At 52.1% G+C, this 57,671-nt stretch carries 54 protein-coding genes (1 of these 54 cut by a window edge); 11 read left to right on the top strand and 43 right to left on the bottom strand.

What is annotated here, in order from left to right; all coding sequences use genetic code 11:
* From rnc to RAC89_RS22880, 10 genes are all read right to left on the bottom strand, one after another.
* Positions 1–243 carry the 5' portion of a ribonuclease III gene (gene rnc / locus RAC89_RS22925; RefSeq protein ID WP_306615923.1) on the bottom strand. Its footprint begins 465 nt before the window's first position, so 243 of the gene's 708 nt are visible here — the first part of the coding sequence; its start codon is at positions 241–243; its stop codon lies beyond the left edge, outside the window.
* A 142-nt stretch (positions 244–385) separates the two neighbouring features.
* Positions 386–1,624 carry a beta-ketoacyl-ACP synthase II gene (gene fabF, locus RAC89_RS22920; protein WP_306615922.1) on the bottom strand — a complete coding sequence of 413 codons (1,239 nt, stop codon included), beginning with the start codon at positions 1,622–1,624 and terminating at the stop codon, positions 386–388.
* Positions 1,625–1,744: 120 nt separating this feature from the next.
* The gene (gene acpP / locus RAC89_RS22915) at positions 1,745–1,978 is read right to left on the bottom strand and encodes an acyl carrier protein (RefSeq protein WP_284638987.1); all 234 of its coding nucleotides are present in this window, start codon (positions 1,976–1,978) and stop codon (positions 1,745–1,747) included.
* Between the two features lie 107 nt (positions 1,979–2,085).
* Positions 2,086–2,826, bottom strand: a complete 741-nt coding sequence (fabG, locus tag RAC89_RS22910; RefSeq protein ID WP_306615921.1) for a 3-oxoacyl-[acyl-carrier-protein] reductase — start codon at positions 2,824–2,826, stop codon at positions 2,086–2,088.
* A 25-nt stretch (positions 2,827–2,851) separates the two neighbouring features.
* Entirely contained in the window at positions 2,852–3,790 is a 939-nt protein-coding gene (gene fabD / locus RAC89_RS22905; RefSeq protein ID WP_306615920.1) for an ACP S-malonyltransferase, read from the bottom strand.
* Between the two features lie 21 nt (positions 3,791–3,811).
* The gene (locus RAC89_RS22900; protein WP_306615919.1) at positions 3,812–4,798 is read right to left on the bottom strand and encodes a beta-ketoacyl-ACP synthase III; all 987 of its coding nucleotides are present in this window, start codon (positions 4,796–4,798) and stop codon (positions 3,812–3,814) included.
* A gap of 20 nt (positions 4,799–4,818) precedes the next feature.
* Complete coding sequence (gene plsX / locus RAC89_RS22895; RefSeq protein ID WP_306615918.1) at positions 4,819–5,805, bottom strand: phosphate acyltransferase PlsX; 987 nt, start codon at positions 5,803–5,805, stop codon at positions 4,819–4,821.
* The gene (fapR, locus tag RAC89_RS22890) at positions 5,789–6,385 is read right to left on the bottom strand and encodes a transcription factor FapR (RefSeq protein ID WP_284644864.1); all 597 of its coding nucleotides are present in this window, start codon (positions 6,383–6,385) and stop codon (positions 5,789–5,791) included. The genes plsX and fapR overlap by 17 nt, the downstream gene beginning before the upstream one ends.
* 212 nt (positions 6,386–6,597) lie before the next feature.
* The gene (gene rpmF / locus RAC89_RS22885; RefSeq protein ID WP_284638983.1) at positions 6,598–6,771 is read right to left on the bottom strand and encodes a 50S ribosomal protein L32; all 174 of its coding nucleotides are present in this window, start codon (positions 6,769–6,771) and stop codon (positions 6,598–6,600) included.
* A gap of 36 nt (positions 6,772–6,807) precedes the next feature.
* Positions 6,808–7,332 (bottom strand): YceD family protein, encoded by a 525-nt coding sequence (locus RAC89_RS22880; RefSeq protein ID WP_306615917.1) that lies wholly within the window; start codon positions 7,330–7,332, stop codon positions 6,808–6,810.
* A 119-nt stretch (positions 7,333–7,451) separates the two neighbouring features.
* Between RAC89_RS22880 and RAC89_RS22875 the strand changes: the two genes are divergently transcribed.
* A complete protein-coding gene (locus RAC89_RS22875) occupies positions 7,452–8,723 on the top strand; it encodes a nucleotidyltransferase (protein ID WP_306615916.1) in 1,272 nt (423 codons plus the stop codon).
* On the opposite strand, the gene RAC89_RS22870 is transcribed toward RAC89_RS22875, so the two are convergent.
* Positions 8,672–9,787: a SepM family pheromone-processing serine protease gene (locus RAC89_RS22870; RefSeq protein ID WP_306615915.1), complete on the bottom strand. Its 1,116-nt coding sequence runs from the start codon at positions 9,785–9,787 to the stop codon at positions 8,672–8,674. The genes RAC89_RS22875 and RAC89_RS22870 overlap by 52 nt on opposite strands.
* Positions 9,788–9,935: 148 nt before the next feature.
* Between RAC89_RS22870 and RAC89_RS22865 the strand changes: the two genes are divergently transcribed.
* Positions 9,936–11,150 carry a nucleoside recognition domain-containing protein gene (locus RAC89_RS22865; protein WP_306615914.1) on the top strand — a complete coding sequence of 405 codons (1,215 nt, stop codon included), beginning with the start codon at positions 9,936–9,938 and terminating at the stop codon, positions 11,148–11,150.
* Here the strand turns inward: RAC89_RS22865 and coaD are convergent.
* Together coaD and rsmD are read right to left on the bottom strand one after the other, a co-directional pair.
* Positions 11,147–11,644, bottom strand: coding sequence for a pantetheine-phosphate adenylyltransferase (coaD, locus tag RAC89_RS22860; protein WP_284638978.1), 498 nt, complete (start codon positions 11,642–11,644; stop codon positions 11,147–11,149). The two genes, RAC89_RS22865 and coaD, sit on opposite strands and share 4 nt — an antisense overlap.
* Positions 11,644–12,249: a 16S rRNA (guanine(966)-N(2))-methyltransferase RsmD gene (rsmD, locus tag RAC89_RS22855; RefSeq protein WP_306615913.1), complete on the bottom strand. Its 606-nt coding sequence runs from the start codon at positions 12,247–12,249 to the stop codon at positions 11,644–11,646. Before rsmD ends, coaD begins: the two co-directional genes overlap by 1 nt.
* 721 nt (positions 12,250–12,970) lie before the next feature.
* Between rsmD and RAC89_RS22850 the strand changes: the two genes are divergently transcribed.
* A complete protein-coding gene (locus tag RAC89_RS22850) occupies positions 12,971–13,225 on the top strand; it encodes a hypothetical protein (protein ID WP_306615912.1) in 255 nt (84 codons plus the stop codon).
* Positions 13,226–13,236: 11 nt separating this feature from the next.
* On the opposite strand, the gene RAC89_RS22845 is transcribed toward RAC89_RS22850, so the two are convergent.
* Positions 13,237–14,094, bottom strand: coding sequence for an ATP-dependent DNA ligase (locus tag RAC89_RS22845; protein WP_306615911.1), 858 nt, complete (start codon positions 14,092–14,094; stop codon positions 13,237–13,239).
* 112 nt (positions 14,095–14,206) lie between these two features.
* Here RAC89_RS22845 and RAC89_RS22840 point away from each other — a divergent pair, with 112 nt between their 5' ends.
* Positions 14,207–14,431: an alpha/beta-type small acid-soluble spore protein gene (locus RAC89_RS22840; protein ID WP_306615910.1), complete on the top strand. Its 225-nt coding sequence runs from the start codon at positions 14,207–14,209 to the stop codon at positions 14,429–14,431.
* Between the two features lie 315 nt (positions 14,432–14,746).
* Here RAC89_RS22840 and RAC89_RS22835 read toward each other — a convergent pair whose 3' ends face one another.
* The 4 genes from RAC89_RS22835 to RAC89_RS22820 all read right to left on the bottom strand — a co-directional run bounded on the left by RAC89_RS22835 (position 14,747) and on the right by RAC89_RS22820 (position 18,198).
* The gene (locus RAC89_RS22835; protein WP_306615909.1) at positions 14,747–15,406 is read right to left on the bottom strand and encodes a hypothetical protein; all 660 of its coding nucleotides are present in this window, start codon (positions 15,404–15,406) and stop codon (positions 14,747–14,749) included.
* A 71-nt stretch (positions 15,407–15,477) separates the two neighbouring features.
* Positions 15,478–15,672: a hypothetical protein gene (locus RAC89_RS22830; RefSeq protein WP_306615908.1), complete on the bottom strand. Its 195-nt coding sequence runs from the start codon at positions 15,670–15,672 to the stop codon at positions 15,478–15,480.
* Between the two features lie 443 nt (positions 15,673–16,115).
* Positions 16,116–17,219: a WYL domain-containing protein gene (locus RAC89_RS22825; RefSeq protein ID WP_306615907.1), complete on the bottom strand. Its 1,104-nt coding sequence runs from the start codon at positions 17,217–17,219 to the stop codon at positions 16,116–16,118.
* Positions 17,220–17,625: 406 nt separating this feature from the next.
* Positions 17,626–18,198 (bottom strand): ATP-dependent DNA ligase, encoded by a 573-nt coding sequence (locus tag RAC89_RS22820; RefSeq protein WP_306615906.1) that lies wholly within the window; start codon positions 18,196–18,198, stop codon positions 17,626–17,628.
* Between the two features lie 126 nt (positions 18,199–18,324).
* Between RAC89_RS22820 and RAC89_RS22815 the strand changes: the two genes are divergently transcribed.
* A complete protein-coding gene (locus RAC89_RS22815; protein ID WP_284638974.1) occupies positions 18,325–18,549 on the top strand; it encodes an alpha/beta-type small acid-soluble spore protein in 225 nt (74 codons plus the stop codon).
* A 165-nt stretch (positions 18,550–18,714) separates the two neighbouring features.
* Here RAC89_RS22815 and RAC89_RS22810 read toward each other — a convergent pair whose 3' ends face one another.
* Both RAC89_RS22810 and RAC89_RS22805 read right to left on the bottom strand, forming a co-directional pair.
* On the bottom strand, positions 18,715–20,928 hold the full coding sequence (locus RAC89_RS22810) for a glycoside hydrolase family 88/105 protein (RefSeq protein WP_306615905.1): 2,214 nt from the start codon (positions 20,926–20,928) through the stop codon (positions 18,715–18,717).
* 14 nt (positions 20,929–20,942) lie between these two features.
* The gene (locus RAC89_RS22805) at positions 20,943–22,226 is read right to left on the bottom strand and encodes an FG-GAP-like repeat-containing protein (protein WP_306615904.1); all 1,284 of its coding nucleotides are present in this window, start codon (positions 22,224–22,226) and stop codon (positions 20,943–20,945) included.
* Between the two features lie 351 nt (positions 22,227–22,577).
* Here RAC89_RS22805 and RAC89_RS22800 point away from each other — a divergent pair, with 351 nt between their 5' ends.
* The gene (locus tag RAC89_RS22800) at positions 22,578–24,740 is read left to right on the top strand and encodes a rhamnogalacturonan lyase (RefSeq protein ID WP_483874686.1); all 2,163 of its coding nucleotides are present in this window, start codon (positions 22,578–22,580) and stop codon (positions 24,738–24,740) included.
* A gap of 80 nt (positions 24,741–24,820) precedes the next feature.
* Here RAC89_RS22800 and RAC89_RS22795 read toward each other — a convergent pair whose 3' ends face one another.
* From RAC89_RS22795 to RAC89_RS22785, 3 genes are read right to left on the bottom strand one after another with little or no spacing between them, the layout of a single operon-like run.
* On the bottom strand, positions 24,821–26,425 hold the full coding sequence (locus tag RAC89_RS22795) for a hypothetical protein (protein WP_306615903.1): 1,605 nt from the start codon (positions 26,423–26,425) through the stop codon (positions 24,821–24,823).
* Between the two features lie 25 nt (positions 26,426–26,450).
* Positions 26,451–28,004 carry a glycoside hydrolase family 43 protein gene (locus RAC89_RS22790; protein WP_306615902.1) on the bottom strand — a complete coding sequence of 518 codons (1,554 nt, stop codon included), beginning with the start codon at positions 28,002–28,004 and terminating at the stop codon, positions 26,451–26,453.
* 4 nt (positions 28,005–28,008) lie between these two features.
* Entirely contained in the window at positions 28,009–29,148 is a 1,140-nt protein-coding gene (locus RAC89_RS22785; protein WP_306615901.1) for a prenyltransferase/squalene oxidase repeat-containing protein, read from the bottom strand.
* A gap of 182 nt (positions 29,149–29,330) precedes the next feature.
* On the opposite strand from RAC89_RS22785, the gene RAC89_RS22780 reads away from it, so the two are divergent.
* Positions 29,331–30,170, top strand: a complete 840-nt coding sequence (locus RAC89_RS22780) for a helix-turn-helix transcriptional regulator (protein WP_306615900.1) — start codon at positions 29,331–29,333, stop codon at positions 30,168–30,170.
* Positions 30,171–30,245: 75 nt separating this feature from the next.
* Here RAC89_RS22780 and RAC89_RS22775 read toward each other — a convergent pair whose 3' ends face one another.
* The 8 genes from RAC89_RS22775 to RAC89_RS22740 all read right to left on the bottom strand — a co-directional run bounded on the left by RAC89_RS22775 (position 30,246) and on the right by RAC89_RS22740 (position 41,350).
* Positions 30,246–31,049 (bottom strand): polysaccharide deacetylase family protein, encoded by an 804-nt coding sequence (locus RAC89_RS22775; RefSeq protein WP_306615899.1) that lies wholly within the window; start codon positions 31,047–31,049, stop codon positions 30,246–30,248.
* Between the two features lie 28 nt (positions 31,050–31,077).
* The gene (locus RAC89_RS22770; protein ID WP_306615898.1) at positions 31,078–31,935 is read right to left on the bottom strand and encodes a glycoside hydrolase family 43 protein; all 858 of its coding nucleotides are present in this window, start codon (positions 31,933–31,935) and stop codon (positions 31,078–31,080) included.
* A gap of 18 nt (positions 31,936–31,953) precedes the next feature.
* A complete protein-coding gene (locus tag RAC89_RS22765) occupies positions 31,954–32,652 on the bottom strand; it encodes a DUF1961 family protein (RefSeq protein WP_306615897.1) in 699 nt (232 codons plus the stop codon).
* Complete coding sequence (locus RAC89_RS22760; RefSeq protein WP_306615896.1) at positions 32,642–35,230, bottom strand: exo-rhamnogalacturonan lyase family protein; 2,589 nt, start codon at positions 35,228–35,230, stop codon at positions 32,642–32,644. Before RAC89_RS22760 ends, RAC89_RS22765 begins: the two co-directional genes overlap by 11 nt.
* 129 nt (positions 35,231–35,359) lie before the next feature.
* Positions 35,360–37,639, bottom strand: coding sequence for a helix-turn-helix domain-containing protein (locus tag RAC89_RS22755; protein WP_306615895.1), 2,280 nt, complete (start codon positions 37,637–37,639; stop codon positions 35,360–35,362).
* Positions 37,640–37,855: 216 nt separating this feature from the next.
* Positions 37,856–39,427, bottom strand: coding sequence for an extracellular solute-binding protein (locus RAC89_RS22750; RefSeq protein WP_306615894.1), 1,572 nt, complete (start codon positions 39,425–39,427; stop codon positions 37,856–37,858).
* A 45-nt stretch (positions 39,428–39,472) separates the two neighbouring features.
* Positions 39,473–40,357: a carbohydrate ABC transporter permease gene (locus tag RAC89_RS22745; protein WP_306615893.1), complete on the bottom strand. Its 885-nt coding sequence runs from the start codon at positions 40,355–40,357 to the stop codon at positions 39,473–39,475.
* A gap of 21 nt (positions 40,358–40,378) precedes the next feature.
* Positions 40,379–41,350, bottom strand: coding sequence for an ABC transporter permease (locus RAC89_RS22740; protein WP_306615892.1), 972 nt, complete (start codon positions 41,348–41,350; stop codon positions 40,379–40,381).
* A gap of 249 nt (positions 41,351–41,599) precedes the next feature.
* Here RAC89_RS22740 and RAC89_RS22735 point away from each other — a divergent pair, with 249 nt between their 5' ends.
* Entirely contained in the window at positions 41,600–43,642 is a 2,043-nt protein-coding gene (locus RAC89_RS22735; protein ID WP_306615891.1) for a beta-galactosidase, read from the top strand.
* A 274-nt stretch (positions 43,643–43,916) separates the two neighbouring features.
* On the opposite strand, the gene RAC89_RS22730 is transcribed toward RAC89_RS22735, so the two are convergent.
* The 8 genes from RAC89_RS22730 to RAC89_RS22695 all read right to left on the bottom strand — a co-directional run bounded on the left by RAC89_RS22730 (position 43,917) and on the right by RAC89_RS22695 (position 53,810).
* Positions 43,917–44,960 (bottom strand): glycoside hydrolase family 88/105 protein, encoded by a 1,044-nt coding sequence (locus tag RAC89_RS22730; RefSeq protein ID WP_306615890.1) that lies wholly within the window; start codon positions 44,958–44,960, stop codon positions 43,917–43,919.
* 26 nt (positions 44,961–44,986) lie between these two features.
* Positions 44,987–45,763 (bottom strand): carbohydrate ABC transporter permease, encoded by a 777-nt coding sequence (locus RAC89_RS22725; protein ID WP_306616169.1) that lies wholly within the window; start codon positions 45,761–45,763, stop codon positions 44,987–44,989.
* A 124-nt stretch (positions 45,764–45,887) separates the two neighbouring features.
* Positions 45,888–46,790 carry a carbohydrate ABC transporter permease gene (locus RAC89_RS22720; protein ID WP_284638957.1) on the bottom strand — a complete coding sequence of 301 codons (903 nt, stop codon included), beginning with the start codon at positions 46,788–46,790 and terminating at the stop codon, positions 45,888–45,890.
* A 190-nt stretch (positions 46,791–46,980) separates the two neighbouring features.
* Positions 46,981–48,300 carry an ABC transporter substrate-binding protein gene (locus tag RAC89_RS22715; RefSeq protein WP_306615889.1) on the bottom strand — a complete coding sequence of 440 codons (1,320 nt, stop codon included), beginning with the start codon at positions 48,298–48,300 and terminating at the stop codon, positions 46,981–46,983.
* A gap of 99 nt (positions 48,301–48,399) precedes the next feature.
* Positions 48,400–49,962: a response regulator transcription factor gene (locus tag RAC89_RS22710; protein ID WP_306615888.1), complete on the bottom strand. Its 1,563-nt coding sequence runs from the start codon at positions 49,960–49,962 to the stop codon at positions 48,400–48,402.
* Entirely contained in the window at positions 49,955–51,715 is a 1,761-nt protein-coding gene (locus RAC89_RS22705) for a cache domain-containing sensor histidine kinase (protein WP_306615887.1), read from the bottom strand. Before RAC89_RS22705 ends, RAC89_RS22710 begins: the two co-directional genes overlap by 8 nt.
* Before the next feature lie 80 nt (positions 51,716–51,795).
* A complete protein-coding gene (locus RAC89_RS22700; RefSeq protein WP_306615886.1) occupies positions 51,796–52,644 on the bottom strand; it encodes an alpha/beta hydrolase in 849 nt (282 codons plus the stop codon).
* Positions 52,641–53,810, bottom strand: a complete 1,170-nt coding sequence (locus tag RAC89_RS22695) for an MFS transporter (protein ID WP_306615885.1) — start codon at positions 53,808–53,810, stop codon at positions 52,641–52,643. The genes RAC89_RS22700 and RAC89_RS22695 overlap by 4 nt, the downstream gene beginning before the upstream one ends.
* A 366-nt stretch (positions 53,811–54,176) precedes the next feature.
* On the opposite strand from RAC89_RS22695, the gene RAC89_RS22690 reads away from it, so the two are divergent.
* The 3 genes from RAC89_RS22690 to RAC89_RS22685 all read left to right on the top strand — a co-directional run bounded on the left by RAC89_RS22690 (position 54,177) and on the right by RAC89_RS22685 (position 55,078).
* Positions 54,177–54,302, top strand: coding sequence for a hypothetical protein (locus RAC89_RS22690; RefSeq protein ID WP_284638951.1), 126 nt, complete (start codon positions 54,177–54,179; stop codon positions 54,300–54,302).
* 50 nt (positions 54,303–54,352) lie between these two features.
* Positions 54,353–54,571 carry a putative holin-like toxin gene (locus tag RAC89_RS31745; protein WP_373429987.1) on the top strand — a complete coding sequence of 73 codons (219 nt, stop codon included), beginning with the start codon at positions 54,353–54,355 and terminating at the stop codon, positions 54,569–54,571.
* 282 nt (positions 54,572–54,853) lie between these two features.
* The gene (locus RAC89_RS22685; protein WP_284638950.1) at positions 54,854–55,078 is read left to right on the top strand and encodes an alpha/beta-type small acid-soluble spore protein; all 225 of its coding nucleotides are present in this window, start codon (positions 54,854–54,856) and stop codon (positions 55,076–55,078) included.
* Between the two features lie 66 nt (positions 55,079–55,144).
* Here the strand turns inward: RAC89_RS22685 and RAC89_RS22680 are convergent, their stop codons facing one another.
* From RAC89_RS22680 to RAC89_RS22665, 4 genes are read right to left on the bottom strand one after another with little or no spacing between them, the layout of a single operon-like run.
* Complete coding sequence (locus RAC89_RS22680; RefSeq protein WP_306615884.1) at positions 55,145–55,579, bottom strand: DUF350 domain-containing protein; 435 nt, start codon at positions 55,577–55,579, stop codon at positions 55,145–55,147.
* An 11-nt stretch (positions 55,580–55,590) separates the two neighbouring features.
* Positions 55,591–56,877, bottom strand: coding sequence for a glutathionylspermidine synthase family protein (locus RAC89_RS22675; RefSeq protein WP_306616168.1), 1,287 nt, complete (start codon positions 56,875–56,877; stop codon positions 55,591–55,593).
* Between the two features lie 44 nt (positions 56,878–56,921).
* Complete coding sequence (locus RAC89_RS22670) at positions 56,922–57,185, bottom strand: hypothetical protein (protein ID WP_373429986.1); 264 nt, start codon at positions 57,183–57,185, stop codon at positions 56,922–56,924.
* Between the two features lie 32 nt (positions 57,186–57,217).
* Complete coding sequence (locus RAC89_RS22665; RefSeq protein WP_306615883.1) at positions 57,218–57,664, bottom strand: hypothetical protein; 447 nt, start codon at positions 57,662–57,664, stop codon at positions 57,218–57,220.
* Positions 57,665–57,671: the final 7 nt, after the last annotated feature.

The raw sequence follows: 57,671 nt of genomic DNA, 5'->3' as shown, positions 1-57,671 counted from the left end.
GATGGAGGCACGCAGCTTGGTCAGCTCGCCCTCCGAGCGTTCCGGATGCTGCTCAAATAAATATTCGGATACCGTTAATTCCAAGACGGCATCGCCAAGAAATTCGAGTCGTTCGTTATCCTTGTGGTTTCCGATGCGATGCTCGTTTACATAGGAGGAGTGGGTAAACGCTTGCCGGAGCAATTCGGGATGCCGAAACGGTAGCTGCAACGCCTCTTGCAGCTGTTTAAGGTTACGATGCATGTTTTCACCGCCTATCGATGTGTTCACCTAGGAAGTCTTTGAAACCACATAACGAACAAAAGTTGATAAAGTCCGGCTTAGAGGCCGGCTTTATCAACCGCAGAACAAAGCGCACGTTATAGTATGGGCCGGTTGGCGGCGATTATGCTTCGAATTTCTTCAGCACCACCGTAGCGTTATGTCCTCCGAAGCCGAAGGAGTTGGACATTACGATATTCAGGTCCGCCTGACGTGGAACATTCGGCACATAATCCAAATCACATTCCGGATCCTGATTCTCCAGATTGATCGTCGGAGGAATGATGCCGTGCTTCAGCGCCAGCGCACAGATCAACGCCTCTACGCCCCCGGCCGCACCGAGCAAATGTCCTGTCATGGACTTCGTGGAGCTGACGGCCAGCTTATACGCATGGTCGCCAAACGCCTTCTTGATAGCAGTCGTTTCCGAGCGGTCTCCCACTGGAGTCGAAGTGCCGTGCGCATTAATGTAGTCGACCTGCTCCGGAGCAATTCCCGCATCCTTAACAGCCTTGACCATACAGCGTGCCGCGCCGTCCGGATCCGGATCGGTCATGTGGTAAGCGTCACCGCTCATGCCGTACCCGATCACTTCGCCGTAAATTTTCGCGCCGCGCTTCTGAGCGTGCTCCAGCGATTCGAGAATGAGAATGCCTGCTCCCTCGCCCATCACGAACCCGTCGCGGCCCGTATCGAAAGGACGGCTTGCCTTCTCCGGCTCTTCATTGCGAGTGGACATGGCACGGAGTGCACAGAACCCTGCCACGCCGGTCGGGCTGATCGTCGCTTCGGCGCCGCCGCAGATCATCACGTCCGCGTCGCCATGGGCGATCGTCTTAAAAGCGTCGCCGATCGAATGCGTCCCTGTAGCGCAAGCGGTAACCGCTGTGCTGTTCGGGCCCTTCGCCCCGGTAATCATAGAAATTTGGCCGGAGGCCATGTTCGCGATCATCATCGGAATGAAGAATGGGCTGACGCGCTTCGGACCCTTCTCCAGGAGAATCTTATGCTGCTCTTCCCATGTGGACAAGCCGCCGATTCCAGAGCCGACATACACGCCCACTCGCTCGGGATCGGTGTCCTCCTGAATGTTGAGGCCGGCATCCTTCACAGCCGACAATGTCGCGGCTACAGCGAACTGGACGAATCGGTCCATGCGGCGAGCTTCTTTTTTATCCATGTAATCTTCCGGGTTGAAATCCTTAATCTCTGCCGCGATCCGTGTAGGATATTCGCTCACATCGAACGATTCGATCATACCGACGCCAGACTTGCCCTCCATCAGGCTTCCCCAGAATGTTTCGAGGTCCTTACCGAGCGACGTCATGACGCCAAGTCCTGTAATCACTACTCTTTGCTTCACCTGAAACCCACCTCTATTGTCAAATAACTGATGTCGTTATGAATGATCATTAAAGTAAAACCTAAATCGGAGGAAATGGACATAAGTCCCGCTTAAGTGGTTTAAACGGGACTTATGGTGTTACGTATGAGATTTTATGTACTCAACTACTTGTCCTACTGTAGTTATTTTCTCTGCATCTTCATCAGAGATTTCCATATCAAACTCATCTTCCAGCTCCATAACCAACTCTACTACATCGAGAGAATCGGCTCCAAGGTCATCCTTGAAAGATGCTTCGAGGGTTACCTCGTTCTCGTCGACACCAAGTCGATCGACGACGATGCGTTTTACGCGATCCAAAACGTCAGACATCCGGTTCACCTCCTCTACGGTATTATACTTAACTTATGGACAAATTGCCATAGTCAGCAAGAGATACGCAGAAAAAAACAATTTTCGTTGTTTTCTTGCTGCAAGTCCTACATGTACATGCCACCGTCGACATGAATCGTCTGTCCGGTCATGTAGGAGGCATCGTCTGAAGCAAGGAAGCGTACCGCCTTGGCGATATCCTCCGGCTGTCCCAGACGGGCGAGCGGAATTTGCGCGAGCAAGCCCGTGCGCATTTCCTCATTCAGCTTATCCGTCATATCGGTCTCAATGAAGCCTGGAGCTACGCAATTAACGGTAATTCCGCGGGAGGCCAGCTCCTTCGCTGCCGCCTTAGTCATTCCGATGACACCGGCTTTAGCCGCCACGTAATTCGTCTGTCCTGCATTGCCCAAAGCTCCAACGACGGAGGAGATGTTGATGATCCGGCCGGAGCGCTGCTTCATCATCGGACGGGTTGCTGCCTTCATACAGTTGAACACGCCCTTCAGATTCGTTTCGATCACTTGATCGAACTCCTCTTCTTTCATCCGCATGATCAGGTTGTCGCGGGTAATCCCGGCGTTGTTCACCACAATATCGATGCGGCCGAACGCCTCCAGCACCTGCTTGAACAGGTCCTCTACCTCTTGTGTCGAGCCTACATTGGCTTTCACCTTGAACGACTTGCGGCCCAGCGCTTCAATCTGCTGCACCACCTCCGCCGCAGCCCCTTCGCTGCCTGCGTAGTTTACAACGACATCGGCGCCGGCCTCCGCCAGCGTCAGAGCGATCGCTCTGCCGATACCGCGCGAAGCGCCTGTTACAAGCGCCACTTTCCCCGTAAGCATGGCTTTAAGCCTCCTATGTATGATTTTACACCGTAGCTTCCAGCTGGAACTGCTCTACCGCCTCTTTGCTGTTGATCGAATACACCTTGACGCTGCGGTCGATCTTTTTGATCAAGCCTGCAAGCACAGAGCCGGAACCAATCTCGATGAAGGTATCGACCCCCTGTGAAATGAGCCATGCAACGCTATCCTCCCATAATACGGAGGAGTGTACTTGGTCAATCAACAGCTGCTTAACGGCTGAGGGAGCTTCCACCGGAGCGGCTGTCACGTTCGCTACTACGGGTACCTGTGCAGGCTGCATCGACAAACCTGCCAGCACCTCAGCCAGCTTCTCGGAGGCCGGCTTCATAAGCGAGGAATGGAAAGGTCCGCTGACCTCAAGCGGAATGGCCCGCTTGGCGCCTGCTTCCTTGCCGCGCTCTACGAGCGCCTGCACTCCTTCTTTGCTGCCGGAAACGACGATTTGTCCCGGGCAGTTCAGGTTCGCCAGCTCGACCACGCCGACTTCCTTGGTGATCGCTTCACAAAGCTGCTGCAGCGCCTCGCGCTCCGCACCGAGTACTGCGGCCATGGCGCCCTGTCCTCCCGGAACAGCCTGCTCCATGAATTGTCCGCGGGCACGAACCGTGCGAACCGCCTCCTCGAAGCTTAGTACTCCGGCAGCAACCAGAGCGCTGTACTCGCCCAAGCTGTGACCGGCTACATAATCCGGCTGAATCCCGTTTCGTTTGAAGAGCTCCAGGTAGGCGATGCTTGTAGTCAGCAGCGCGGGCTGCGTATGGTACGTTTGCTTCAGCTCCTCCTCCGGTCCTTCAAAGATAATCCGGCTGAGCTCGAAGCCAAGCGCTACGTCCGCCGCATCAAAGATGCGCTTAGCGGCCGCATCGGATGTATAAATGTCCTTGCCCATGCCGACTGACTGGGCTCCTTGACCCGGAAACACAAAAGCGATTTTCCCCATCGTAACATTAGTCCCCTTCCTCTACCAAACTAAAACGGATGCGCCCCAGGTCAGCCCGCCGCCGAAGCCTACGAGGACCAGCTTGTCGCCTTCCTTCACGCGCCCCTGCTCTACCGCCTCGGCTAGCGCCAATGGGATCGAAGCTGCGGATACGTTGCCGTATTTATCAAGATTGATCATGCATTTCTCTTCACTGAGATTCAGCCTTTGCAGAGCGGATTGAATAATGCGGATGTTCGCCTGATGCGGCACGAGCAAATCCACCTCGGATTTGTCAAAACCAGCCTTGCGCAACGCTTCTTCGGCCGATCCGCCCATGATTCGGACGGCGAACTTAAATACTTCCGAGCCTGCCATATGGATAAAATGCTGCTTCGCCTCCAGGCTTTGCGGAGTCGCCGGGCAACGCGAGCCGCCGCCCGCCACCTTCAACAGCTCTCCGCCGGAGCCGTCGGCTCCCAGCTCGAACGATTTGAAGCCGCGTCCTTCCGGCACCTGTCCGATCACCACTGCACCGGAGCCGTCCCCGAACAAAATGCAGGTGTTGCGGTCGGTATAATCCGTAATGCGCGATAAGCATTCGGTTCCCACCACTAAAGCGTATTTATAAGTGCCTGTAGCGATAAAATTCACTGCATTGGCCAATCCGTAAATAAAGCCTGAGCATGCCGCGGACAAATCAAAAGCAGCCGCCTTCTTCGCACCCAGCTTATCTTGCAGGATGCATGCCGTCGACGGGAACGCCATATCCGGCGTAATCGTCGCCACTACGATGAGATCGATATCCTCCGGGGCAACGCCTGCATTTTTAAGAGCTTTAAGAGACGCTTCGTATGCCAAATCGGATGCCGCCTGCTCGGGGCTTGCGATCCGGCGCTCCCGAATGCCTGTCCGGGTGACGATCCACTCGTCGTTCGTCTCCACCATCTGCTCAAGCTCCTGATTTGTAAGCACCCGCTCAGGAACGTATTTGCCCGTACCCAGAACACCAACAGGGATTAAGTTCATTAGACTACATCTCGCTTCCGTTACTGATTTCCGATTTCCGATGAGATGCTTCGCACAAGGTCGTTCTGTACGGCCGTCCGTGCTTGTCTCACAGCATTTTTAAACGCCGTCGCGCTCGATGATCCGTGGCTTTTCAATACAAGCCCGTCCACGCCGAGGAGCGGAGCGGCTCCGACTTCGTTATAATCCATTTTACGCCGGAATTGGGAGAGCCCCTTCTTTACGGCAAGTGCCGCCAGCTTGGTCACCCAGGTACGGGTAAATTCCTCTTTTAACGCCGAGAAAATGGTCCCCGCCGCGCCCTCAATGGACTTCAGCATAATGTTACCCGCAAATCCGTCGCACACGAGCACATCGCAAGGAGCCCGCAGCACATCCCTTGATTCCACATTCCCTACAAAATGAATCGGGGCCTGCTCCAGCAGCGGGTAAGCCGCCTTCGTCAGCTCATTGCCCTTCATCGCCTCGGTCCCTACGTTGAGCAGTCCGATGCGGGGCTTAGCAACGCCGTGGACCTTACTGCGGTAGATGCTGCCCATGATCGCATACTGTACCAGCTGCTCTGCGGTTGCATCCATGTTGGCCCCGAGATCCAAGGCCAGGACACCGTTCCCGTCCATCGTAGGAATCATCGGCGCGAGCGCCGGACGCTCGATGCCTTGAATGCGGCCTACGATGAGCAAACCGGTCGTCATCAGGGCGCCGGTATTGCCTGCAGAAATGAAAGCATCCGCTTCCTTCTCCTTCACCATACGTCCGGCCACGACCATGGAAGAATCCTTCTTCCGCCTTACCGCCTTCACCGGCTCGTCATCCGCTTCGATGACCTCCGATGTATGGCGTATTTCAAGATTCGCCGGCTTCCGCGTCAGATGAGGCTCAATTTGGGCCTTGTCACCGACCAGAATGACCGTCGTATCGTTCCACGATTCGGCGGCTTGAATCGCACCCTCTACCGTGGCGCCCGGCGCGTGGTCTCCGCCCATGGCGTCAATCGCTATCCGCATGAAGTTCGCCTCCTTCGAAGCGGTCTTTGGTGGAATGATAAATAATAAAATTGCCTTGGAACACTATTTCATCGCCGACATAGGTGAACACTTCCACCTTAGCCTTGCCCTTGGAGATCGAACGCACATAGGCTTTGGCGATACATTTTTCACCGAGTCTCACCGATCTCACGAACCGGATGTCCGCAGCGGCCGTCAGGGCGATCTCGTCGTTAATCAAAGCAACGGCCAGAGAATTCGCCTGGGAGAAAACATGATGTCCCCGCGCGATCTTCGTCCGGGAAAACACGTGCTCATCCCGAATCTCGAACATCGAAATCCCGCTCTTGTCGAGCTGCAGGTCGATCACATCCCCAATCACCTCATGCAGAGGAAGAGAGCGCACCTGATCATAGGACTGCTCCGCCATCAGCTTCATCCGCTCGCGCAGCTCGGGGATCCCAAGCTCCAATCGGTCGAGTCGGATCGTTTGTATACTGACCTGAAACAGCCTGGTTAATTCTTCATCCGTAATAAAAGGGTTTTCTTCAATCGCTTTGGCCAGCTGCTGCTGACGCTGTCTCTTCGGAAGGCGTTCGATAGCCGAGCACCACCTTGCAGTGTGATAGATATGTCGTTACTGCATGTCTATGACATGACACTACATCTTATGACCAAGTAATAAATGATAGTATAATGGATTTCATTTGAAAAGAAAAGAATAACTTCGTATTCCCCCAAGATCCGCCTCGAAACGCAAAAAAAATAGCACCTCATAAAATGAAGTACTATCTCTTTGCATTCAGGCAGAGATTATTGGTTGATAATCTCTCTCTTCTTATAATGACCGCACACCTTGCATACACGGTGACCCAGCTTGAATTCACCACAATTATCGCATTTTACCATTCCTGGTACTTCTAATTTAAAGTGAGTCCGACGCATGTCACGGCGTGTTTTCGATGTTCTCCTTTGAGGTACTGCCATTTCTTCCCACCTCCTTCAACGAGTTCACAAGTCTGTTTACTTGTCTTTAAAGAAATCCGCCAGTCCGGCCAATCGCGGGTCCACCTTGTCCTGTTTGCAGCCGCAGGCTTGCTCGTTCCGGTTGCCTCCGCATACGGGGCAAAGACCTTGACAAGCTTCGCTGCAAAGCGGCACAAACGGCAGATGCAGCATTACGCTTTCTACCAAATAGGGCTTGAGCTCGATGCGGTCGTCCTGAACGTAAACCGGATCATTCTCCGATTCCTCGTCCTCTTCGAACGCTTCCTCATCGGGCTCTTCCCCCTTCACGAAAGTCTCATGATACGGAATTGTCAGGCTTTGGTGCACCGGGTTCAAGCATCGCGAGCATGACTGCTCCACCTCGATGGAAAGTTCGCCGGATACATCCGCAGCACCGCTAACGTCGTGAGCTTCAAGCTCGACCTTCAGCGGCCCGAAGTCCTGCAAGCTGCCGGATACCGGCAAGGCACCGTGCAGATCCAGTGTTCCGTGAATACGAACGGTTCCTTTTGCAGCTAAATCCTTTAAATGAATGAACACGAGTATCACCCCAAACAAACAAAGATTATTATAGCGATATCCGTTACTTTTTGTCAACATTTTCAGTTCATGCTATAGTGGATAAATATGCGAGATTGGTAAAAAAGTGAGGTTACGCCATGCGTACTGTGGGTTTAATCGTTGAATACAATCCCCTGCATCATGGTCATTGTTATCATTTCCAACAATCCAAAAGCCAAACCCAAGCCGATGCCGCCGTTTGCATCATGAGCGGACATTTTCTCCAACGCGGCGAACCGGCCTTGGCGAACAAATGGGCTCGAGCCGAGATGGCTCTTCGGATGGGCGCCGATCTTGTCCTGGAGCTCCCTGTCGCCTACTCCTGCCAGCCCGCCGAATGGTTCGCCTACGGCGCGGTTTCGGCCCTGGATGCTACTGGCGTCGTGGACAGCCTTTGCTTCGGCAGCGAGAGCGGCGACATCGGCTTCCTGAAGCGCGCTGCGGAAGCGGTCTCTGATGAGCCTGCCGCCTTCCGGGAACGCCTTCAGGAGACGCTTCAGCGCGGATTGGCTTACCCGGCTGCCTACAGCGAGGCGCTGGCCTCTTACGTACCCGAGCTCGATCCTGCCGAGCTTGCCAAGCCGAATAATACGCTGGGATTGCACTATCTGATTGCATTACGGCGATTGAAGAGCTCGATCCAAGCCGCCACGATAACCCGAACGAAAGCCGAGTATAACCAAACCGATATCACTGATAATCAAATTGCAAGCGCCACCGCCATCCGCAAGCTGCTCTTCGAGGATCGTGCCTTGGAGGGCATTGCCCCCTATGTACCGGAGAGCACCCTTGACGTATTACGCGCTGAATGGCAGGCAGGACGGGCTCCCGTCGGCTGGGAATCGTTTGCGCGGCCGCTATTGCTGCAATTGCTGCATCATAGTCCGGCACAGCTGGCTTCATTCTACGAAGTGAACGAAGGTCTTGAGCATCGGCTCAAGCAGGCGGTGACGAAGCTGACCCTACCGGACGCCCGGATCGTTGACGAACTGCTGTCCGAGCTCAAAACGAAGCGTTATACACGAACGAAGCTGCAGCGCACCTTGCTCCGCATACTTTTAAACCATTCGAAGCAGGAGCTGTGCACGGACGTGCTGCGCCGCGGCGTTCCTTACCTGCGGGTATTAGGCTTTAGCCCGAAGGGGCAGCTGCTGCTCAAGCGAATGAAAAAAACGGCGAAGGTTCCCGTCATCACCAAGGTGACGACCGAAGCCTCGCCGCTTCTGCAGCTGGATGTGCGGGCAACCTCCGTTTACGCTTTGGCCTATGAGCAGCCGACCGCTCGTGACCTGCACCGCGATTATTATCAACCCCCGCTTCAACGCACGGCGGAGGCCGAGGCTGATTTCGGCGGCAGCGACGCCAAATAATTCATCGCTTCCTCCATTGTCCCTACGGGGACAATTTTCATTTTCGTACCGATTTCCTTGGCCCTCTGTACCGCATCAGTATAATTGGGGACTACCTGACCGTCCGGTGATGTGTAGTCCTTTGGAGCAAAGAAAATTTCCGCTCCTGCTTTATCTGCGGCTATGACCTTATGCTTGATGCCCCCAATGACTCCGACCGCACCTGACTTATCGATCGTCCCCGTCCCCGCAATGCGGTATCCTTTTGTAATATCCTCCGGCAGGAGGCGATTGGCAATTTCAAGGGAGAACATAAGACCTGCCGACGGTCCCCCTATCTCTCCGGCTCGAATAGTCACCTGCTTGTCTTCCGACTCGGCCTTCACGCTCAGTACGTCGGCCGGTACGATGCCAAGTCCGGCGCGCTGCTCCTCCGGCTTTGTCGGGGTTGTGCCGTCCGCATTCGGGAGAATTCCCAGCTGTACGTCTTTCGTTCGCGTAATGTTTTTCCGTTTATAGCTGATAGATACGGTGTCGCCAATCGCTTTGCCTTTCAGCGCAGCAAACAGATCCTCCCGTGATGTGATCGGCGAATCTCCTACCTTCACGATATAGTCCCCTGCTTGCAGCGTCTCGGCAGCGGGCATGTCCGGATACACCTGCATGATGACGACACCGTCGTTGCTGATCCGGTATGGAATTTTCAGCCTTTCGTAGGCAGCCGTCATCGCATCCGCTTGAGACGTTTGCATGACTACTTCCTGACGGTGGTAATAGTCCTGTTCGGATTCGCCCGGCTTGAGCAGCTCGCTCTTGAGACGAAGCTCATCATACGGATCAAACAAGGAAGCTACATATCCGAACAAGGTGGCGTCGCGAACACTGACCGTCGTCAGCATGAATTGTCCCTGATCCTCAGTGCCGCCTTCCTTGACCTGAACCATAGGACGAATCACTTCGACAATGCCCGGTTTAAAGATATAAAGCGGTAACGGCAAAAAATAGACCAAATAGAGCATGGAGATCGCAATGAAGACAGAAAATACGATTCGCGATGCCTTCTTCATATGGCTGGCCTCTCCCATGGATTCCATCCCCTTTGCTGAAGCTTGATTGTATAGGTAGGGTATGCCTGCTTGGTCTAAACGATGCGGACAAAGCGTAAACATGTACCATCTTGCTTACGCTGGAGTGATATGAATGCAACCCCTGCGAGTGTTGTCTTCGCCGCGCATGTCTACCCTGATGCTCGGCATTTGCGCGCTTCTGTTAATTATTAGTATGATCCTGTTTCCCGATCAGGCCTTCAAAGCCTCCCTCCAGGGCATTCAGCTCTGGTGGAAGCTTGTATTCCCTGCTCTGCTGCCCTTCCTGATCATCACGGAGATCATGCGGGGGATCGGCGCCTTGCATGGGATCGGGGCGCTGCTTGAGCCGCTGCTGCGCATTCTGTTCCGGCTGCCCGGTATCAGCGGCTGGCTTATCGCACTTGGCTTTACGGCGGGTATGCCTGTCGGAGCAGCCGCCATTAGCACGCTCCGGTGTGAGGGCCAGCTCACTCGCGATGAAGCCGAGCGGCTTCTCGGAGCGACCCATGTGCTTAGCCCTGTGTTCCTTATTACCATTGTCGGTGTAGGTTTTCTTCACAGTGCGACAATCGGGCTTGCATTGGCTGTAATTCATTACGGTTCTATGCTTCTGGTGCTGCTGGCCCAGCGAATGAGCTCTACTGAGGAACCGCTGCCCTTGACCGGCTTCCGACGCAAAGGCGTTTTCGCTCATGCGCTTGAAGCCTTCCGTGCGGCGGGAGCCCGAGATGGACGCACCTTCGGCAAGCTGCTGGGCGATGCCGTGTCGGTGAGTGTTCAGCAATCCTTCATTATCGGAGGCTACATCATGATGTTCTCCGTGCTGCTGAAGGTCATCGATTTATCCGGCTTGCTTACCGTGTTGTCCTCCCCCATCGCCTTGCTCGGAGTTTGGAGCTCGGACGAGCTAAACCAAATGATGGCAGCCTTGCTGCCCGGCATGTTCGAAGCGCATTTAGGCGCCTTCGCTTTTACGCAAGCAGAAGCCGTCACCTCGGTCTGGCAGTATGCCCTGCTTAGTTTAGTCCTAGCCTGGGGCGGCTTATCGGCCATCACACAGGTTCGCAGCCTTACCGTGGCGACAGACCTGCGCTTTAAGCGGTTCCTGAAGTTCCGCTTGTGGCATGCGGGCATTGCTTTCATCCTTACACCGCTTGTATGGGAGCCTTTAAACAGCTGGCTTACGAGACAAAAAGAGCCGTTATCCGCGTTCAACGGAGGGCAAAGTGCATGGGCGCTCGATCAAGGCACGCTCTGGCCGTTTGTCAGCCCGATGATGCTGCAGTTCGGCACCATTTTGCTGCTGCTGGTAGTGGTCTCCATATTTACGGCCTTTCTATTCCGTCGCGGAGAGCGCTAACCGCGTTTGTCCGCATACTTGTCCATCAGCGCCTTCTCGACTTCAGCCGGCACCAGATCCGTTACCGGGCCGTGGAAGCGGGCGATTTCTTTCACAATACTGGAACTCAAATACGAATACTTCGGCGTAGACGTCATAAACAACGTCTCGATATCCTCGCAAAGCTTACGATTCGTCGACGCCATCTGAAGTTCATATTCAAAATCAGAAACGGCGCGCAAGCCTCTTACAATGAGATGCGCGTCTTTTTGCTTCATATAATTGATGAGCAGATCGCGGAAGCTGTCGATCTCCACGTTAGGCAAATCGGCCGTTACCTGGCGCAGCAGCTCCACACGCTCATCTACCGTGAACAAGGGATTCTTGCTTGTGTTGTTAAGCACCGCCACGACCAGCTTATCGAACACCTTCGCCGCCCGGTGAATGATGTCCAGATGCCCGTTCGTTACCGGATCGAAGCTTCCCGGATACACTGCAACCTTTTGATTCTCCATTACCTCTCGTCAGCTCCCTCGTCCAATTCCGTCTCCGATTTGTCTTCTTCCTCCGCAGAATAACGGAGTATCGTGACCGCTGTTTCCCCGTATTCCGCTCTTCTGATGTGCTCCAAGCCATATAGGGGTTCTTCGTAGCGATCCTCCGCATCATGCTCGATAACAATTCTCGCGCCGTCCTGCAGCAGCTTCTCCATTGTGAGCTGCTCCAGCAAATCGTGGATTACCTTCAGGCGATAAGGAGGATCCAAAAACACCAGCTCAAACCGCAGGTCGCGCTTGGACAGTGCCTTCAACGCTCTCAGCGCGTCATTGCGGTACACCTCCGCCTGCTCGGTAAACCCGGTCGCTTGCAAATTATGGCGAACCGTATCGATCGCCTTCTTATCCATGTCGATTAGCACCGCCCGGTCCATCCCCCGGCTCATGGCTTCGATGCTGAGACCACCTGTCCCCGCAAACAAATCAAGCGCCATGCCGCCGTCGAAATACGGGCCGATCATGCTAAATATCGCTTCCTTCACCTTATCCGTGGTCGGTCTCGTTCCCATCCCGGGTACCGCCTTCAGCGGCCTGCCCTTCGCCCGACCCGATATGACCCTCATCCTAGCACCTTCTTCCAGCAATCGTATTGATATCGTACCACAAACACGAAGATTTTCACAAAAAACCGAAAAAAATTTTGCCGATTCATGTATATATTTCTTGCCCGGGGTGCATCCTTATATCATCGACATCCGAAAATGTCGTAGACAACCGCGGAGAAGACTTACGTTCCCCATAAGCTCTTCGTCCGGTTTCTCCTCTCCCATGAAGGGCCTCGTCGTGAGACGGGGCCCGAATTTTTTATGTACATACGCTAAAAGCCTTGATATTACTGGGTTTTTATTTCTCCCCATTTAATGGTTCAATACGAACGAAATCGAGCTGGTTACCGATTGGTTACCAAATTCGTTTTACTATCTCGCTCTTGATTAAAAAATGTTCGACTGCTCCAAAATTATTATTGAATGTAGGTGATGTTGTCGATATCTGTATTATTCCAAATAATACTGTTTTGCATCGCGAGAGATTCTAAAGCATCCATCTATATCTACCTGACTACGCCCTGTTTTTATCATTAATTCATGTATTGTCGGCTTTCTGTTACGACCGTTTGAGTAATTAGCAGTTATCTGCAATAACTTTCTTTCACAATCGTTTTCATAGATATACCTCTAAAAGTTTTATTCATTTTACAATATAGGAACATTTGTGCTTTTCGGTAAGGATAAAAAAACTCGGTGGGCTTAGCACCGAGTAACTTCGAGTAAAGGAGAGTTGACCTTGGATAATGATGGATTAGAAAACTACGACTTAAATTACACAGATAATAATGGAAACAAAGTGGCATCTTTCCTTAAAATATTGTCTTGGATAATTGTTATTATCGGGTTTATCATTCCGTTTATACCGAGACTAAACGAGACTCGTCCTCAATTTATTCCAACAGTTAGTTATTACATTTTACTTGCAGCTATCCTACGTGGTATGGCAGAAATAGTACAGCTACTACACAGTATTAACAGTAAGATTAAGTAATTTAGCCCTGCCTAGATAATGAATTCTACAAATGATGGTGATCTAAGCATTCCATGCCTGGTCCAATTCCTGTACTTCACCTTTGCCTTAAGCCGCGGCTCAAGATAAACAAATTTTTTATCTTCTTCTATCTCTAACTGTTTAGAAACCTCAATGAATGCTTTTTTGTACTTCGGGCCTACACCTAGCTCAATAATTCCAGCAAGTCGTTTTTTGCCCTCTTCCTCAACATAAGCAAGCCAACCGAACTCGTCTTTTCGATACCCACCAATATACACATCGGCATATTGGTAATTCACTAGCTTCAGCCAATCAGATGAACGCCGAGAAACATATAATGAATCCTTCCTCTTTGCAACAATGCCTTCCATGGACCGCTCAACAATTGAATGATAAAGTGCAACCCCATTGCCCTCAATCTGAGGTACTAGGGAAAATCTCTCGTTTTGATCAAGCACTATTTCTAATATTGATCTTCGTTTCATTAAAGGAAGCGATCGCAAATCACGCCCATTGTGAAACAGTATATCCCAAATCAAATAATGAACAGGATTCTGTAATGAATGGGAAGCGATCTTATCTTTCTTTTTAAGCTGGAACCGCTCCATCACAAGTTCAAAATCGATTTGCCCTGTCTCTGGGTTTATACTACAAACCTCGCCATCAAGAACAACGTCTCCGTCTATCGGAATTTGATGTAGCTCAGGATATTGTCTTGTGCATTCATTTTGGTTTCGGGTCCACATTCGAGTTTCATTATTTTTATGGGAGAGAATTAGGCGGTGTCCATCTATTTTAGGCTCGAAGATAAAAGCGGGGTCATTGAAGGGTCTATCAGTGGATTGCAGTAACATCGGAGAAATGTACATTGTCATCACCCATGTAAATTGTAACACGAGCAAGAAGGATGAATAATCAGGGAATTAGTGGGGAGTATAACTCTACGCAAGAAAATAAACCGCATGTGGAGGTATGATCATCATGGCTCAAGGACAAAGCGGAAACAACAATGTATTGGTAGTTCCTCAAGCTAGACAAGCACTGGAGCAATTAAAATATGAGGTAGCTCAGGAGCTGGGCATTCAAATTCCTCAAGATGGTTACTATGGTTATATGGCAACTCGTGATACAGGTGCAATCGGTGGTCACATTACACGCCGATTAGTTCAAATCGCTGAGCAACAATTGGCTGGAAACCGTTTCTAAGAAAGTACATTTAGAAATCCCCAAAAGATAATCCCCACTAGCTTCTTGGCTGGTGGGGATATTTATTTTGGGTCCAGGATACAATCGAAGCAATGGTCTTGCCGGACCGGACCGAGCCTTTGTTACAAATGACGTCCAGCTGCTTTCGGCTAAATGGTTTGAAATCGAACATTACGGACCACTTGGCAAGGATCACCACGACATGTCTTGGCGCCGTAAATTTGCCAGTTCGTATGGGGTTTGTTTTGCTCAGGCACTACATTCACTTTACCTCCGAATTTGAAATGGAAATAAAAAAAAGCACTCCGAGGTGCTTCATTTTTTGTAGTAACAACCATTCTCTTTCCTTAGAACCCCAATAGTTGAATGTCTATGCATAACTTGTTCCACTAACTCTAAAGCATGGTACATGCCTGTTAAGTTTCTTATAGCTTTTTGTACGTCAACCGCTGTTATTGGTTTATCTTTTTCCAAAGAATCGTAGGCAATATAAAACAAAGTATCGAATCCTGTGTTTCTTATTACCTTAGCCGTGACACTTTCGCCTGTACCAACAAGCAATGTTGATTTTATATCGTTCGCTATATTTTGAATAGTCTCATTTACTTTCTCAACAGGTACTGTTTCCGAATCTGTTTTATCATCTCCAACATTATCTTTTGACTGCTCAAGTTGATATTTTGAGGCGATACTATCCACTACAGCCGCGAGATCTAGACTACTTACTTTCGTATCAACCTGCCCCAGTTTCTCCTTAAATTCGCCTAAAATCGTATTAAGATCTTTTTTAAGGTTATCTGCTTTTGTTGCTTCCCGAATCGAAATGTAGATAGCAACACAAGCTAAAGCAATTGAAATAAAAGTTGAAACATATGAAATCGCGCTCATTACCTCGCTTTTCCAAATGTAAGCAAAACCACATGCATAAACTATTCCCGCAGTGAACCAAAGCCAGTCTCTATGACGCCATTCCATAATCTCTCACTCTCCCAAATGATATTTTAGACTGATTTGGTGAGAATATACAAGAATGCATTTTTAAAATATCATTCTTTCTGCAGCTCAATATCAATCTCAATAAGCTTCTTCAAATCCTCAACCGTTTTAATTTCAATCCGACCATCCTGAAAGTCCTTAACCCACCTAGCAATACCGGCTTGAATGATTTTCCGATATTTTGACTTCGACTCCAGGATACCCTCCATGATTTCAATCTCACGGTCGATAACAACTCCTTCCATAATTTGCTTTTCAATGGTAAGGCTGACCACGACGTGTCTCGGCGCCGCAAATTTACCAGTTCGTATGGGGTTTGTTATTCTCTGACACTACATTCACCCCACTCCGAAGTGCTCAGCGTTGCAAAACAAAAAGCGCAATTTAGCAAGTAACTAAAATGCGCTTAATTCAAAACTATTTATAAGAATAACGGTGGTTAACTTTGGGACGTTTATCTAGGGAATCAATAATCGATTGTATATCCAAGTAGTTTTGTTGTTATTTTTTTCATTGTACCATTGTTTTGATGTAATTCACTTCTTGATCCGAACTTGCTTGTAATTTATTTTTGGAGTCTTAGCTTTCTCATCATTAGGTATTACATTGAGTGCTTTCGAAAATTTTTGACATTAGTTTCAAATAAAAAACGCTTACCCAATTGGGTTAGACGAAATATTAATAAACTTTAAATCATTGATTTCTTTCGATTATTAATACGCATTACCTTACTCCGCCAATGCCGAGCCCTTTTCTTCAAACGCTTTATTTTATATGCCAGCTTCCAGTATCTTGCTACTTTTCTAGGTACCTTATTAATTTCTTTTGGCTCTTCGACTTGAATTACTATAGGGTAATCCGTGTGGCTTGGCTTTCTCTTTTTCTTTGTGGATACGTATGTATAGTCATGAGGACTAAAGTGAGATATATCTGTTGAATCATAAACTTCAATTTCAATAGATTTCATATCAGACCAATCCGAACGGTCTGTATGTGGCCGTGAATTTCCAAGTGTACCAATAATAAAAAATCTCATGCCTCTCTCTTCTGCAAATTTCACTGCTGCATCAAATTTAGCCTGGTTTTTAGGTTGCCCGATGTCCCCAGAGAGTTTTACTTCGACCAAATCTTTCTTACCATTTGTATAATGAACAATAAGATCGGGGGTATATAGATGACTAACTCTTTTATAAAAGTATTGAACTTTTATGGGTTCAACTTGAATTAATCGAACCCTTTTGTCATTTTCGAGTTCAAGTAAAACTTTGTGTTCTAACGGACTTCGACACTTCGCTGGAATGTCCATTTTACTAAGATGTATCGTTTGGGGATATCCATTGTGAGTCTTTTTAATCGGTAAATTGTTATTTGTTATTTTAAAGGTATTATCATCAATGAGTTCATTGACAAGCTTAACTCCTAGTTTTTTTAAATTTTCTTCATATTTCTCAGGATAACCGTAAGCAGTAAATTTCTCTGTATTAGCAAAAAAATCGGAAAAATCCTGTTTTCTTTTAAATTCAATTATTTTTGATAAAGAGATTGGTTTCTCTACGATGGGTTTGTCTAAGATCGAAAATCTTTCTATTCTTCTTAGATGAAAGGTCCTTACTTCTTTACGGTAATGACAATAACCAATCAAGTAGTAGTGTTTATCGAACCTTTTCAACAAGTACCACGGATCAACTTTACGATGCGTTCCGCCTTCTTCACTTAAGTACCAAATTTGTAATTGAGCTTCATCCTTTATTGCTTTAATAAACTTATGCTTGTTTTCCCGAATATTAACCATTACTGAGCGCCTTCTCTCGATGTATGTTCATAGTTAGTATTTCGGAACAACTAGGACAAATGATTAGACTCAATCTTTCAGGTTTGATTCAATACCCGTTACCTCATAAATTTCTTTGTCCTAAGCGTCGAGCCACTACCGCTAAACAAATCAACTAAAGTTGTTACTGAAGTGACCCGCTTGCCTATTTGGATGAGCTGATTTCCGGTTGGTTCATTGGTGCGATTCTGGGAGTAATGTTGATGTTCTTTCGCATAACGACACGATCCTCGAACAATGACATTTTATTGGGAATTATTTTCCTTTGATTAATGGAGCTAAAAATCAATGATGTTAATGACGGCAAACACAAAGGAGCTGGACTTCTCCATGAAGTCTAGCTCCCTTTTTACATAAGTATCCGCACTTATGAACCTCGTGCACAAATTTTTAACCAATCCGAAGAACGCCGGGAAACATACAAGGAATCCTTCCTCTTCGCCACGATACCTTCCATGGACTGCTCCGCAACAGACCGATAAAGCTCCTCGCCGTTTCCTTCCACTTGTGTAACTAGAGCAAATCTATCGTTTTCGGCAAGCACCTTTTCCAAGATAGAACGACGTTTCACCAATGGAAGCGTACGCAAATCTCTTCCGTTCAAATAAAGTATATCCCAGATCACATAATGAACGGGGTTATGAAACGAATGAGCTGCAATCTTCTCCCTCTTCTTCAGCTGTAACCGTTCCTTCACCAAATGGGTACAAGTGCGGCTGTTCTCCGGGACATGACAGGCCACCTGTCCGTCGAGAACAACGTCGCCATCGATAGGCACCGGATATAGCTCCGGATATTGTCTTGTGCATTCTGTCCGGTCTGCAGTCCACATTCGCGTTTCCCTTTGGGAGCGGGAGAGAATGAGGCGGTGTCCGTCAATTTTGGGCTCGAAGAGAAATGCGGGGTCATTGAAGGGTTGGTCAGCGGTTTGAAGTAACATAGGAGAAATGTACATGGTCATCACCCATCCCAATTGTAACATGAAAGATTGGATGAATAAGTAGGGAAATTGTGGACATCATAACGTTACGCAAGACAATAAACCGCATGTGGAGGTATGAAAATCATGGCTCAAGGACAAAGCGGAAATAACAATGTATTGGTAGTTCCTCAAGCAAGACAAGCATTGGAGCAATTGAAATACGAAGTAGCTCAAGAACTGGGCATCCAAATTCCTCAAGATGGTTACTATGGCTTTATGGCAACTCGCGATACGGGTGCTATCGGTGGTCACATCACCCGCCGCCTGGTACAAATCGCTGAACAGCAGCTGGCTGGAACACGCTTCTAATGCAAGCTCAATAGAGTTCGAATGTAGAAAAAGCCCTCCATAGGGCTTTTTCTTGTTTCGTATTCCGTATTTCCCGGGCAAGCGCAGCATACGACGAAACCTTACGAGATCAGACACAAAAGAACAGGGCTTGAGGGTTGATCGCTCGGATACCTGTAACGTAAATCATGAAACAGTGACCTCACGGGCTGCCTTGGAATCGTTCGTACATAAATGCTTCTCCAGCTTAATCGTTTCAATACCTGCCAGCAGTACGATCCCAATGCCATGAGTGTCATTCAGCTGCCAGGTCAGCTGGTCCTTATAATAGTATTTATTGAAGGAGTAACCCGAGCCTCGACAAACACCATATACATTCCCGTGCTTATCAATACAGTGACGAACCAAGCCTTCCCAGCCTCGGAGGACTGACTCGATATAGCCGTCAGACTCCCGCAGCCAGCCGAAGCGAACCCCACGCGCGAACGCATAAATAAACATGGAGGTGCAGGAAGCTTCCTCATAGGACTCCGGATCCGTCAGCACTTGGTGCCACAGCCCGCGCGTCCCTTGCAGCTTCTTGTAGCCTTGGCACAGCTCCCGGAAAAATGCGAGAACGTCCGGCCGCAGCTCATGATTCTCCGGGAGGACGGCAAGAAGCTCCGTCAGCGAGAACAGCACCCACCCGTTGCCCCTGCCCCAAGGCACCCCGTTTCCTTTGCCGAATTTCACATCATAAACGTGGTGCATGATTTGAAGCTCGGGAATGTACATGAGTTCCTTGTAATGCAAAAACTGTTTCACTGCATCGTCCACATACTTACGAATACCCGTCAGCTCATAATACTTGCTGAGAAACGGCGTACTCATATACAAATCGTCGCACCACACAGTATCCTTCATAAAATCGGTCGTTCCTCTTACCCGGTACAAGGTACCGTTCGGAAGCCGATCCTGGATTTCCGTAATATACCGGGCGATTCGATCAGCTGCCGCTTCTGCTCCCGCAAGCGGCCTTATTTTGTGGGCTTCCAGCATAGCGGCGCCGAAGGAACCGCAATCATCCAGACTGTCGATCAGCGTCAGCTGGTGATTGATGCCGGGAGAGCCATATTGCTGCTGATCCCACAAACTATATTCATGCAGCGAGGTACACTGCTCGATATGGTCTGCTGCATATTGGAAGTAATGAGATGTTTCAAGCTCCAGTCCGGTCTTCATAATGCCGTATAATGTTACGCCCAGTGGGTAGTTCCATTTGCCGTACATGCCGGTTTCCAGATAAGGACGAATACGCGCATCCGGCAGATCCGCTCGCCAATAAGTGGTCTCTCCTCCTGTTCCAAAGGTTGAATTCATCTGAGTGATGTCCCCCGCCTCCGGTGAACTCCCTTCGGAAAACGGACCAAGATACAGCCAGACATCCGTTAAGCCCTCCACAAGACATGGTGCAGCAAGCTTCAGCCGGGTATTGGTTGCGACGCTTGGACCTTCCAGTTGAAAGCCCCACTGCTTCCCTCCACAGCAAACCGAGCGGGCCACAAGGTCGTGCTGACCAAAGCCCAGGTCTACGGAGACGGATACCTGACCGGATGCAGCAGTTGATTCATAGACCGCGCTGCCGTTGATGTATATCGTCAACGGACCATGATGCTCACCTTGCAGCCGGAACGTTTGGGGAGCGGCGGTTCTGACTTCCAGCTTCGTCCAAGCAAACGCAGATTGCCCTTTCTGTAAACCGTAGATTCGGCCGAAGCAGCCCGCCTGCAGCTCCTCATCAGACCAAGTCGTTTGAGGATACCAGTCACCCGCGGCAACCTCCTCGGCTCCTTCCCCAGGCAGCACTTCCCAAGGAGCCGCTTGAGGACGGCTGTACACCCAGCCTTCTTCTCCGTTTCTCTCCGGCGTCGGTGCCAGGATGTGCATGGGAAAGCCCTTGATGCTGCCGGTACCGAACACCCCTCCGCAACCGGTTCCGGTTTTTACAAATTCCAGTACAATGTGATTCCAGCCTCGATTCAGCTTCGTGCGGAAAACATTTTTGCGCTCCGGAAACACATCGTCGTTGAGATTGGAGGCAAACGCCAGCCCTTGGTTGATAAACACCCTCACCGGACTATAACAGCTGACGCTGAACGGGACATCGACCTGCGTCTCGCTCCACACTTTGCCCCAAACATAGATGTATTGTCCGTCCTTAAGCTCCGGCCATCTGTTCTGCAGGTCCATGTCATACCGGTAATCCTCACCGCGGAGGAAGCCGTCCGCACGATAAATCCGAAAGACCGGGGGCAGCTTCGGATGAGAACCGATAAAACGGCCGGCAACGGCGGCAAGAATGTCTTGACTGCAACGGGCTTTACCCGCGATGGAATCATTTTCGTGGAAATAAGGCTGCATGTTCATCCTCCGATTCAGAACGGAATTTCTCCGCCGGGATATAAGGTCGAGTGAGACAACCGCTTCGGCTGAGCTAATGGGGTGCCGGACGGATTCGCCGTCAAATCCTTAGGCCCGCTGGAATATATGCTCGCTGTCTCATCGCCGTAGATGATGACCTGTTCATTCCCTTCGCCGAACAAGTCAGCATGCACGACATACCCTTCCGACGGAAAGGAAACGACCACGTTCATATTCCCGTCGTAGAGGGAAGGAAATACCCCGCCACCGCGGCGGAATGCCAATATATAATCCGGGGAGCCTTCTTGCCAATTCCGTAACGTCTCGATGATCGTCAGCCAGCCGTCCGTTTGCCGGTCCTCTTTCCAAAGCTCCTGCCCGCTGCTGTCCAGAAGGAACAATGCGTCCTTCCCTTTCACGCCTTTCCCGTCGTCCTCCCGAACGAGCCGGTCCAGGCCGGCCACTTGAAGACCGGGCAAATCGCTGCGGAAGCGGCCCAATGCGATATGCTGAGATTCGACGGAGCCTTCATGTCTCCACAACTCTTGGCCGAACCGGTCGTACATCACGGTAACGCTGCCGCCGATGACCAGCTCTGGCTGTCCGTCCCCATTTACATCGCCGACCCAAACGCAATCCGCGTGATCCTCAAGATCGTGACAGCTCCAAAGGAGACGGCCATCGTGATCCAACAGATCGTAGCCGGCCATCACCTCATCCAGCCCGTCCCCATCCAGATCATACACCCATGGGTAATGGCCGGGATTTCCTTCGTGCGTCCACAACAGCTCGAAGTTACGGTTCATCGCCCACATCCGGTGGTATCGGTCCTTCAGGATGATATCGCCCGCCGTATGCCCTCCCGTTAAATTGGCTACGATGATGCAGTCATGCGCTTGCGGATCGGGTAAGGCATGAGAAGCCTTCAGCTGACCGGTTTGTCCGTTCAGGATGTTAAACCGGCCGTCCATAATGCACAGTACCTCCAAATGTCCGTCCCCGTCGATATCGGCGATTTGCGCAGGGTAATCGGAGCCTTGCCCGCCTGCCCCTGGATCAGGCTTGCCCACCTGCCATAAGAGCTCGCCCGTAAGATCGAACACCGTGATACACTGCACCTGATGAGGAATATATCTTACATCCTGCCGATTGTCGGCTTGCACCAGGATCATTTCCATGCGTCCGTCGCCGTTGACATCGCCAAGCAGCATTTTGCAGCGGGGACCCGCCGCTCGAATATTTATTCTTCCAAGAAAACAGGGCTGTTGCACCACAGGCTTTCCGTCGCTTCGGTTCATTTTCGTATTCCCTCCATGATTGGTTGCAATCTGATATAACGTCAGCGTAAATGAGGTAACCTTTGTTTACAATCGGACATTTTTGACTGCTTTGGCCGGGGACTTGCATTTTCTTGCCGGACTTTCACTTTCTTGATAAGTACCGTTTTAGCCGCTTGCGAATTTTTCCTATTTACGGAAAAGATGGTGACATTTACGTTTATGTAAGTCACCCCAGTGACCATGAAATCCATCCAATTCCGAGGAGGAGTATTGATGAAAAAGAAGCGACAGCACTCATGGAAACGACGCGCCGGAATGACAGGGCTCAGCATGCTGGCGGCCCTGCAAATCGTATCGGTTTGTCAACCGATGCAAGCGGTTGCAGCAGCAGTCCCTATCGCTCCCGCAGACGGCAAGCGGCAAATGGAATACCTTGATCGCGGTATCATAGCAGTGCCTACGCAGGGAGGGACTTTCATAAGCTGGAGGCTGCTCGGAACCGATCCTGCGGACGTTGCCTTTCATTTATACCGCGACGGCAAAAGGATCACTGAAGCCCCGCTACGCTCTTCCACCAATTTCGTGGATACGGCCGGAACGGCCCAATCGAAGTATTCCGTTCGTGCGGTAGCAGGAGGCAAGGAGCAGCAAGCCTCAGAGGCAGCTACTGTATGGGGCGCTACTTATCTCGATGTTCCTCTGCATAAGCCGGCTGACGGAAGGAACCCCGACGGCTCCGTCTTTACCTACAACGCGAATGATGCGAGTCTGGGCGATGTAGACGGAGACGGCAAGCTTGAGTTGATCCTGAAATGGGATCCTTCCAACTCGAAGGATAACTCCCAGAACGGTGTTACCGGTACGGTCTATATTGATGCCTACAAGCTGGACGGCACACTTCTGTGGAGAATTGATCTCGGCAGGAACATTCGCGCCGGGGCGCATTACACCCAGCTGATGGTTTACGACCTGGATGGGGACGGCAAAGCCGAGGTAGCAGCGAAGACGGCCGACGGCACCGTGGATGGTACGGGCCGAGTGATCGGCGATCCGAACGCTGACTATCGCAATGCCGAAGGACGCATCCTGGCCGGACCGGAGTTCCTGACGATCTTTGATGGCGCTACAGGCAAGGAGCTGACGACCGTATCCTACGATCCGCCTCGCGGCAACGTGAGCGACTGGGGTGACGGCTATGGCAACCGGGTGGACCGATTCCTTGCCGGCATCGCTTACTTGGATGGACAGCGTCCAAGCCTTGTCATGGCCAGAGGCTATTACACCCGCGCAGTGCTGGTAGCGTATAACTGGCGCGATGGCAAGCTGGAGAAGGTTTGGACCTTTGATTCCAATACGCCCGGAAATGAAGGGTATGCCGGACAAGGCAACCATAACTTGAGCGTAGCCGATGTCGACGGTGACGGTAAGGATGAAATCATTTACGGTGCGGCTGCGATTGATCATGACGGCCAAGGTCTGTACACAACCGGATACGGACACGGCGACGCTATGCACCTAGGTGATCTCGATCCGACACGACCGGGGATGGAGGTATTCCAGGTCCATGAAAATCGCAGCTCCCCTTACGGACTGGAGTACCGCGATGCGGACACCGGAGAAACGATCTGGGGCTTATATACCGGCAAGGATACGGGCCGCGGGATGTCCGCGGACATCCATCCGGAATATCCCGGCGAAGAGGTTTGGTCCTCCGGAGGGTATGGCTTATTCAGCGCCTCAGGGCAAAAAATAAGCGATAAGGCCCCATCTTCCATCAACTTCGGCATTTGGTGGGACGGAGACCTCCAGCGGGAGCTGCTTGACCACACGTGGAACGGAACGTCGCAAACCGGCGTTGGGAAAATTGAAAAATGGGATTACATCAACCATCAGCCGATCACTCTTCTAACGGCGGAAGGCACGCTTTCCAATAACCACACGAAAGGCAATCCCGTACTTCAAGCGGATTTGTTCGGCGACTGGCGCGAGGAAGTCATCTGGCGCACCGAAGACAATTCGGCGCTGCGAATCTACACCACCACCGATGTAACGGAGCACCGTTTGCCTACTCTGCTTCACGATCCGGTATACCGTTTAGGCATTGCATGGCAGAATGTAGCTTATAATCAGCCTCCACATCCAAGCTATTATTTAGGTGCGGGAATGAGCCAGCCACCTGCTCCGAGCATGTATGTGACGATGCCTTCCAAGGCGGAACTGCAGCCTCGCGTATTGAATGTGAAGAGCTCGGGCGGGGAGTCATCCGTTACCGTTCACATTTCACTTCCGAATGTGTCGAGCCTTGCAGGCGCCGGACCGGACGCAGCCCATGTTTCTCTCACCGTGAACGGCACGACGCTTGACGCAAGCTCCGTAATGCAGCAGAACGATACAGGACTGCTCGCAAAGTTCGACCGCAAAGCGCTCATCCAAGCGTTAGGTGAACAGCGCGGTGAGGTTCAAACAGAAGTAAACGGTATACTCGGGAACGGCAATCGTTTCAACGGAACCGCCGTCATCGAAGTGCGCTAGTACGTAAATAACCTCCGTTACAGGATCCTTGCGACCCTTGTAACGGAGGTTATTTCGTCACGCAGAATATTGCTCTATTGTTAGCCTTCCGTTCTCAAGTAAAACAGCCGCTGATCCTCAATATGCCCAAGCCCGTCATAAGCGGAACCGAAGAACGCACTTCCTCCGCAAAAGGCCGGCAGCTCATGACGCGTCCCTATGCATTCGGCGGCAAGATGGAGAAGCGCCAAGGGAGCTATGCTGTCAAGCTTGGCGTACGGATGGCGTTCGCTTGGTACGAAAAAGCCGTGGCGGTACCCCTGCCGAATAATATTTTCTCCCACGATACAAGCAAGCTCCAAATAGTCCGTTTGACCGGCAACCCGGTACAGCTCCAGCAATGCAAATACAGTATACGGATTCGGGTTGTCCGTGGCGTAATCTAGGCTGCGTCCCTCACCGGTCCTATCCAGGCCAGGATCGCCGAGGCCATTGCCCTTCGCCATGCCTCGAACACATTCCCACAGGAGCGGCTCTCCGGACAAGCGATATCCCATGGCATAGGACCACAATAGCAGCGGATCGGCTGACATAGCCTGCAAAGCTTCCCCCTGTTTGCCGTAATACCCGCTCCTTTCCATCACGAGACCGGTTAAGCGCGTACCGTTCGTCAGCATCGGATGCATGAGATTCGTCTCGCTTTCGTAGGCATACCTGCCGTAGGCAAGCAGATCGTCCACGGCCGATTCGGCAAACGGCTTCCCCGCTTCCCCTAAGCTTTCGGCTAGCACCATTCGGCTTATGCCGGCCTTACCGACAATCGTATGAATCTGCCTTGCCACCGATAATGTCCCTTCTACAGGCTGATGCGCACGTAATTGCTCTCCGAATTGCTCGACCGCGCGGTCCCCGCGTACTCCCGGCAGCACGGAAATGCTGAACTGATAACCACTCATTCCCGTTACAGGATTACGTGTATCCCCATACCGTCCATTTAACCGTTTGGCCCAAGCCAATGCCTTCTCGTCACCGGTAAACCGATAAAGCTGTCCTGCCGCATAATAAAGATCGCTGCCGCAGTTGATGAAGGTCAAGCCGGTACCTGTGAAGAAAGGGTCTCCCGGAGCATAGTCCCGATCCCAGACGGTACCTTCACTCGGTTCGGCTGCCGGCTTGCCGTGACGGCTGAACTCAAGGCTGCTCCAATCCAGCACATGGCTGTCCCAGAATGCTTCGATATAGGCTCTCGTCTCCTCCGGGCTCACCTCGTACATCAGTTCATAGAACGGGTAATGACATTTCAGCTCATGCTGTGGGCCCTTATCCGGCGCGTAGACGGTCCGTTTCCCGGCAAGATCGTAGGCCAGATGACCGCCCCAATGGAGCAGACTCCCGTATCTCAAATGCTTGAAGGCATAATCGACCGTGTCCTTTGCCGCGCTGCGATATTTCTCTTCGCCTGTAATATGGCTTAAGGAATACAGCGTACGAAGCCAATTTTGCTGGCTGGCCAAATTGGACAACGTCCAGGTCTCGCCTTCGGACAGCCATTGCACCGGTTCCTTCGTCTCCGCATGGAAGCCGTCGGCAAAAAGTGGAAGACCGTCCTTCTCCCTGCGTCTCTCATGAAGCTGCAGTACGTGATCCGCATATTGCTTGACGATGTGGATAAAGCGGTCAGCTTGCGTAGTTCTGGATGTTTGCACGGAATTCGCCTTCCTTCTGCAGTAGTTAACCTCTTGAAACGTTTCGGCCTTCATAATGAAACCAGTCAAAGTCAGCGGCAATTCGGCGGCCTGAGCCTCCACTGTTCGCGAAGAAGCCGACCATCGTCCCTGTGAACGCCTTTTTCTCCTGAGTCCCTTCGTCGCTCAAGAACAACGCATCCGGTACCACCCCGGCAAGACTCCAGTCTTCCCCATTGCGGCTGTAATAGAAAGCTCTGCGTTCCTTGTCAACCTCCACCTTCAAATAGATTACGCCTGCCGACTCCAGCGGGATATCGCTGAGACAAGACAGCGTTCTTGCCCTGTTCTCCGTCAGTTGCAGCCGGATCCCATCCGCATAGGTCAGAGCAAGCTGCAGGAAGCAGCGGGAATCGTAATAACAGGTCAAGCCCGCTTGTTCCCCGCCTCTTTCCGGGGTAAAATCCAGCTTCAACGCGGCAGTATAATGATGATGCCTTTCTCTGCGGACCAGCACGTTACGCGCGTCGATGGACTCGAGAGGTTCGTCGCCTGTCCAAATCCTAACATGCCCCGGCCGTTCGGTAAGCGACCAATGCTCCGAATCGGGATTGCGGACGAACTGCCATTGCACTGACAGCCGCTCCGCGTCGAAATCATCCGTCGCCGGCTCCTTATAAACAACTTGCATCAGAGCTGGCACGGCTTGTACATCGCTCGGACCTCGCCCCTCGTTAACAGAAATCCAGCCGTCTTCCGTCCAATTCACCGGATCGAGACACGTTTCTCTTCCGAGCACACAATAGCCGCCGCCGAGAGGCCTTCCCGCGAGGTAGACCATCCACCAGTCCCCGTTCTGCGTTTGTACGAGCTTGCCATGGCCTGCTCTTTGAATAGCGGCGCTCCGGTCGGATTGGGTATGTACAGGATTATGCGGACATTCCTCATACGGTCCGAATAAGTCTTTAGACCTTGCCATCGTGACACAATGACCGTATTCGGTGCCCCCTTCAGCTTGGAGAATATAGTAATATCCGTCCTTTTTCAGAACATGCGGCCCCTCCGGTGACACGCGTCCCGTTCCCTTCCAGACCGTAACCGGTTCCCCAAGGGCTTCGGTGCATTCGTCATTCAATCGAAGAAGCGTAGCTCCGCTGCTGCCGTACACCATATAGTGGGTACCGTCATCATCCACAAAATGGGACGGGTCCAGTCCCTTATCGTTAATCACGACCGGCTTGGAATACGGTCCCTCCGGGCGTGAGGATTTCATCATGATGTTCACTCGGCCGCTCTCCGTGGTGTTTCGCAAGGTTGCGAATATATAGAACGTTCCGTTGTAGTAAGAGATATCCGGGGCCCAAATGCCGAAGGAGTCAGGCAGGCCTGTTAACGGGATATCCTCGCTGTTCGTGATGCCATGACCGATATATTCCCAGTGAACCAAATCCTTGGAGTGTGAAATGAGGATTGCGGGAAAATATTGAAAGGTTGAGTTCACCATATAATAGTCGTCCCCCACGCGGACGAGGGAAGGATCGGGATGAAACCCCGACAGGATCGGGTTCGCATAGGTTCGTTCATTTGTTTCGCCGGACATAATCTCATTTCTCCTTATCGTTTAGTCGGACATGCTCCCAAAAGCTCCGCGTGTATTCCGTGAGGGGACGATGCGGAACTCCTGTCAGCTTCCGGCTGATCTCACGGATCAGCAGCGCTTGCGTCCCGGCATTCATGTCTCCCTCTACGAGTCCCTGCCCGATACGGACAGGCTTCGGCATATAGGGGTAAAATTCCCCTTCCTTCACCTGCGCGACATTCGGTGCCGGCGGAGAATGCTTCAGCTCGCGCGAGAAGCCGCCATCCTCCCTAAGCAGCCGCCTCATATTGGCGATTGTAATTTCGAGAATCTCGGCCAGCTCCCGCTCCGGAATCACGAGTTCGTGCTGAAACGCTCCGAGCAAGTCCATCGGATTGCGCACCCAGCACATGTCGATAGCCTCATCGTTTCGCAGACAATCCAGCAGCGTTCGATAGATGCGGTCGACATGAGGAACCGGGATATGAAAACGGTCGTAGAAAGCACGCAGCTTAAATGTCCCCGAGATGCGGATATATCGGTTGCCCCCGCCCCACAGGCCGGTTTCCGGATCTTGAATCGAAGCAAAATATTGTCTTCCCGCCTCCACATAAGGCCGGCGCTCTTCTTCGCTCATCCGGGCCAAATGGTGATTCGGCGCTCCCATGAAATCGCAGCCTCTCCAGCTGTTGCGCAGGTCCACCGACTTCAGCCATGCCACATAGGCATCGGGCGACTCAAGATACGAGGGCCTTTCTTGCGCCTCGTGGGGCAGCTTGTGCAGCGGTCGGCCTCCCAGCTTGCTTAAGGAACCTACGCTATAGCCGAGCGCGCGAAATACCATCACCTCATCAAAGCGCATATTCGGATCCGCGTCGTGGAAGTAGCCTGTGGCCGGATCCTGCTTCTGCTGGAAGAAGGAGATCATCCGTTCCCGAACCGAGGAGGGCATGCTCTCCAGCAAGCCGGAACGGATCAAAATGTTTAACGCTTGGGCGGTGGATTCGATATCCGGTTTAAAATGGTCCATATCGAAGGAGCTGCGGGCGTAATAAAACCCGCCGGAGGCCGCATCGTACTGCCCGGCCAGCCACTCGTAGAAATGCTGAAACAAGCTGTCCATTTCTTGAAACAATGATTCAAATCGCTTTCCGGTCGGTGTCATTCGGTTCCCTCCGATTGAATTAGAGCTTATGGGACTTTCGTATTGCAACTGTAGCATATCCCGGGAAGCCGCTCTACACCTATCCTGCTTTCCCTCTTTAACCTTTGCTATTTTTGCGTTTTTTCGTTTGCAATGCTCTGTTAACCTTTGTTATTCTTGTGTCAGAAAGGGGTGTTGCAGCCATGAAAGGTGATTATCAAATATCTTTCTCCAAAGCGGAAAATATCGAAATGCCCCGTTTTCATTACCACGATCATTATGAAATCTATTATTTGTTTGGCGGCGAGCGATATTACTATATTGAAAACCGGACTTATCATGTGAAGAAGGGCTCCATGATTTTTATTAAGAAAAACGATATCCACAAGACGCTGCTCGGAGGCAAGCATCATGAACGGACCGTCATCTACTTCACGGACCGGCTTCTGGAGCCGCGCCATGACCGGCACCTTGATCTTTTACTGTCCCCTTTTCATCATCCCAACCGAATTGTCGAATTCAATCCCATGGAGCAAAACTACATTGAAAATTTAATTTTCCAAATGAAAAACGAATACGTTGAAGAAGGCCGTCAAGGCCGCGACCTTTATTTTGAATCACTGCTCGTACAGCTTCTTCTATATGCCCACCGTAAGCTGACGGAAGCGTCCGAGGTGGCCTACGTGCCGATGAACAAGAACATTATGGAAGTGATCGATTACTGCAATTCCCACTATAGGAAGCCGCTTACGATGGAGGGGGTTTCCGCCCGTTTTTATATTAGCCCGTTCCATTTCAGCCGTTTGTTCAAACGATATACGGGGTTTAACTTCCCGGAGTATATCAATACGCTGCGTATCCGCGAGGCCCAAAAATTGCTGAGAGAAACGCCGTATAAGGTGATCGAAATCGCTGAGCGGGTCGGATATATGAACATCACGCATTTCAACCGGAAGTTCAAGCAAGTGGCTTCCATGTCGCCGCTCGAATATAAGAAAATGATTAAGGCGTCGTCAAACGGCCATGGCACCGACGCAAAGTGAGGCAAACGAGAGGTAGGCTCCAAAATAAAAACCGGCTCCCTAGGCAGACTGCACTGCCCTAAGAACCGGTTTTTTCTACTCTACTAGGCGCTTTTGCTCGCCGCTTTTCACTTCTACCATCTGCCCGTCCACGCTAAGCCAAACATCAATGGCTGTCGGGTTATAAACAAAATCCAGGCCTGCCGAAAATTTCAGCTGCTCGAACGCCTTGGTGTAATCGACGATTTCGATATTCGTTGCATACCAGATCTCGTCTTTCCCGCCTACATAGGCGCAAAACTCCTCTATCACGTGCCAATTGTTGTCATTGTCGAATTCATAGCTGTGGCCCCAGACGTACATGAGATACAAATATTGTGTCTTGTGCAGCCCGACGAACGTCTCGGCATGCTTCATCAGATCCCGATTGTGGTGGCAGGTAGGCTGCCATTCAAGCCAATCGTCCGGCATGCCGAAATGGCCCGTGCTCGGTACGACCCTGGCGTACTCGATGCCGAGACCCGGCAGAAGCTCCTTGATCCGGCGGTTATACGAGCCGTTCGGATACGACATCCCCCTCACGGTATATCCGGCAATCCGTTCCAGATTCCTCCGATCCTCCATCACCTCATGAACGATGAGCTCGTTCGGACATCGGGCGATAGTGGGATGGGTCAGAGTATGGGCCGAGATTTCATGCCCCTCATAGAGGTCCTTAATTTCTTCCTCTCCAATCCGATCCGGCGTTCCGAACAGGCCGGAGTTGATGTGGAAGGTCCCCTTAATCCCATGGCGGTTAAAAATATCCACCAGCCGCTTGTCGGCATTTCGGCCGTCGTCATAGCTCATCGTGAGCGCCTTATGCCTTCCGCCCGGAAAGCACATTAACACCTTTGGCATCGTTGCCTCTCCCCTCTCTAACGACTAATTATACCAAAGATTCCGGTTTCATCGGAATAAAAACCGCTCTCTCGTTCGGCGACTTGTTCGGCGTATGAACGGCAAGATGAAGAGCCCCGTCCAAGGCGCGGAACAGCATGCCGTGTCCCCCGTCCTCGGCAAAAAACGGCTTTTCCTCCTGAACCCACGGTCCGAGGATGTCCTCTGAGGCCGACCGGGCGATTCCCATCGCATATCCCTTACTGCCGATACTGGACCAAAGCATCAGCAAGCTTCCTTGTCCGTCCTCCCAAAGGAAAGGTCCGTCCGTAACGTAGTTGACCTCCCGTACAGGGCGCGACCACGGCGCCGAGGATGCCTTGAAGAGCAAAGCCGGTTCCCCGGAAGCGGCGCTTAAGTCCTCACGCAGGGGCATAGCGTACATTTCCCCGTCCTGCACCTGCAGCCACTCGCGGCAAAAGACCATCCATGGCTTTCCTTCCTTATCCACATACAGCGTTCCGTCAAGGCATTCCCAGTCCCTGGGTGTCACCGGCCCGTTCGTAACCGGAGCGTAGGGACCTTGCGGTCCCGATTCCGATAGCAGCACCTGCGTTCCCCTGCACTGCCCTTCCGCCTTAAAGGAAGCCAGCATATAGTACCTACTTTGGTACAAGTGAACTTCCGGAGCCCAAAAGTGCCGATCCGCCCAAAAGCCCGCCTCCGGCCGAAACGCCGGAAACGGTCCCTCCCATTGCTCCAAATCGGTACTCCGGTACACGTTGAAGCCTTCGGCGGCTCCGTCCCATACATTATCGTCCGTCGTTCCGAACAAATAATACGCCTTCTCCTCCGGGACCGGCAAAACGAACGGATCCCGGACGCGTATTTCTGACGTTCTAAGCATAGATCTCACCTTCACTCCTTAGGACGCATAAACCTTCAAATTAGCATATTCCGCGATGAGCGGCGCCATTTGCCGGAAGCCGAGCTTTCCGCCGCCCAGCAGCGGACCCCATGTAACTCCGTCGTCCTCCCAGCGGAACAAAACCATCTCATTCACGGCGAACAATAAAGCGGCTCCCTGCTTCACAATAAGCATGCGGTAAGGACCGGCGGCATCCGGGACGCCGGGAATCGGATCAGCGCCTTGCGCGACGAGATGAAAGCCGTAGCTTTTGCGCAGATTGCACGTATGGAACTGTCGCTCCTCCGCCCATCTGCGGCGGAAGTAGGAAATGTGGAAGGCGTTCATATCACCATGATGATATTGATCGTAGATCCCGTTGCGCTCAGCCAGCGCCGGGTCGAACAGATCCTCGCCTCCCGCTCCTTTGGCGCTGAGAAACATGATCGCCAGTCCCGGCTCGCGAATCGGCCAGAAGTCCCATGAGATCGCAAGATCCCCAGGGAAATCCTCGGGGCACCAGTATACCAGATTCGCCTTCTGTCCCTCTTCCGGGTCGCGGGTGCTTTCCAGCCTCATCCGCCCCATCGGGAAGGAGACGGCTCCTTCCCCTTCCATCCGAAAGCCTAGAATGTCCTTCTCCGATGCCAGGGCGTTCTCATATAGAAGCTTCCATTCGGACGGAATCATGCCGTTGATGTTTCCTTTACTTTCCATGGTCCTCAGCTCCCTCCGGAAGATGCTCCGAGATCAGTTCCAGCGCAATAATCGTATTGAGCGACCACTGAGCCGCTTCGTTCGTATTCATCCAATCGATTTCGTTTAACGTATCTACGTGCGTAACGATTTCGGCTTCCGTCTGCAGGTCAACCTGATAGAACGGATTGCCCATCAGAATCGACCAGCATTTCCGTGCCGTTTCCACATCTTTACGGTAATACGCACCATAAGCGACGATGGCGGCACTGAGCACTGGGTGCTCAAAATGCTTGGTGCTGATCGCTCCCTTTGTCAGGACATCCTTTTCTTCCTGCGACTTGTTATAATACACGCCGAATTCCGCGAGCATATCCTCCCATTCCGGATCCTTCAGCATGGCGGCCAGCTCGAACCATACCTGAGGGCCGCCCATACAGATCGCCAGATGCCGTCCCCAGTTATCATCGCCCATCGGGGTCAGCACTCCGGTTTTCGGATCATAGCCGTAGGTAGGACCCGAGATCAGACGATAATTCGCCTTCTTGACGCAGTCGATACCCACCAAAATTTTGTCACGGTAGGCCTTGTCCTCATAGCGCTCCCAACGGGTCATCCAGTTGGAGCTGAAGGCCGCCCAATCCGGACCGACCCGGATATGTGTCGGATGCTCGTCCTTTGGGAAATAAGCCCGCATCGGATCGAGATTCACCGTGGCGAAGTCCGAATCCTTCACTTCATCCATGATATCGCCGATCCGCTCATCCGCCGTTAAGTAATAATAATATCGGTGCAGTCCTGCCATGCCGATGCGCGCTTCCTTGCAGCCGCAGCCCCAGTGTACGACATTGTGCCTCGAGCCAAGTCCCGCATACTCGCCAAAGTGGTATACGTCCACCTCGCTGGTGTGACGAGTCATCGCTTCCGCCATGCGAAAGATGTCCCCGCGGCCGGTCCGCAGGAACATGACCCAGAGCCACATATTCGGAGCCAGCTCCGTGTTCTGCCAGGCACAGCCGCCCAGGTCGTAGTTCCACACGTGGCGTACCGGATCATAGCTGTGCATGTAATCGCCGTAGTCCCATAAGCCGTACCATTTTCGCTGCTCTACCTCATCCTGGTAGAAAGAAATGATACCTTCCAGACGATTCTCCAGCTTTCGCTTCAGCTCACTGCTCCGGTCCGGCAAGCTCCAGAGGCCGAAGGCGCCTGCCGAGCGGTAGTACTCCGGCTCACAGACAAGCAGCGACGGGCTCTGAGACTCCTCCAGCATGCGGTCCAGCTGCTCAGTCCCGGGAGTTTGCGGCAAGCACCACAGCGTAAGCTCATTGGTGTTCGCAATCCCGTAGGGCGTGGCCCGAAGCTCCTCCGCCCCTTCGTAAGACGATTCCACATGCGTCTCCGTATCATAATGGCGCAGGTCCATCGGCTCGTTGTCCGGTGACCAGAGCCATACCGTGAAGGCCGCCTCTGAGCCGGCTGTGCCGTGCACCTCCAACCCGGACGGATGCTTCTTCCAAAAATGCCTCAGGCCGGCGGCTAAGCCTCCTCCTTCTCCACCGACATACCCGAGCCCCCCGGCACGATGCCCGTCGGTCACCTTCACCCAGCTGCAGCCTTCCTTGGTCCGCTTCGAGAGACGGTAGTGCTCCGAGGAGCTCTGCACCAGCTTGAAGCTGTCCCAGGTTGCCGAATCGTCCAGCAGGCTGAGGAAGTAGGCATCCTCGGCAGCATCGAAGGCGACCGGCTGTCCCACCGTTTGGCGCTCGAACAGCTCACGATATTTGCCCTTCGTACGACGGGTATGAAGCGTCTTCGGGGACTCGCTGAAATAGCCGCTGTCTCCTGCGAAACGGACATGACGATTGTACTGCGGCCCCTTCATCGGCACGGCGAAGCGAATTCCGAGCCCCTTGATAAAATCCTGGTGTGGGTTTCCGTCATAAAAAAACGTATGTACCAGCCGTATCGAATCCAGTCCGGCATATACATACAACCTCAGCGTGAAAGGCAGCCATTCTCGAGTGCCGTTGACACCGCGATGCCTTCCGTCCAGCCTCACGACGGCACGCAGGGGTCCTGCTTGCTCCACAACAGCTCGAAGAAGCCGGCTCTCGAAGCGCAGCTCCCGGGTCGTTGCTGTACCTGAAACTTCACTGCGTTCCTCCTTCACACAGACGAGCTCTCCACCGCTGCATACCTCCGCTCCGTCCCGGACGATACTCCGCAGCAAGCCGGCTCCCCGCTTGCCCAAAGTTACGACGATGACTCCCGTATCCAGGGTGATCGTGTCTTCCGTTTCCGTTACGGACACCTTATGCTTAGGATCGGCCGCCTGCCCTTTCTTCAGGGTAAGACCTTGAGCCTCTTCTCTGCCTAATACGGCAGCATGGGCCGACCACTTCACACTGCCATCCGGCCAGTACGCTGTAGGCCAGCTTTGCACCGGCACCGCCTGTCCGTCTCCCGACGCCTGCAGACTAAGCGGTTCCTCCCGCTTCAGCTCGCCTTCCTTCCAAGGAACTCCCCAGGTCACTCCGACAGGCAAGGATGCTTCCTGCTGCAACCACCGCAATGCAATCGTCGTTTCCGCTGACATAATCTCTCCCTCTCCTTCCCAATCATAGTCCCATTGTAGGAAGCAGCCGCTTTGCCTTCAATGGGACTTTATTGTTTGAGGAAACGATGCCGTTTGGACTTTTTTTACCGCTTTGCATATCCTTGACGATCAAGAATTCCGGCTCAGCTCCCGGTAACGCGTCGGTGTCATACCTTCCAGCTTCTTAAAGATCCGGTTGAAATAGCTGTGCTGATAGCCTACCATCCCGGCGACGTCATTGATCTTCAACTCCGATTCCCGCAGCAGCTGCTTCGCCTTCTCAATGCGCAGCTCCGTCAAATAATCGATAAAGTTTTTTCCGGTCACCTGCTTAAACGACTTGCTCAGAAAGAACGGATTCGTACCGATATGATCCGCGCAGTTGTCGAGCGAGATGTCCTGCTGATAATTTTCCTGCAAATAGATCATCGCCTGCTCGATAATCCGCTTCACCTGAGCGTCGGAACGGCCGGTCAGCTCTCTCAGGAATGGAGCGACGACCTTCTCGTGGAACCATTCCAGAATTTGCTTCGGCTCACGAATCTGGGATAACTGCTCGTACAGATTCGCGCCCTTGAATAATCGGCTCGGCTGGATGCCCGATACCATAATGGCATGCTGAATGCTCCCTAATAGATGCAGCATCCCTTGCTGAACGTCAATTTCCTTGGCCCCCTTGCCGGAAAGGGCACGAAGGAAGTCATCCAGCAGCTCATAGGCTTCCTCTTCCCTTCCCGTACGAAGCGCCTGAATCAGCTCACGCTCCAGGTTGAACGGATAAGGAAGGATCTCCGTCTCATTATCTTCCCGACCGTCCTCCTGCAAATCGATCAGCTGATTCACATTCTCATAGCTGCGATAGCTGACGGAATGCTTCGCCTGCTCGAAGGCGAGAGGCACCTCCGAGATGTGAGGCACGGTGCGGCTGATCGCCATGGCGACCCGCATTTTCAATATTTTGTTAATGTAATCCGTTAATTGCTCGCAGAAGCCCTGCAATCTTTCACGGTAATCATCCTCTTCTTCCACCATGAGCAGCAGCCCGGCCGTCAAATCGTGGAAGTTGATCGTATCGCTCTGCTCGAAATATTCGGAGGCGAGCTCTCCGATCATGTTGACCGCAGCGAAGGTCACAAGGCCCTCATCACCGTCGCGAAACTTCCCTTCGACGCTCGTAATTCCAAGCAGTTGTACATAAACAACGATATATCGGCGATTCCGCACATCCCACTTAAATCGCTCCATTCGGCGCAGCAGATCCTCTTCCGAATAAGCCGAAAGGTATCCCTGCAGCAGCTGATGCAGGAAGCTCTCCTTTACATGGGGAAGCTGCTCCGAGAGCTTCGTGTTCAGCTCCAGGCTCTCCCTACGCAGATGTTCCCACTGCTTCTCCATGAGCGTGAATTCATCCTCCGCCCCGACGGCAACGGCATTCCCGCCAAGCAAAGTTACCAGCCGCTTCACCGGTGAATATATTCGACGTGAAGCGAGCCAAGCCAAAAGTCCTGCAATAAGCAGCGCCATAAGACTTAAAGAAATAATGAGCTTGGATATAAAGACCACCGGCGATGTGATGCTCGTAATCGGAGAAGCGGATACAAAGGTCCAATCAGCGGCTATTCGGGACAAATTTCCGTAGGACACCGTGTATGTCGTATCTTTCCATGTAAAGACGAAGGATCCTTTACCCGAACCCGCCGTCTGTATTTTCTCACGCAATGCCGTAACCAGAGGAGAGCTGGAAGCGCTTCCTGTGCCGGATACGAATAAATCACCCGAGCTTTGCAATAAGAACGTCTCCCCATCGTGATAAGGCGACATCGTTTGGAGCATATTCGCGACCTTCTGCTCGTCAAAACGGAAAATCAACGCACCGAAGGGCTGAAGGCTTCCGCCGGGAACCTGGTGAACGAGAGCCAGGTCCTTGCTCTCCGGACGACTCGGATCAAATGCCCACTGCGTCCAATACGTCACATTTTTTCCTTGAATCAACGGCTCGTACACAGCTGCGGCCTTCTGCGGGTCCACTCCCGTATATTCGGGATAAAACAAGACAGGCTGCTTGCCGCCGACATAGAGCTCCGCCCGCTTCACCATGGAATTGGAGCCTTGCATCACGATCAGTGTCTTGGTAATGTCCTGCGTTCTGTCGAAGTTTTTAACAAAATCATAGCCGTTTAAGCTGTAGTCGAATTTGTTATCGAAGGCCCAATGGGACAGCAGCATTTCCAGGTTGCCCAGCTGGTCGTCGATATTGTGCGATCTCTGCTCGATCTGCTGATGATGAAGCTGCAAGAGCTCCTTCTCCACTCGCCCGCCGGCCATCCAATAAACGAATGCCCCCAGGATGAGCCCGGGGATTCCGGAGACGATAAAGATCATGATCAGACTCTTCTTATAAAAGCGCATGATGTCACCATCCGATTCGAGAATTACTTGTCAGGAAGCTTCTTCATAGCGTATTACGTCAGAACGGCTCCTGCAAGTGAATATTCCGACTCCTTTCTTTACTTTTCCGACTTCCTTATTATATTCGACCTGATGATGGAAAAAAAGGACCGTCCTGCCGTCCCTGAAGTGAAACTTCTCTTCAAGTAACAGGCGGAACAGTCCTTCCTAAGCGGCTTACTTCTTCGCAGTAGCGGCGTAGAGCTCGTTCATTTCCTTCACCAGATCGTCCCCGCCGGATTTCTTCCAGGTGTCGAAGGCTGCGTTCAAGGCTGCCTCATCGATTTGGCCTACAATGAATTTGATGCGCGCGTCGTTGATGATATTATCCAGCTGTTGACCCTTCTGCGAGTAAACCTTCGAGATGAAAGGCTCCGCAGGGTTCGCAACGATGTACTGCTCTGCTTCCTTCTGAATCTTGGTCGTTTGCAGACGAAGCGGAGTTTGCTTTACCTTGAGGCCGCGGTCTTCCGGAATAAACGTCAGCATTTGGTTCAAGCCTTCTACTTCGGCCTCAAGCAGCGCCGCATCCTTGGAAGGCACTACCGCGTCCCCGTCCTTCGTATAATGCTTGCCTTCGATGCCGTAGCCTGCCAAGGTTTGCAGTTCCGGTTCGTTCATTTGATCGATGAATTTCAGCACGCGCTTCAATTCTTCTTCTGTCTTCACGGTCGACTTCGGAATCGCCAGCATTCCGGCGAAGCCTGAGGTTGGCAATGCTTTCAGTCCGTGCTTGCCCGTAACGCCGATCATATTGTCGACGTAGTGGACGTCCGGCTTATCCTTGCCTTCCTTCTGCAGCAGCTGATGGATTTTATCGTCCAAACGCGCCGCATTATCGGTTACGTCTACGATCACCCCTGCCTGACCGTTGACAACCGGATCGTTCCATTTCGCCGAATCAAACACGGCAAAATCCTGGTTGATCAGTTTTTCGTCATACAGCTTCTTCATGAATTTCAACGCTTCAAGATACTCGGCCGTTTGATGCTCCGGCACCATTTTCCCGTCCTTGATGCCCCACTTGTTCGGCGCTCCGAACCAAAGCTTGATCGTATCGAAGCCGCTGGCCCATTGACCGGTCCACTTCACGAGCACCATGCCGTAGGTGTCATCCTTGCCGTTCTTATCTGGATCCTTTTCTTTAAACGCTTTCAACATGTTGTAGAAGTCGTCGATCGTTTTTGGCGGCTGCATGCCGACCGCTTCCAACCAATCCTTACGGTAGTTGATACCGTTTCGGCCCAAGGCGCGACCGCGGTAAATCCCGTAGTTTTTGCCGTCAATGGAAGAGTTATTCATGATGACCGGATTGGCTTTGCTGAGATTCGGGAAGTCCTTCAGATAAGGTCCCACTTCCCAGAACGCCCCGGATTTCGCCGCATTGACGAAGCTTGGATTTTTCACGTCCCCGACATAAATGATATGAGGCAGCTTGCCGGAAGCAAGAGTAATGTTAAACTTATCGGTATAAGAGGAGTTCGGCACCCACTCGAGATGGATGTTAGTATTCGTTTTTTTCTCGATCTCGGTAGTAACCGGGCCGTCGTCCTTCGGATAGTTCGTTTTGAAAATCGGAATCATGATCGACAGGTCTAGCGGAGCCTGGCTTTGGGCGGATTGTCCGTTAGCAGCTCCTGCATTCCCGGAAGGTGCCGCCTCCTTCCCTGTGCTGCAGCCGATGACACTTGTCATGGCAACCGTACCGACTGCCGCCATGGAAATCCATTTTTTCGTGTTTTTCTTCATTTTCTTTTGCCTCCCTTATATTCTTACTATATATCGTAATCCGTATTACCCCTTGACCGAGCCGATCAAGACCCCTTTGGCAAAATGCTTTTGCAGGAACGGATAGACGAGCAAAATAGGAATGGTGCCTACAACGATAACCGCCATCTTGATGGATTGCTCCGGCGGCTTCACGAAGCTTGGGTCCATCGAGTTGATGTCGCCTGCCGCAGCCTGCGACAGCAGTACGATCTGTCTCAGCATAACCTGCAGAGGCCATTTGGAAGGGTCATTGATGTAGAGCAGCGCCGAGAAGAAGTTGTTCCAATGACCGACCGCATAAAACAAGGTGAAGGTGGCCAGCACCGGCATCGATAACGGCAGGACGATTTTCCACAGCAGCCCAAGCTCTGAGCAGCCGTCGATTTTGGCCGCCTCCTCCAGCTCCGGAGGGAGCTCCTGAAAGAAGTTTTTCACGATGATCAGGTTAAATGCGCTGATGGCGCCGGGAATCATTAACGCCCAGTACGTGTCCAGCAGATGCAGCTCACGAACGACCAGATAGGTTGGAATCAAGCCTCCACCGAACAGCATCGAGAAAATAATGAGATTCAGCACCGTATTGCGGCCCATCAAATTTCTCTTCGATAACGCATAAGCCATCGACACGGTGAAGAACAGATTGACTAACGTACCTACCACCGTTACATAAACCGAAACCCAAATACTTTTGATGATGGTGTCCGTGGAGAAAATAAATTCATAAGCGGACGTAGTGAACGTTTCCGGAATCAGGAACACGGCCCTCTTGGTCAGCTCCGCATCCGAGGCGAAGGAGCCGGCGATCACATATATGAAAGGGAGAACGGAGACGATCCCGACAAGCCCAAGCAGCAAATAGTTGGATAAGTCAAAGATCGTTCCGCCGATCGTTCTGTATCTTTTGCCCATGCTGTTACCTCCTTTGTTCCATTAATAAATGCTTGCTTGCCCGAAACGCTTCGCCAGCCAGTTTGAGCCCATCACCAGGATGATGCCTACAACCGCTTTAAACAATCCGACCGCCGTACTATAGCTGAACGCCCCTTGCGTGATACCCATCATATATACGTACGTATCGAATACCTCCGCAACCTCCCGATTGAGCGGATTGAGCATCAGGAAGATTTGCTCGAAGCCGTTGTCGAGGACATCGCCCATTCGGAGAATAAGCAGAATGATAATAGTGCTGCGGATGGACGGCAGCGTAATGTGCCACGTTTGTCTCCAACGGTTGGCTCCGTCCATGATCGCCGCTTCATATTGCTCGACATCCACACCGGCAAGCGCTGCCAGGAAGATGATCGTACCAAAGCCGCATTCCTTCCAGATCGTCTGAATGATGATCATCGGCCGGAACCAGTCGGGACTGGCAAGAAATTCGATTTTCGCCCCGGCATACTTCATCAGAAGCTCGTTAATCAGTCCGCCCTCTGTTGTCAGAAACACATAAGTTAAACTGGCTACGATAACCATAGAAATAAAGTGCGGTACATACACTAACGTCTGAATCGTCCTTTTGTAGAATGCCACCCTGACTTCATTTAATAGAAGCGCAAGAATGATCGGCGCCGGGAAAAAGAACAGCAGGTTGTAGAACGAAAGCAGCAGCGTATTGCGCAGCAGCATGAAAAATTCAGGATTGCCGAAAAATACCCGAAAATGTTCGAGGCCGACCCATTCGCTTTTCCAAAATCCTAAAAACGGCTGATAGTTTTTAAAAGCGAGCAGTACGCCCCACATCGGCACGTATTTAAAAATGATGAAATATAATAGGCCCGGCAGTAACAGCAAGTACAGCCATTTATCCTTCCGCAGCCGCCCCAGGACACTTGTCCGGCTGGAAGTTTCGGTTTTATTTTTCTGTAAATGCTCGATTGAGCTGGGAGCAGCCGTTTGCTTCATCCCCTGCACCTCCAAAATAATTTATCGCGTAGCAACCGGTGTAAGCTGATTATCTCCTCTCCCCGGCTTTCCGCCAATCGGAAATTCTTGAAAATGCGGGATTTACCGGACTTTGCACCCCCTTTCAAAATAGTGCAAACCCGGCAAAACTAGAGTAATAACGGGTAAAATGCGCGCAAAAAGCTACTATTGTCCCCATCCGGGAAACCGAATATAGTTAAATTATTAATGAAGAAAAAGGTGATAAGGTTGGCAAGCAAACTATATCATGGAGCCGCGTGGTATCCTGAGCTTTGGGACGAAGCGGTTCTGAAGCAGGACATCGAGCTCATGAAACAAACCGGAATGAACGTCATGCGGATCGGCGAATTTGCCTGGTCGCGTATGGAGCCCACGGAAGGAAACATCGATATCAGCTTTTTTGTGAAAATCATCGAGCGCTTGTACGAAAACGGCATTGAGACTGTTATGTGCACCCCGACACCGACGCCGCCGATCTGGTTCTCGCATGGTCATCCCGAACGCATGTATGTGAACGATCAGCTCCAGGTCATGGGGCACGGCTCACGTCAGCACGCTTGTACGAACCAGCCTTATTTCCGTCAGAAAGCGGCGATGATTACAGAGCATATTGCCAAGGCGGTCGGATGCTTGCCCGGTCTCATCGGCTGGCAGATCGACAACGAATTTAAGGCTCACGTTTCCGAATGTATGTGCGCCACTTGCCTGACCCAATGGCATGCATGGCTGGAAGAGCGCTACGGCACGATCGAGAAGCTGAACGAAGCATGGGGCACGGACATCTGGAGCGAGTATTACTTGAGCTTCGATCAAGTGCCGCAGCCGGGTCCTACTCCGTTCCTTCACAACTCTTCCTTGAAGACGATGTACCAGCTGTTCTCTTATGAGAAGATCGCCCAGTTCTCGGACGAGCAGGCCGCGATTATCCGGCAGTACTCCGATGCCCCGATTACCCATAACAGCAGCGTCGCCTTCAGCGTAGATAACGAACGGTTATTCCGCGAGCTGGATTTCGCGTCGTTCGATACGTATGCAACCTTTAATAATTTCCCTGCTTATCTGATTAATAACGATCTGTGGAGAAATTTTAAGCGAGGCCGCGATTATTGGATTATGGAGACGAGTCCCTCCCACGCCGCTTCGCTTGAAAGCTACGCCGCCCCTCATCCGAACGGCTACTTGAGGGCCGAGGCTGTGGCCGCTTATGCTTTAGGCGCAGAAGCGTTCTGCTACTGGCTGTGGAGACAGCAGCGCGCCGGCTGTGAGCAGCCGCACGGATCGGTTCTCAGCGCCTGGGGCAAGCCGACCGTCGGCTATGCCAATGTGCTTGAGGTGGAGGAAGCCCGGCAGAGAATCGAGCCAACCATGCTGGCTACTCGCCCTCGGCAGGCGGAGGTAGCCATGACCTACTCCGATCGTTCCAAGGCGTTCTTACGTACGGAGCCGCACCGGAAAATGAATCATCGCGGGCTGGTCACTCACTTCTACGAGCAAATTCTTCATACGGGCGTTCATCGGGATCTCATTCCGGAGGGAGCGAGCCTGGAAGGCTACAAGCTGCTCTTTACGCCGTTCCTGCCTTACCTCTCCGACGAGCTTCTGGAACGTGCGACTGCATTCGTCGCGAATGGCGGCGTGTGGGTAGTCGGACCGCTGACCGGGGGACGTACGGAGGAGCACACCATCCAGACGACGGCGGCGCTCGGGAAGCTGGAGGCCGTAGCAGGCGTGGAAACGCTGTACACGTTCCCTATGGACGGCAGCGGCTCCTTAAACGGCGCCTTGGACAACACCTCAGGCGGCTCCATTGGCGGTGCGATGGGAAGCGCCTTTGGGGTAACCGCCCCGCTCTCGCTGTGGAGCGCCGTCTTCGAGCCTAAGGAGGCCGAGGTGGTAGGCACTGTCGTCGCCGGCGTAACGCCGGGGCTGAGCTTTATTACCGAGAAACGCCATGGCCAAGGCAAAATCGTCATGCTCGGCTCGATGCCTGCCGGTGAGGCGGGCGACCTGCTGCTTCGAAGCCTCATCACTCATTATGCAGAGGAGGCCGGAGTGACCGTACGCTCCGATGTGACGAAAGGCACGATCGTGGCGCCTCGCCGTGGAGACGGCTACGACGTTTGGGTCGTCGTGAACATGGACGGCGCGGGCGGCAGCGTTACGCTTCCGAAGGACGGCTTCGATCCGGTTACGCAGGAGCGCTACCCGGCTGGCAAGCTGGAGCTGGGCCGTTTCGAGTATAAGGTGATTCAGTTCGATGGCGGTCTGTAACGTGATTTTCTCACTTTACAGGGCCCAGTTGAACTCATATTTAGTACATTAAGGTGATTTCATAACGTTACAGCGTGTGTTTCCGGGCCGTGATCGGCACCGGACGCCCTGTAACGTTATTTTTTCGCCCTACAGTCGCAGCTGAACTCATGTTTGCTACATTAAGGTGATTCCATAACGTTACAGAAACCCTCCCGCATATACACTAAAATACGCAAAAATCCCGCCCCCTCGAACTTCATCGAAGGTAGCGGGATTTTCTTATAACGCTGCCTTAGCAGCCGTTACCGAACAAATTTTTCTTCGAATTCAGCACCTCGGCAAGGAAAACCAGCGTCAAGCCTTGTCCCCAGCCTTGAATGCGCTTATCCGGCACACCTTTGTAGCCTGCAGCGTCATTCATGACAGCCGTGCCTGCCGAAACCCCGGTAACGGTGCCGTCCTCGGTAATGCGGGCCAAAATGCCGTCGATCGAGCGCTGAGTATACTTATTGTAAATGCGTCCGCGCGTCATCAGCGCCGTGGCAATGCCGGCCGAGCCCGATGTCTCCAATGGAGCGGTTGGATCATCGACAATGGTGTGCCACAAGCCCGACTCATGCTGCAAGCGCACCAGCGCGCTAAGCTGGTCGCGAAGGCTGCCGTCGTTAAGCATAAACGACGGGTGGGTTACCGGCACTAGGTTCAGCGCGCGAGCCATCGTCAGCGCCGCCCAGGAGTTGCCTCTCGCCCAATGAATGGCGGACATGTTATTCTGCGCCAGGTTGTCCCAGCCGTGGTAGTACAGATTCGTCACCGAATCCTGCAGACAATTCTCATGGCCGTGGTACTGCTTCAGGCCGTCCTCGAAGTAGTCGTCCCGCTTCAGCAGCGCCCCTACCCTCAGGAGGAAGTAGCCGGCCATAAACATCGTATCCACCCATGCCTGCTCCGGGAAGTTATAGGACTCGGAGTTGACAGTATGCTGGAAGATGCCGTCCCCGAAGCGCTCTGCCTCGTTCGTCAAAAATTCCGCCATTTCCTTTACCGTATCGAGATACTTCTCTTCCTTATACACTTCGTAAAGGGTCAGGAGCGAATGACCGATCGATACGGCGTTAACCGATAGCTTCGGCAGACCGTCCTCCATATTTTCGTCGACCCATGCCTTCAGCTTTGTCAAATACTCTTCTTTCCCTGTGGCGGCATAAGCCTCACAAACCCCGTAGAAGGCGACACCGCCCGGCCAGTCCCAGCTGAAATCCATACGGAACGTTCGGTCCACAACTCGGTCGATCGTACTTTTGATTACATCTTCGTCAAACACTAGCTTCGGCATTTCCGGTACATCTCCTCTCATGCTGATTATCCTTTCAAACCGCTGGTGCTAATACCCTCTACAATATAACGCTGGAATACGAAGAATACGATAAAAATGGGAACAAGCGATAAGGTTGCCATAGCGAACATGCCGCCCCAGTTGTTCAGGGATTCTCCGTCAAGGAAGAGCTTGAGGGCAAGCGAGACCGGGTACAGCTCCGGTTTGTTCAAATAAAGCAGCGGGTTGATAAAATCGTCCCATCTCCAGTAGAACGAGAAGATGGTAGAAGTGATCAGCGCCGGAGCGATCAGCGGAACGATGACCCGGAAGAAGATCGTGTACTTGCTGCAGCCATCCATCTTCGCCGCTTCGTCCAGCTCCGCGGGTATAGTCCGGATGAACTGCATGATCAGGAAGATGAAGAACGGTACGGCGAAAAACTGCGGAACGATGACCGGCTTAAAGGAAGAGAGCCAGTTCATTTTGGCGAACATGACATACTGCGGGATGATCGTTACGTCATGCGGCAGCATCATGGTCATCATCATGCAGGCAAACCAGAAATTTTTCCCGGCGAACGGAATCCGGGCGAACGCATAAGCTACAAGGGCCGAGCTGGCCACAGCGCCGATCGTGGAAACAATAACGATATAAAGCGAGTTTTTGAAGAAGGTCGCGAACGTATTCCCCGCGAAGCCCTTCCAGCCGGTCTGGTAATTCTCCCAAGCGATTCGGCTTGGAATGAGGTTGTATGCCGTCGTGAAGATTTCATCGTTCGGCTTTAAGGAGCTCGAAATGAGCCAAAGAATCGGATAAATCATGATCAGCGCAAGTCCGCCTACGATGAGGTGGTACAGAAACGGCTTGAGCTTTTTGCCGATGGAGCTGCGGGGAACCGATACGCCCGGTGCCGCCGATGTGTTGATTGGTTTGCTGACAGCCATCTTAACGATCCCCTTTCGCTTCGTAATGAACCCAATACTTGGAGGTTTGGAACAGCAGCAGCGCGATGAGTCCGATAAGGATCAGCATCACCCACGCCATGGCGGACGCATAACCCATTTCGTAGAATTGGAACGCCCGGCGATACAAATACAAGGAATAGAGCAGCGTATTATCCAGTGGTCCGCCTTCGCCCCGGGAAATAATATAAGCCGGAGTGAACGTCATGAAGGCCGAGATCGTCTGCATGATCAGATTAAACAGAATGATCGGACTGAGCAGCGGAAGCGTAATTTTGAAAAATTGATGCACCCGGTTCGCGCCGTCCACACTGGCCGCCTCGTAATACGATTGCGGGATGTTTTTGAGCCCGGCAAGGAAGATTAACATCGAAGAGCCGAACTGCCATACCGATAGAGCAATGAGCGTCCAAAGCGCGGTATCGGGACTGCCGATCCAAGAGGTGCTTGTATGAATGCCTATCAGAGCCAGAGCGGAGTTAAGCAAGCCTTTGTCCCCGAACACTTGGGTCCACATGATGGCAACCGCGACGCTGCCCCCGATAAGAGACGGCAGGTAGTACGAGGAGCGATACAGCCCGATGCCCATCATTGCTTTGTTCAGCAGCATGGCGACCGCCAGCGCGAAGGCCAGACGCAGCGGAACGCTGCCGAGCACGTAAGTGAAGGTAACCTGAACGGACTTCCAATATTTATCGTCCCCGGTGAACATTTTCTCGTAATTATCAAGGCCGATCCACCTGGGCGCCTCGAACAGATTGTAGTCCGTAAACGAATAATAGAGCGATGAAAAGATCGGGTACATGGTGAATATCAGAAACCCGAGTATGAACGGCGATGCAAAGATATACCCGACCAGGTTGTCGTGATCCCGCAGCTTCGACATGATAGCTTCAACCCCTAAACGAAAATTTTATCTACATTGCTGTGCTATAAGGTAATTATAGTAAGGATCGTCCGCGTCATGAAGGCAAAAAACCGTTGTCTTTGTTTAATTAACCGAGGTCTGCATCCACCCGCTTGAGCATAGAAAAGCCAGGCTCGTCATTGACGAAGCCTGGCTCCCTTAAGACAGCTTATTTCTTGTTTTTGGCCAAAATCGCATTGGCATCCTTGCGGAATTTCGCCGCAGCGTCCTGTACAGACAGCTTCTTGTACAGAATTTGCTCTACCGTATCCTTGAGGAGCTTATCTACCTCTACTGCGCCCACCGGATTCGGAGGATCCATCTGGGAGCTGTTCTTCTCCGCCCAAGCGACATATTCGAATACCTTCTTCTGCTCCGGCGTAAGATCCGGCATGAGCGCGTCCTTCACCTTGGACGAAACCGGTACGCCGCGCTCGCCCTTGATGATCTTGTTCGCTTCAATATCGTTCAGGAAGAAATCCACGAACTTCGCTGCTTCTTCCTTCACCTTGGACGATTTGGCGATGGAGAAGTACATGCTCGGCTTCAGGTACAGCGCCTTATTCTGGCTCCAGCCCGGTACCGGATGAATCTCGAGCGGACGCTTCGCTGCGTTGGCCGCCAGAATGTACTGGTTCGACCAGCCGTTGGAGGAAGCGGAATTCCCCATAACCATCTCATCGTCCTCCGGCGTACCCTTCTTCTGGGCAAGCTTGTCTAATGGAAGCAGATAGCCGGCGTCATACCATTTTTGGTACATGGTGTAGAAATCAATGAACGGCTTGTCATCGGTGTAGCCCAGGGAGGCGCCGTCCGCTGCATACATCTTCTGCCCTTGTCCTCTCAGATAGAACGGGAAGTATACGTCATGACGAAGATCGGCTGCGATCATTTTGCCTTTGGCCTTCAGCTTGGAAGCTACCTCTTCCCAATCCGCGAACGTCCAGTCCTGCTTCAGCGTAACTCCCGCGTCCTTCAGCATTTGAGGATCAATGGTGGAGCCCAGCACGTTCGACCCCAGGTTCATCGCTACCAGCTTGCCGCCGATCTTACCGCCGGACAGGTTGTTTTCGCTGATGTCTTTTACATTAATGAGACCGTTCTTGGTATATGGCTCCAAATCCTCGAGCTGATTTCTTTCCCCGTACTGCGAAAGGTAAGAGACATCCATCTGGAATACGTCAGGAAGTCCGTTGGCCGCAGCCTGTGGAGCAAGCTTCTTCCAGTAGTCGTCGAACGCCGCGTATTCGGTTTCGATTTTTACGTGCGGGTTTTTCTGCTTGTACAGCTCGATCACTTTCAGCGTATAGTCGTGACGGGATTGTCCTCCCCACCAGGCTACCCGAAGGGTTACCGGCTCCTTCTTTCCTTCTGCTGCCGGAGCCGTGCCCCCGCTTGTACCGGAACCGGAGCTCTTCGTGTCAGCTGCACCGCCGCATGCCGTAAGAAGCATTGCCGCCGACAGAACCGTTGCTAGCGCTTTTCTCATCTGTATTCCTCCCCTATTGGTTTGTTGCAGGTTAGCGTTACATCTCTTATTATCCGTTCAATAGGAGGTAAGGTGAATTCAAATTACCGATGCTTTTGTTTAAAAAGCAGAGGTTTCCGAGGACTTCATATATTCGGATGGTGTCGAACCGGTGTATTTCTTGAAAACCTGGCTGAAATATTGCGGATTATCCCCAAACCCCAACCGTTCGGCCAGCTCGAAAATCTTAATGTCCGCCTCCTGCGAAATCAGCTCCGTCGCTTTCTTGATTCTCGTCTTCATGACGTAATTGGAGAACTTCTCTCCCGTTTCCTTCTTGAATAGCTTGCCTAAATAATCGGCATTCATATATAACATCTCATGAGCGACCCAATTGAGAGAAAGCTCGGAATTGCCAAGCTGCCCGTCGATAATATCGATGACTTTGCGGACGATGGCGCTGATTTTGACCTTGTTCTGGTCATAAAATTTGGCCGTCATTTGGGCCACCGCATCTTCCAGGAACGCTTGAATCGATTGCAGCGTATTCATTTCCACAATGAGGGGAATCTTCTTAAAGTAATCGTTCATTTCTTCCGGGTCGCACTGTCTTACCAGAGAGACGAATTGCTGGATGACGTACGACTTCGTCACGTTGATGTCGAGCTGCGCATCCTTTAACCCTTGGATCAGCTCGTCTAATACCGCCGCCGCTTCTTCCTTATGCCCGGATTTCACCGTCATCGTAAGCCGCTCCTCATCGAAGACCAGCTCCTTGACGGCAGCCGTTTGCGACACGGCCGTGTCCTTTCGGGTTATTAAGCTTCCTTCGCCCAAATAAAACCGGTAATTCAGCAGCTGCAGCGTTTCCTTGTACAAGCTTCTCGCCTTGGTAATATGATTCGGCTCACTCAGTGCGATGGTGGCGTCCATTTTATAATACTTCTGGAAAATTTCGCGCACCTCATAGATTCGCTCCTGAAGCCGGTCCGCTTCCCCCGTATCCTCAAGCACGATGAGCACGTGGTCGCCTATCGTTGTAGTGAGCAGCGGGTTATCAAGCAAATCCTGGGCAATGTTCTTAATTGCAAACAGATGCTCAAACTCGAAGCTGCCCTCCAGCTGGAACAGCAGCAATCGAACCCGGTAATCGAAGTCGAGCCGGAAGAGGCTGCGATAGTAGTCCCAGTCCAGGTTTCCATACGTTTTGTTGGTCACAAACTCCTTCAGAAACTGCTCTTTCACATGCGGCATCACCTTGTTCAGCTCCTCCCGCATGCTCTGCACGAAGGATTCCTTGCTCTTCTCCTGTTCGAGCTCCGCCACAATCTCCTTAAGCGCTTCGCCGATTTTCTCCTCGTTGGTCGGCTTCAGCAAGTAATGCCGGACTCCGTACTGCATCGCCCGGCTCGCATAATCAAATTCGCCGAAGCCGGACAAGAGCACGAAACGGACATGAGGATGGGTAGCATTCACACGCTCCACCAGCTCGAGCCCATCCATCCCCGGCATCCGAATGTCGCTGATGACAATGTCGGGAGCGCTTTCCTTAATACGCTCGTAGGCTTCTACTCCGTTTCTCGCCGTCCCGACCAGCTCGGTTTGCAGAGATGCCCAATCCACCATCTGCGAAATCCCGTCTAGAATGATTCTTTCATCATCTACGAGCATGATCTTATACATCTTTGAACTCCTCCGTTTCTCGCGGCAGTGCGATCATCATGCGGGCCCCGCGTTCGGCGTTCTCGTCCGCTTGGACGCCATAGGCTTCGCCGAAGGTGATCTTGATCCGCTCGTCAATATTGAGCAGACCGATGCCGGTGCCCTTCGTTCGGACTTCCCCGTTTCGAATTTTATTCAGGATGTCCCGAGGTACTCCGGGACCGGTATCCTCGACGGCCAGAAACACCGTTCCATCGGATTCCCAGCCTGTGATTGAAATCTCACACGGCTCAATCGTCGGCTCCAAAGCGTAATGGATCGCATTCTCCAGCAGCGGCTGTAAGGTCAGTTTAGGGATCGGCGTACCCAGCAGCGGTTCAGGAACATCCATGCGAAAGACAAGCCGTTCCTCGAATCGTGTCTGCTGGATCGTCACATAGCTTCGCACGATATCCAGCTCCTCGCCCAGTGTGATGATCGGCTTCTTCAAATCCACTGCGTTACGTAACAAAAAGGCAAGAGCCTCCACCATTTCCGAAATTTTGGCCTGTCGGTTTACCTTGGCCATCCAATTGATGGATTCCAGCGTATTGTACAGAAAATGGGGGTTGATCTGAGACTGAAGCGCTTTAAATTCGGTTTCTTTGACCAAAAGGCGATTCGCGTAATTCTCTTTGATCAGCAAATTAATCCGTTCGATCATGAAGCGGAAGCTCCGCTGCAGCAGGCCGATTTCGTCCTTGGACATCTTGTCGCCCGGAGAAAGCAGATTGGCTTCCTCGAAATTCCCCTTCTCCGCCAGCTTCATGCGTCCCATCAGATCGTAGATCGGCCGGGTCAAGCTGTAGGCAAGGCGGACACCCAGGATAATCACAACGAGAAATATACCAATGTATACAAAGATGACCAATTCCTTAATAAATACAATCTGGTTGAAGATTTGGTTGAACGGCGTAATGTTAAGGTAGGTCCAGCCCGTGTGGGGAGAACGGATTTGGGCAATAAAGTATTGTTCTCCGTCGATTTGATCGATCATGTAACGTTTGCCTGAAGCCATCGTCCCCGCCAATTGAGCGGCATCAAAGGCAGGCGTTCTTGGAAAAATCACATTGCTGCCCGAAACGAGCATCAAGTCCCCATCCTCGGAAGCAAGATCCCGTACGATTTTATCCACATTGATGCGAATGAGCAGCGTTCCTAAATAGTCCAGATCGAAATTGCTCTTATGAAACGAACGGATCGATCGGGCTGAGATTAATGCCGGGTCCTGTTTGTCCGGATAAATCCAGCGGTTTTCCCCCTGGGCGTTCGAAGCGATCTCCATCATGTCCCGCTTTTTTTCCGGATCGAATTTCAGAATGTTACCGCCTTCATGTTCCGTCCCTCGGGAATCGATGATCTGGATGGAGTATAAATACTGCTCGGAGCCCGTATAGCTGAATAAGCGGTCGATCAAAAACTGGCGTATAATCAGCCGGTCATACTCGGAAGGGTTATCCCGCAGTGAGGTGAGCCAGCCCTGAATCTGCTCATCGGCAATGATGTTGTAGGACAGCTGCTCCAGCCGCTTGAGCTCCGTTTCAATCGCGGAGGAGGACAGATTGAGCACCCGAGAGGATTTATCATAGATTTGCTCATCGTATATCGAAAAAGCGTACTGCTGCACCAGCACCGTAAAGGCCAGCGACGCCGCAATACTGAAGGTGATCAGCAGAGAGAGCTTGTTTTTTATTTTCATATGCCGGTAAGCGTCGATGACGAAGCGCAGACCCATAGTACGATGCCCCCTTTGCCAAGTATGGTAAATAGATTATGGCATCAGGAGCGGATGACGGTCAACCTTGAAAAGCTGGATTAAGCGTTTCGCTCGCCGGCCTTCTCCAGCCACGTCAGCATCAAATGAAATACTTGCTGCCGGTAAAGCTCGTTATGCAATTCATGACGATACCCTGCAAGCTCTTTAAACGTACACAGATCGCCCATACTCTCAGCGAACGCCCTGCTTGCCGAAAGGGAAGTCACGCTGTCCTCGACGCCGTGAAGCAGCAGCACGGGAACCGTGATCTCCGCGGCATGCTCCAAGGCGTACCGTCCGCCGCGAAGAAGACTAAAGAAACATCTCGCCGTTATATAGCGGTGTCCGAGCGGATCCTCGGTAATTTTTCTCGCCGCTTCGGGATCGCTTGTCAATTTCTCCACAGCCGAAGGACGATGACTCGTGAATTGAGGATAGATTCGATTCATGATCCGTCCCAGCATCAAATCCTTGGCGGAAGGCTCAAAAGCGAGCTTCAGCCAGGGGCCCGTTACGATGGCTCCGCTTAATGCCGGCTTACGCCGGATCAAATAATTGAGGACCACATTGCCTCCCATACTATGTCCGTAGAGAAAGCAAGGTACATCGGGATAACGCTGCCTGGCTTCCTTAAGCAAGAGGTCCACACCTTCTAATAACGCTTCATAGGACGGGATGTGCCCTCGCTTGCCTTCGGTTTTGCCGTGACCGCGCTGGTCCGCCGCAAGAACAGCATAACCCGCCGCTGTGAGCGCTTCAGCCACCTCTATGTAACGTCCGGAATGCTCCCCCATTCCATGGACGATACCGACAACCCCTTTGACCTCGCTTTTATCGTCAGCCCGCCATCCGCACCCGAACAGACGGACTCCATCCGCCGATGTCCATTCGAATTCAACACAGTTCATTGGGCAACATCCTTTTCCAAACATTGGGGTATCTTCTTCTGCCGAGTGATGCCGTAATAAAAGGCCATCGACAGCATACTGACCGTGAAGCAGACAACAAAACTGGATTGGAAACCGAACTTTGCGGCGTATAAGCCTCCGAGCATGCCCCCTATGATTCGGCCGACCCCCAGCTGGATCACCGAGTTGAGCATTTGCCCTGTCGCCTTCAGCTCCTTCATGACATGCGTGTTCACATATTCGGCCAAGCATAAGTAAAAGAGAATATACGTGCCGCCGTGCAGCATCCAGGTCAGCAAAACCGTTGCCGGCGATAAAGCGTAAGCGTACAAAATCCAGCGTAACGCATGAACGAGACCGGAGACGAGCAGAATGTTCCGAATCCCGAACCGTTGGTAAATACGTTGAAAAAAGATCATGAATGGGAATTGGCTGAAGGAGCCTATCGCCAGTCCCAGCCCGATCAGCTCCATGCTGATCCCCTGCTCTTTGCTGTAAATCGCCTGAAAGGCCAGAAAGAACCCGAACGTGGTGGCCATAACCAGGGTGTAAGCATACAAGACGACAAGCTGCTTATTCTTAAAGATTTCGATTAAGCTTACTTTCTTCTTCCCGCTCTGATGTCCGGCCACCGGGGGAATCCCCGTGGAGAGCAGAAAGCAGCCGAACAGAATAAGGGAGGTCACTAGGAAAATGGAATGGATGTCCCGGGCGAATAACCAGCCCGCTACAACAGAAATAAAAGCATAGCCTACCGAGCCGATCGTGCGAATGGTAGTGAAACGTACCACGCCTTTCGAGGCTAATTCCAGCGTAATGGCGTCGCTTAATGGATTGATTGCCGCTTGAAACACGCTAAACAGCGCCATTGCAGCGAGCAAGGGTACGAACAGCGTTCCCGCCCAGGGGATGAACCATACGAGTACTGCCGACAGCAAGGTACATACCATCAGCACGTGATTCTTGTATTTCGACCGGTCGCTGAGAAGCCCCCAGCACGGCTGGGCCACCATGCCTACAACGGCCCCTATCGAGGTAAGAATGCCGATGTGCCCATGGCCGATTCCCTCCGCTGCAAAATAAACGCCGATATAGGAAGAGAACGCCCCCGTACTCATATAAATGAAAGCATAAAATAAGGCCAAGACCATGACGTTTCGATTCACCCGACCATCTCCCCCAGCATAAGCCATTGTACTTATTATTCCACCGGCTTCTGCAATTGCCAACTAGCGTAAAAGGGTCTCCGGCATCGGGAATGCCGGTTTTTGGCATGATATGTCCCGCTTATGAGCTTATATCGCTTGGGAAGGAAACTATAGGCTCCTTTCCTTCAAAGCATTAATCGCCCGTCCATCGTTCGACATTCCATATCAATATAACAATTTTGTGACACATACCTATAAAACAGCAAGACGGAAGTATACATCTCCTTCAGATGGCGGGTGATGCTTATGTCAGTGAAATTATGTCCGCGCTGTAACGAGAAACTTACGGATGAAGCTTTAATGTGCAAGTATTGCGGGGAGTTGGTGAGTCATTCGAGGGATGCGCCTGTATCGGCGCCTGAGTCCAAATCCTCCTCCCGAAATACGTGGTCCATTTGGATTGCTCTGATTGTCTTGCTGCTGCTGGCCGTATACCTCGCGATGAAGTAATACAAAAAAAGCTCCGTGATCCTGAAGCTAGGACGCGGAGCTTATTTTCTATGTTCGCCTTTTTATACGAACACTTATGTGATATAATGGAAAATGTACAACGGAATAAGGCGCTGCAAGGGTGGTGGCACTCCACCGTAACGCTTAAGGGACAAGCCGTTCCCGGGCGTAGAGGAGGTGATGCCATGGAGGTGTACCAAACATTAACGCTAATGATTTCATTCGCGACATTGGTGGTGCTGGTCCTCTCTTTCCATAAAAGGAAATAGACCGCCCTTGCGACAGGCCGCGGTCTATTCTTAATCCAACGTCTGATTGCCACCGCCCTTACAGCGGACCGGTGTGCCGCCGTAGATGTTAGCCGCATCTATGGCGTTTTTATATTACCCTCATTTTACCACAAGCAACCCTCCCATTTCAATCCGCCTTTCCTTCCTATATGGGCGGCGGCTGCTCCCGTTTTCTTTTTCTAGTCATGCATATTCCTGGGATGATTGGTTATCATAACGTTACTGGGTAATCAAATCACTTAATCAGGAGGAATGATTATCATGGCACAAGGACAATCCAGAAGCAGCAACACATTGGTGGTACCACAGGCATCCCGCGCGCTCGATCAACTGAAGTACGAGGTTGCTCAAGAGCTGGGCATCCAAATCCCGCAAGACGGGTACTACGGCTACATGGCTACTCGCGACACCGGCGCTATCGGTGGTCACATTACACGCCGCCTGGTTCAAATCGCCGAGCAGCAGCTTGCCGGCAACCGTTTCTAATCAGGCAAATCAACAAATCCCCAACGGCTTCGCTTGAAGCATTTGGGGATTTGTCATGTTGCATGATTAATAGCTGATCAGAGAGGCCATCAGCAGCCCGGACGCCACACTCAAGAAGCAGGAGAACATTCCTACGGAAATGTTGCCCTTCGGAATTTCAGCCAGCACTTTAAACGGGGTCAGCAGCTCGAACACATAGAACACAATAATTTGGAACGCTACGCCGATCAGCCCCCATACGATCAAATCCAGAAAGCCGACCGAATGGTAGACGGCGGAAGCCAGCACCAGCACCTGCCCCAGGATTTTCCCTCCCAGATCATACGCCGCAGCCCTCCCTGCCGCTGCCTTCACCGGATCGCTTACGTCACCGCCGTCCCGAATGAGACGAAACTCATTGTACGGAGTAACCAGATTGAAGAACAGAATGCCCACGCCGACAAGCGGCAGGGTGACGCCTAAGTAAATGAGAAAATTCAAGATCGAGCTCCACTGTGCCAAAGGTATACCCCCTAAGAATCAATAACTCGCCCGCGCACCGCCGACGGTAAATAATATGACATATTGCTAGTAATTTTGCCTCCGACCCTGGCAACAACGGCCGAAGCCTGCCCATCGATCAAAAAGCAGCCCCACAGCAGCCGGCCCCGGAACGGCCCGTTCGCGGTCTCCACCTCGATCTCCGGCAGCTCGGCATATTGCTGATACACCATCGGCTGATCCCTGTATTCCTCTTCCTCGCTGCGCTCGGAAACGCCCTCGGCCTCGAAAATCGTCACTCCGCTGCCCTCACGCCCGAGGATCGGCTTCGCGACGTACGAGCTGCCCGCCTCGAAGCCCGGCTCCAAATACGTGGGCAGCATATAAGCGGCGATGGCCGCATGCTCCTCTTCCGTGAAAAACTCCCCGGCCTCGTGCAGGCTCCAGATGAGGGCCTGCAGCGCTTTGGTTTGCGCGGCGAAGCCCGACGGCGGGTTGATAATCGCCAGTCGCCCGTCCGCAATGAGCTGCAGCACATGCTCGCCCGTCGGATAGCCGTCCGTATCCCGCTCATACGCCAGCTTCTCCAGCGCATGCAGCCGATACAGCACGTCAACCGGCTGCATGCGGCCCTCGTCCGCCGCACACGGCGCCCACAGCAGGTCGCCGTCTACCCGCAGCTCCTCCAGCGGAACAAACTCCGCTCCAGGGATCCCTGAAGCCCTCATCAGGTAGCGAGTCGTCCCCGCATCCTCCTCATGCCAATCGAGGGCGCTGAACACCACCCGCTCCACCGGCTGCCCCGCCGCCCTGTACAGCTGCAGCATTCTGCTGAACGCCTGCGTCAGTCGCTCGCTGCAGCCCGCGTTCGGATCCTCCTCGCCGTACCACTCGCATACACGCCCGTTCACGTAGAACGCTTCCACGATCCCGGTGGGCGTGTCGCTGTTGAACTCGAGCATCTTCGGTCCTTCCGGCGTCAGGGCGAAGTCGAAGCGGCCGATCAGCGTCGGTACCGACTCGTCATACCGCCGCCGGATCGTCCCGATCGCCGCTTCCGGCAGCCCGAGCTCAAGCAGCAGCGCCTCCTCGCCTTGCTGAACGATCTGTACGGTCTTTGCATAGACGCGTCCAAGCGCTTCCGCCGCCGTCCGCAAGCTTGTCAGCTGCCCCGGCTCCAATCGGATCAGGCCGGGAAGGGCATATTCCTCTCCATACATCGTATCCCAGGTAAACACGCCTTCCTCCCGCAGAGGCCCGTAGAGGCTGTCCCGAAGCTCCCGATAGGAGGAAGCAGCGTGGCTTTCCTTCTTCGTCATCAATGGCCACTTAGCCTCCTTCGACTGCGTAACTCGCAAGCTGGCTAGCTTGAGCTGGACCCGCTGCTGCCAATGCCGCCTTTGGAGCCGCTGGTAATCCCCGAGGAAGATTTGCTCTTGGAGCCATAGCTGGAGCCGGTGCCCCCATAATAACCTCCCGAGGAGCTTCCCCCCGTGCTGTCGCAGTAGCCGTCGCGGTTATTGTCCACACAATCCCTGTCGGAGCAGGCCGTCGTTCCCAGCATGAGCGCCGTTGCGACGAACAGCGACATCACCTTGCGCGTTCTACCTGCTATCTGCTGTTCCAACTCTCGCCACTCCCCTCACTGTTCTGCATCCGCTAAACCGGTTCGGCATAAATGACATACGTCTTCCGGTCCTCATCGATCTCGGTAGCGGTGCGCGACCACTCTCTGCCCTCCGCATACAAATAATTCGCCTGAAGGTGCAGCATCATCTCGAGCGTGTCCTTGAAGCTGTATTTCTCGACCAGCCGGTAATCCGCGACGCCGTCGCGATATTCGCGCAGCTCGGCATGCACGCCATGAGGCAATCCGGCCGGAACCGGCCAGAACATGACACGCTCATCCTCGGCCTCTTTCACATACACGATATAACAGCCGGGTTCCACGGCACAAGAGGTTTTTTCATACACCTTACTTCCCTTGACGAAATAATCGCAGGCAAATCGAAGCGCCACCTCATCCCGTCCGATGCCATGATAGTAATACAGCACCGGAAATTCCGAGCTGCCTTCACGATAATGCCGATACTCGAGTCGTACCACGCGCGTT

The organism is Paenibacillus sp. GD4 (assembly GCF_030846225.1).
Taxonomy (GTDB): domain Bacteria; phylum Bacillota; class Bacilli; order Paenibacillales; family NBRC-103111; genus Paenibacillus_G; species Paenibacillus_G silviterrae.
The sequence above is the reverse complement of the archived record's forward strand: the minus strand, read 5'-3'. Positions and strand labels throughout refer to the sequence as shown.

Excerpts from the sequence above, each read along its gene's own strand:
- rsmD (WP_306615913.1), bottom strand. The coding sequence starts at position 12,249 with ATGAGGGTCATATCGGGTCGGGCGAAGGGCAGGCCGCTGAAGGCGGTA.
- RAC89_RS22820 (WP_306615906.1), bottom strand. The coding sequence starts at position 18,198 with ATGTTACTTCAAACCGCTGACCAACCCTTCAATGACCCCGCATTTCTC.
- acpP (WP_284638987.1), bottom strand. The coding sequence starts at position 1,978 with ATGTCTGACGTTTTGGATCGCGTAAAACGCATCGTCGTCGATCGACTT.
- rpmF (WP_284638983.1), bottom strand. The coding sequence starts at position 6,771 with ATGGCAGTACCTCAAAGGAGAACATCGAAAACACGCCGTGACATGCGT.
- coaD (WP_284638978.1), bottom strand. The coding sequence starts at position 11,644 with ATGGAGAATCAAAAGGTTGCAGTGTATCCGGGAAGCTTCGATCCGGTA.
- RAC89_RS22865 (WP_306615914.1), top strand. The coding sequence starts at position 9,936 with ATGTCTACCCTGATGCTCGGCATTTGCGCGCTTCTGTTAATTATTAGT.
- RAC89_RS22730 (WP_306615890.1), bottom strand. The coding sequence starts at position 44,960 with ATGCCGAAGCTAGTGTTTGACGAAGATGTAATCAAAAGTACGATCGAC.
- RAC89_RS22760 (WP_306615896.1), bottom strand. The coding sequence starts at position 35,230 with ATGTCAGCGGAAACGACGATTGCATTGCGGTGGTTGCAGCAGGAAGCA.
- RAC89_RS22770 (WP_306615898.1), bottom strand. The coding sequence starts at position 31,935 with ATGCTTAGAACGTCAGAAATACGCGTCCGGGATCCGTTCGTTTTGCCG.
- RAC89_RS22700 (WP_306615886.1), bottom strand. The coding sequence starts at position 52,644 with ATGAACTGTGTTGAATTCGAATGGACATCGGCGGATGGAGTCCGTCTG.
- RAC89_RS22775 (WP_306615899.1), bottom strand. The coding sequence starts at position 31,049 with ATGCCAAAGGTGTTAATGTGCTTTCCGGGCGGAAGGCATAAGGCGCTC.
- RAC89_RS22815 (WP_284638974.1), top strand. The coding sequence starts at position 18,325 with ATGGCTCAAGGACAAAGCGGAAATAACAATGTATTGGTAGTTCCTCAA.
- RAC89_RS22745 (WP_306615893.1), bottom strand. The coding sequence starts at position 40,357 with ATGGGCAAAAGATACAGAACGATCGGCGGAACGATCTTTGACTTATCC.
- RAC89_RS22740 (WP_306615892.1), bottom strand. The coding sequence starts at position 41,350 with ATGAAGCAAACGGCTGCTCCCAGCTCAATCGAGCATTTACAGAAAAAT.
- RAC89_RS22765 (WP_306615897.1), bottom strand. The coding sequence starts at position 32,652 with ATGGAAAGTAAAGGAAACATCAACGGCATGATTCCGTCCGAATGGAAG.
- RAC89_RS22845 (WP_306615911.1), bottom strand. The coding sequence starts at position 14,094 with ATGTACATTTCTCCGATGTTACTGCAATCCACTGATAGACCCTTCAAT.
- RAC89_RS22825 (WP_306615907.1), bottom strand. The coding sequence starts at position 17,219 with ATGGTTAATATTCGGGAAAACAAGCATAAGTTTATTAAAGCAATAAAG.
- RAC89_RS22840 (WP_306615910.1), top strand. The coding sequence starts at position 14,207 with ATGGCTCAAGGACAAAGCGGAAACAACAATGTATTGGTAGTTCCTCAA.
- plsX (WP_306615918.1), bottom strand. The coding sequence starts at position 5,805 with ATGCGGATAGCGATTGACGCCATGGGCGGAGACCACGCGCCGGGCGCC.
- RAC89_RS22830 (WP_306615908.1), bottom strand. The coding sequence starts at position 15,672 with ATGGAAGGAGTTGTTATCGACCGTGAGATTGAAATCATGGAGGGTATC.
- RAC89_RS31745 (WP_373429987.1), top strand. The coding sequence starts at position 54,353 with ATGTTCGCCTTTTTATACGAACACTTATGTGATATAATGGAAAATGTA.
- RAC89_RS22750 (WP_306615894.1), bottom strand. The coding sequence starts at position 39,427 with ATGAAGAAAAACACGAAAAAATGGATTTCCATGGCGGCAGTCGGTACG.
- fabG (WP_306615921.1), bottom strand. The coding sequence starts at position 2,826 with ATGCTTACGGGGAAAGTGGCGCTTGTAACAGGCGCTTCGCGCGGTATC.
- RAC89_RS22900 (WP_306615919.1), bottom strand. The coding sequence starts at position 4,798 with ATGAACTTAATCCCTGTTGGTGTTCTGGGTACGGGCAAATACGTTCCT.
- RAC89_RS22675 (WP_306616168.1), bottom strand. The coding sequence starts at position 56,877 with ATGACGAAGAAGGAAAGCCACGCTGCTTCCTCCTATCGGGAGCTTCGG.
- RAC89_RS22725 (WP_306616169.1), bottom strand. The coding sequence starts at position 45,763 with ATGATTTATCCGATTCTTTGGCTCATTTCGAGCTCCTTAAAGCCGAAC.
- RAC89_RS22835 (WP_306615909.1), bottom strand. The coding sequence starts at position 15,406 with ATGGAATGGCGTCATAGAGACTGGCTTTGGTTCACTGCGGGAATAGTT.
- RAC89_RS22710 (WP_306615888.1), bottom strand. The coding sequence starts at position 49,962 with ATGTATAAGATCATGCTCGTAGATGATGAAAGAATCATTCTAGACGGG.
- RAC89_RS22875 (WP_306615916.1), top strand. The coding sequence starts at position 7,452 with ATGCGTACTGTGGGTTTAATCGTTGAATACAATCCCCTGCATCATGGT.
- RAC89_RS22790 (WP_306615902.1), bottom strand. The coding sequence starts at position 28,004 with ATGTCCGGCGAAACAAATGAACGAACCTATGCGAACCCGATCCTGTCG.
- RAC89_RS22755 (WP_306615895.1), bottom strand. The coding sequence starts at position 37,639 with ATGCGCTTTTATAAGAAGAGTCTGATCATGATCTTTATCGTCTCCGGA.
- RAC89_RS22805 (WP_306615904.1), bottom strand. The coding sequence starts at position 22,226 with ATGAACCGAAGCGACGGAAAGCCTGTGGTGCAACAGCCCTGTTTTCTT.
- fabD (WP_306615920.1), bottom strand. The coding sequence starts at position 3,790 with ATGGGGAAAATCGCTTTTGTGTTTCCGGGTCAAGGAGCCCAGTCAGTC.
- RAC89_RS22705 (WP_306615887.1), bottom strand. The coding sequence starts at position 51,715 with ATGGGTCTGCGCTTCGTCATCGACGCTTACCGGCATATGAAAATAAAA.
- RAC89_RS22785 (WP_306615901.1), bottom strand. The coding sequence starts at position 29,148 with ATGACACCGACCGGAAAGCGATTTGAATCATTGTTTCAAGAAATGGAC.
- RAC89_RS22780 (WP_306615900.1), top strand. The coding sequence starts at position 29,331 with ATGAAAGGTGATTATCAAATATCTTTCTCCAAAGCGGAAAATATCGAA.
- RAC89_RS22715 (WP_306615889.1), bottom strand. The coding sequence starts at position 48,300 with ATGAGAAAAGCGCTAGCAACGGTTCTGTCGGCGGCAATGCTTCTTACG.
- RAC89_RS22685 (WP_284638950.1), top strand. The coding sequence starts at position 54,854 with ATGGCACAAGGACAATCCAGAAGCAGCAACACATTGGTGGTACCACAG.
- RAC89_RS22810 (WP_306615905.1), bottom strand. The coding sequence starts at position 20,928 with ATGCAGCCTTATTTCCACGAAAATGATTCCATCGCGGGTAAAGCCCGT.
- RAC89_RS22800 (WP_483874686.1), top strand. The coding sequence starts at position 22,578 with ATGCAAGCGGTTGCAGCAGCAGTCCCTATCGCTCCCGCAGACGGCAAG.
- RAC89_RS22870 (WP_306615915.1), bottom strand. The coding sequence starts at position 9,787 with ATGGGAGAGGCCAGCCATATGAAGAAGGCATCGCGAATCGTATTTTCT.
- RAC89_RS22720 (WP_284638957.1), bottom strand. The coding sequence starts at position 46,790 with ATGTCGAAGCTGCGGGATCACGACAACCTGGTCGGGTATATCTTTGCA.